The sequence below is a fragment of the Tenacibaculum sp. SG-28 genome (assembly GCF_002954385.1).
Classification (GTDB): Bacteria; Bacteroidota; Bacteroidia; order Flavobacteriales; family Flavobacteriaceae; genus Polaribacter.
The window spans coordinates 1-57,671 of sequence record NZ_MQVY01000005.1; the positions used below are offsets into that span (position 1 = coordinate 1).

The window sequence follows — 57,671 nt, forward strand, 5'->3', positions numbered from 1 at the left end:
AAAACTGAAAACTCCCGCCCATATGATAGATTTATTTGATTTTTCACCGAAACACAAAAGAGCTGGTATCGGTATTTTAATTACACCAGAATACCAAGGAAAAGGTTTTGCTTCTGAAGCATTAGACCTTTTAATACCCTATAGCTTTGAGCACCTAGACCTGCATCAATTATACGCTAACGTATCTGCTGATAATACTGCAAGTTTATCCTTATTTAAAAAAAAGAATTTCCTTCCAATTGGTATAAAAAAAGATTGGATATTTTCAAAAGGAATATTTAAAGACGAAATTTTATTCCAACTAATACATGCGTAAAAAAATAATTTTTGGAAGTATACTTACCTTAGTTGGTATTGCAGTGATAATTGGCTTTTCCTATTATCAAAAAGTATTTGGAAAAGCAGTTGCACAAAACGGAAGCATTTACATACGTTCATCTGCTTCAATAGAAGAGGTTGGAGCCATACTGCAACCTTATCTAAAAAGTAAAAAAGACTTCGTTTGGGTCGCTAAAAGAAAGAAATTTTTAAAACCTAAAGCAGGAAAATACACACTGCAAAAAGGAATGAATTTGAATGATCTAGTAAACAAATTACGAAGCGGCAATCAAACTCCCATAAAGTTATCTTTTAACAATCAAGATACTTTAGAAAAATTAGCACAGAGAATTGCGACGCAAATAGAAGCAGATTCTAGTGCCATTTTCAAGGTAATGACCGACAGTACATTTTTAGTATCGAATGGTTTTACCAGCAAAAGTGCCTTAGGAATGTATATCCCGAATAGCTATGAGGTATATTGGACCATAACTCCAGAAAAGCTTCGTAAAAAAATGCTTTTTGAATACCGTCGATTTTGGAACCAAGACAGAATTGAAAAAGCAAAAAAATTACAGTTAAATAAACAGGAGGTCATTACCTTAGCTTCTATCGTGCAAAAAGAGACTGCTAAAAGAGAAGAACGACCAATAGTAGCAGGCTTGTATATCAACAGACTGCAAAGAGGTATTCCTTTACAAGCAGATCCTACTATTATTTATTGTGTAAAAGAACAAAAAGGACAAGATTTTATAGTAAAAAGGGTGTTAAATAAAGACCTTGAAATACAATCTCCCTATAATACCTATCAGCACCGAGGGCTTCCGCCTACTTTAATTGGCATGCCCGATATTTCCTCTATTGATGCAGTGCTTAATTATAAAAAGCATAAGTATTTATATATGTGTGCCAGTGTTACTAAAATAGGGTACCATGAATTTGCCAAAACTTTAAGCCAACACAATAAAAATTCCGCAAAATACCACCGATGGATAAATTCCCAAGGAATTAATCGATAATTTTTTCTGCAACAATAATCTAAAATTGTTGACATTCTTTTAAAAAAGAACATAAAATACTACTATATAAACAAATATTTAAGTGATTTTAAGGTATTTTAACAAATCTAAAAACAGCTCAAATATCTGATTATTAGGTAATTAAATATTATTTTATACCTTTGTATCGCGTAACAGAAAGAAATACACTATCAAAAAATTAATATTTGTATTTGTTGGGTTCATATTACTAACTAGTTTTACCAACGATTCATCCGTTAATAAAAAGGATATTCCCCAACCAATCAATAAGGAGTACCACAGTAACAACTTCAACTTTCCTTTTTTACAAAAAGATTTTACTGGTTTTAAAGAGGCACTTGGTTTTAAAGAATCTCAAGGTAGATATACTGTAGTGAGTTCTCTTGGGTATTTAGGAAAATACCAATTTGGAAGAACTACACTAGAGAGATTCCACATATTTAATACTACTGCTTTTTTAAACAATCCAGAATTACAAGAAAAAGCTTTTCTTGCCTTGTGTAAGGTAAACAAATGGATTTTACGAAAAGATATTCAAAGAAGTGTGGGTAAAAAAATACATGGCATTACTATTACAGAATCTGGTATTTTAGCAGCCGCACATTTAAGTGGCGCAGGGAATGTAAAAAAGTTTTTACGCTCTGGAGGTAGTTTTACCTTTAACGATGCATTTGGAACTTCTATTAGAGATTACATGAAAAAGTTTGGAGGGTATGATGTCTCGGTAATCAAACCCGAGAGGAACGCAAAAGTTTAAATTATAATCTTTAGACGCATGCGTGCAGTATAAAAATCGTTGGTCTTTTATGCAGGTCTACCTTTTCATTTTTCCACTCTCTAGCAGTTAAGGTTCTTATATATTCCGTGGGGAGGGTTATGTCACAAGCGATACAAATTCTAGTTTGTGGAGCTAAAACAGTTATTAAATCCGCTAGCATCTTATCATTTCTGTATGGTGTTTCGATGAAAATTTGTGATTGGTTTTTTATTCGAGAAATCTTTTCAAGTTCTTTGACAGCCTTCTTTCGTTCCATCTTATCAATAGGTAAATACCCATTAAATACAAAATTTTGGCCATTCATACCGGATGCCATCATTGCTAATAAAATAGAACTAGGACCTACTAAAGGCACTACCTGAATGGCTTTCCGATGTGCTAATTCCACTATTGCTGCACCAGGATCTGCGATTGCTGGAACCCCTGCATCAGAGAGTAAACCAACAGAAATTCCTTCTGAACAACTATTTAGGTAATTTTGTATTTCTAGATTATCTGAATACTTATCTAAAGTCTTTATTACCAAGGAACCTTGTGCTTTTGTAGGAGTAATTTTTTTTATAAATCTTCTAGCCTGTTTTTCGTTTTCTACTATAAAAAAATCGATGTTCTCTACAACTTTTTTTACAGAAATAGGCATGACTTCTAACGGTTCAGTATCTCCTAGAGTAGTCGGAATTAAATATAATTTACCTTTCATTATTTCTATATTTTTCAGCTATTATACTACATGCACTATCCAGTAAAGAATATACATATTCAAACCTTTGTTCACCACCATAATAGGGATCTGGAACATTTTTATCGGTAAGTGCTACATCGTCTAAAATCATTTTTACTTTTGACGCCTCCTCTAAGTTTCTAGACAAGGCTATTAAATCGTCATAATTATTCGAATCCATTGCAAAAATAACATCAAAATTGGTAAAATCAGATAGAGAAAATTTTCTAGACCTTTGATCGGATATATCAATTCCATTTTTCTTTGCAACTGCTATAGATCTTGTATCGGGTTGTTTACCCTGATGCCAACCAGCAGTTCCTGCAGAATCAATCTGGTAAAGTTTGTTACTAAGTTTCGATTTTAAAATACCTTCGGCCAAAGGAGACCTACAAATATTCCCCAAACAAACCATAAGTATTTTTGTCATTCGGTACTTTATTTTAAAGGGATAACTTTTTGGTCAAGTCTTCCACGTATTTTTTAAATTGCTTGTCTGTTTCAGTGAGATTATCAACGGTTTTGCAAGCGTGCAATACAGTTGCATGATCTCTTTTTCCAATTTGACTGCCAATACTTGCTAAAGAGGATTTTGTCATGCGTTTGGAAAAGTACATTGCCAATTGTCTGGCTTGCACGATATGACGTTTTCTGGTTTTAGATTGCAGTGTTGCTACATCCATATCAAAATACTTGGAAACTACCTTTTGAATATAGTCAATAGAAAGTTCTTTCTTTGTGCTCTTCACAAACTTATCCACTATTTGCTTTGCTAATTCAATAGTGAACTCTCTTCTATTAAAGGAAGCTTGAGCAATCATAGAGATAAGAACTCCCTCTAGTTCTCGAACATTACATTTTATATTTTTAGCAATGTATTCCACAATCTCTTCTGGCATTTCAACACCGTCCCGATAAAGTTTATTTTGTAGTATGGAAATTCTAGTTTCATAATCTGGTGCTTGTAATTCCGCAGACAAGCCCCATTTAAATCTCGAGAGTAAACGCTGTTCAATATCTTGCATATCAACAGGGGCTTTATCTGAAGTTAATATGACCTGTTTCCCGTTTTGATGCAAATGATTAAAAATATGAAAGAACACATCTTGTGTACCTGCTTTCCCGGATAAAAACTGTACGTCATCAATTAGTAAAACATCAATCATTTGGTAAAAATGAATAAAATCATTTCTAGTATTTGATTTTACAGAATCGATGAATTGTTGGGTAAACTTTTCCGAAGAAATATACAATACTGTTTTGTCTGGATATTTGTCTTTTATTTCAACCCCAATAGCATGAGTTAAATGCGTTTTTCCCAATCCAACACCACCGTATATTAACAATGGATTGAAAGAGGTTCCTCCTGGCTTATTTGCCACCGCCATCCCAGCAGATCTTGCCAACCTATTGGAGTCTCCTTCCACAAAATTCGCAAAGTTATAATTTGGGTTCAACTGCGACTCTATTTTAACTTTTTGCAATCCTGGAATAACAAATGGATTTTTAAGTTCTCTTTTAGACTCTATAGGAACAGTTACTTTCTGGGGTTTTAAAGGATTTCTATTAGAACTTGGTATTTTAACCGTCTGTGGACTATTACTACTGTAAGTGTTTTCCATTTTAACATCGTACACTAACTTTGCCTCATTTCCCAATTGTCGTACTAAGCAACACGCAACAATTTTATATAGTGCTCTTCCAGCCATTCATAAAAAAACTTACTAGGAACCTGAATCGTTAAAGCGTCTCCTGAAAGCTTTATAGGGGTGATGGGCTCAAACCATGTTTTGTATGCCTGTGGTTTTATGTTGTCTCCTATAAAGGCCAAACATTCCTCCCAAACTGAATCAGCTGTTTTAGTCATATTGGTTAAAAAATTTTTTAGGTTAATTGCTAAAGAATTTAAGGGGGTATTGTACTTGTAAATTCGATATAACAAAAGTGTGAATAAAAAACAGTATAAAAAAACCTAATTGCTATTGATTATTAGTTTTTTTACGTAAGATTAGCTAAAATATTTTTTCTTTTGTTAGAACAAAAAACACAAGTCCGAATACGTTATGCGGAAACCGATCAAATGGGGGTTGTTTACCATGGAAACTACGCACAATTTTTTGAAATTGGACGAACGGAATGGCTCAGATCGTTTGACACTACCTATAAAGTGATGGAAGAAAATGGCATTATGCTGCCAGTAATAAGTTTACAGTGTGATTTTAAAAAATCCGCTTATTATGACGATGTTTTAGAAATTAAAACATCCCTAAAAAAAGTCCCCGGTGTAAAAATTGAATTCGAACACACGATTTACAATCAAAACAATCAAATTATTTGTACCGGAAATACCGTTTTGGTTTTTATCGATACAAAAACCAGAAAACCTACCCGATGTCCGAATTTTATTTTAGAGAAAATAATGAATAGACAATTGAATTAAAAACATGAAAATATATACAAAAACAGGAGACAAAGGAACGACAGCTTTGTTTGGTGGCACCAGAGTACATAAACATCATTTACGTATTGAATGCTATGGAACGGTAGATGAACTCAATTCACATATTGGCCTTATAAGAGATCAAAAAATTAGTGCAAATAGCAAAAAGGAACTTCTCAGGATCCAACATGAACTATTTACTTTAGGTGCGATGTTGCTACACCGCCCGAGAAAGAAACACTTAAAAGTGGAAAAGAAAGACTTAACATTCCAAAAATAAATGACGATTCCATAGTTTTTCTAGAGGAAATGATTGATAAGATGAATGAAAATCTGCCACAGATGACCCATTTTATTCTACCAGGAGGACATTCTTCTGTGTCATATTGTCATATCGCAAGGTGTGTTTGTAGAAGAGCAGAGCGATTATGTGTTGCCTTAGAGGAGCAAGAGTCAATAAACCATGCCATTTTACGCTACCTAAACCGACTTTCTGACTATCTTTTTGTATTGGCACGAAAATTGTCTTTAGACTTAAAGGTAGAAGAAACTAAATGGATTCCTGAAAAACTGTGAACCTGAGATTTTAAACAGAACAGATTTTTGCAAAAAAACTTGTTTTTTAATAAAAAAAAATTATTTTTGCGAAAAATCAAAAAAACGACAAAGAAATGTATTGGACACTAGAACTAGCATCCTACTTAGCAGATGCCCCATGGCCAGCGACAAAAGACGAACTTATTGACTATGCAATACGTACTGGAGCGCCTTTGGAAGTAGTTGAAAACTTACAAGACATTGAAGACGAAGGAGAGGCATATGATTCTATAATTGAAATCTGGCCAGACTATCCTACAGAGGAAGATTACCTTTGGAATGAAGACGAATATTAAAAAAATAACTGTGAAAAAGTCTCTGCATAGAGACTTTTTTTTTGCTTACTTTTAAGCGCTATCATATATCACACGAAACACACTGATTATCAATATGTAATCAGCGTAATAAAATATTATCACAATGAGTATCTTAAATTCGATTATTAAAATGTTTGTTGGAGACAAACAACAAAAAGACTTAAAATCTCTACAACCCATAGTAGATAAAGTAAAATCATTTGAAAATACTTTAAGTAATTTATCTAACGATGCACTTAGAGAAAAAACTATCGAATTTAAAGCAAAAATTGCTGACGCCACAAGGCCGTTCCAAGAAAAAATCACCCTTTTAGAGGAAGAGGTTGTTACGGCAGATATCGACAGACAAGAAGAAATCTACAATGAGATTGATTCGTTAAAAGATGCTTCCTACGAAGCTTCAGAAAAAGTTTTGGAAGCAATAATGCCAGAGGCTTTTGGCGTAATAAAAGAAACTGCAAAACGTTTTACCAATAGCGAGACAATTGAAGTAACTGCTTCTGCATTTGACCGGGAATTATCGGGAAGTAAAGAGCATATCACCCTAAAAGACGACAAAGCATTTTGGGCAAACTCTTGGGACGCTGCAGGAAAAGCTGTGGTATGGGATATGATCCATTACGATGTGCAATTAATTGGTGGTTCTGTATTACACCAGGGTAAAATTGCTGAAATGATGACGGGAGAAGGAAAAACCCTAGTATCTACCTGCCTGTGTATCTTAATGCACTTACTGGAAACGGAGTACATGTCGTTACCGTTAACGACTACTTGGCTAAGAGAGATAGAGCATGGATGGCTCCGATATTCGAATTTCATGGATTAAGTACAGATTGTATTGATTTCCACCAACCAAACTCCGAACAACGAAGAAAAGCGTATCTGGCGGATATCACCTATGGAACCAACAATGAATTTGGATTTGACTATTTGCGTGATAATATGGCCAATTCCAAAAAAGATTTAGTGCAAAGAGCTCCTAATTATGCCATTATTGATGAGGTAGATTCTGTGCTAATTGACGATGCTAGAACACCATTAATAATCTCGGGAGCAGTACCACAGGGAGACAGACACGAATTTAACGAATTAAAACCATTAGTAGCAGACATCGTATCGCTACAGAACAAATATTTAGTTGGAGTTTTAGCGGAAGCAAAAAAACTAATCAAAGAAGGAAACACAAAAGACGGAGGTTTTTTATTACTTCGGGTAGCCAGAGGGTTACCAAAAAACAAAGCATTAATTAAATTTTTATCGCAGGAAGGTGTTAAACAAGTTTTGCAAAAGACAGAAAATTTCTACATGCAAGACAACAACAAATTAATGCCGGAAGTAGATGCGGAATTATGGTTTACTATTGAAGAAAAAAACAATCAGATTGATTTAACTGATAAGGGAATACACCACCTTTCGGAGGTTACTAAAAACGATACGTTTTTTGTGCTTCCGGATATCAGTGTAAAGGTAGGTGAGATTGATGCTAGCGAGGGGACTGCAGAGGAAAAAGCAAACCTAAAAGAAGATTTATATCGAGACTTCAGCGTAAAAAGTGAACGCATTCATACCATGAACCAATTGTTAAAAGCCTACACGGTCTTTGAAAAAGATGTAGAATACGTGGTTATGGAAAATAAAGTAATGATTGTAGACGAACAGACAGGTCGTATTATGGACGGTCGTCGTTATTCAGACGGACTGCACCAAGCCATTGAAGCAAAAGAAAACGTAAAAATTGAAGACGCCACACAAACTTTTGCAACGGTAACACTACAAAACTATTTTAGAATGTACCGCAAGTTAAGTGGAATGACGGGAACAGCAATTACAGAAGCTGGAGAATTCTGGGAAATTTACAAACTAGATGTAGTTGAAATTCCAACGAACAAACCAATAGCAAGAGACGATAAACAAGATCTAGTGTATAAAACAACACGAGAAAAATACAATGCTGTTATTGAAGATATCGTGCAATTGGTAAAACAAGGTAGACCTGTGTTGGTTGGTACGACTTCTGTAGAAATCTCTGAATTATTAGGGCGAACGCTAAACATGCGTAAAATTGAGCATAATATTTTGAATGCAAAACTCCACAAAAGAGAGGCAGATGTTGTTGCCGAGGCAGGAAAACCAGGTCAGGTAACCATCGCAACAAACATGGCAGGACGTGGAACAGACATTAAACTTTCTGAGGAAGTAAAAGCTGCCGGAGGACTTGCAATAATAGGTACAGAACGTCATGATTCTCGAAGAGTAGATAGGCAGTTACGAGGTCGTGCTGGTCGTCAGGGAGATGTTGGTTCTTCACAATTTTATGTTGCACTAGATGACAATTTGATGCGTTTATTTGGATCGGAACGCATTGCGAAAATGATGGATAGAATGGGCTTAAAAGAAGGGGAAGTTATCCAACATTCCATGATTTCTAAATCTATCGAGCGCGCACAGAAAAAAGTAGAAGAAAATAACTTTGGTATACGTAAAAGACTATTAGAATACGACGATGTGATGAACGCACAAAGAGAGTTTGTATACAAAAGAAGAAGACATGCTTTAGATGGTAAGCGTTTACAAATAGATATCGCAAATATGATTTACGATACCTGCGATTCTATCGTAAAAGAAAATAAACCAACGAAGAATTTCCAAAACTTTGAATTTGAGCTTATTCGTTTTTCTTCTATGACCTCTCCATTTTCAGAGGAAGAATTTTTAAGTTTAGCAGAGGAAGAACTTACGGACAAGTTATACAAAATTGTAACAGAAAATTACAAAAACGATACCGAAAGAAATGCAAGCCAAGCATTTCCAGTGATAAAAAATGTTTTTGAACATGAAGGAGATCGCTACGAAAGAATAGTAGTCCCATTTACCGATGGCAGTAAAACACTGCAAGTCGTAACCAATTTAAAAGAGGCATACGAATCGGAGGGAAAATCTTTGGTGAATGATTTTGAAAAGAACATCACTTTGGCTATTATTGATGAAAACTGGAAAGATCATCTCCGTAAAATGGATGAATTAAAACAAACCGTTCACAATGCTTCTTACGAACAGAAAGATCCTTTATTGGTATATAAATTTGAAGCTTTTGAACTATTTCAACAAGCAATCGACAAAATTAATAAAGAGGTACTATCCTTCTTATTCAAAGGAAAACTTCCAAGTCAAGACGAATCACAAATCTCAGAAGCGAAAGAACAAAAACGAGAAAAGGTTAGTCTGCAAAAAGAGGAAGTTCAAAATTCTAGCCAGCAGGCAATACAAAATTCACGCCAACACCAAACGCAAGAGCAGCAGGTTGTAGAAACCGTTGTAAGAGACCAACCAAAAATTGGACGAAATGAGCGTGTTACTATAAAAAATATAGTTTCTGGTGAAGAAAAAGAACTTAAATACAAGCAGGCAATCCCACTTATAGAAAGTGGCAGTTGGGTGCTTTACAACAAATAAATTACATAGCTATAAACGTAAAAACTCGGTAAAGACCGAGTTTTTACGTTTAGCTAACTTCTCCATTACATAAATATAAAGTTTTGGATAGCATGACTTTATATTGTATTTCCACTATGGTAACATTGGTAATTTAAATTTAGTAAAAACTTTTACTTAAAAATTAAAAGACCTATCGCAACTAATGGAAAAATTAACAAAGAGAAATATTGCTATTGCAGTTGTTTCAGACATTCATTTGGGAACCTTCGGCTGCAGAGCTATTGAACTGCACAACTACCTAAAAACCATTAATCCGGAAATCCTTATTCTGAATGGAGATATTATTGACATTTGGCAGTTCAATAAGAGATATTTCCCAAAACCGCACTGGAGAGTAATTCAACAAATAATGTTATTTATAACCCAAGGTACAAAGGTATTCTATATAACCGGGAATCACGATGAGAGTCTCCGCAAATTTAAAGGCTTAAACCTTGGTAATTTTGAAATTGTAAATAAAGTCATCTTAGATATTGATGGTAAAAAAGGATGGTTCTTTCATGGAGATGTCTTTGATATTACCATGCAGCACTCTAAATGGATTGCAAAACTTGGAGGAATAGGCTATGACGCTCTAATTATACTTAATACGGCATTTAACTGGATTAGTGAACGACTAGGAAAAGGGCGTTTATCTTTTTCTAAGAAAATAAAAAACAGTGTAAAAAGTGCTGTTAAATACATCGATAATTTTGAAAATACCGCTGCAGATATTGCTATAGAGGAAGGCTATGATTATGTAGTTTGTGGTCATATACATCAACCAGAAATTAAAACCTTAAAAAATACATCTGGAAGCACCCAATACTTAAATTCTGGAGATTGGATTGAAAATCTTACCGCCCTTGAATACCACAATAAAACATGGACACTCTACGAATATGAAAAAGATCCTGTCGTAAAAAAAATAGCGAAAAGTAATTCGGATAGAAAAGCTGACCAGGGTACTTCTACAAAAAATACCAGTGAACTTTTTGAAGAACTACTTCTAGAGTTTAATTTAAAGAAACCACTAAAATAAATTATGATGAAAATACTATATGCAATTCAAGGAACAGGAAACGGGCATACAAGTAGAGCAATCGAAATCTTACCGTATTTGCAACGAAAAGCAGCAGTAGATGTTCTAATAAGTGGGTACCAATGTGATCTATCCTTTCCATTTGAGGTAAAGTATAAAAAGTATGGTTTGAGCTTTATTTTCGGCAAAAAAGGAGGGGTGGATGTATGGAAAACTATAAAAAAATAAATTTAAAAAGACTACTACGTGAAATCCAGTCTCTAAATCTAAACGAATACGATTTGATTATCAATGACTTTGAACCTATAACCGCATGGGCAGCAAAATTAAGGAACATTCCTATTATTTCTCTAAGCCACCAAAATGCAGTGTTAGACGAAAATGCTCCAAGGTATGCTAGGTATAGCTTTGAACGGCTGATTTTACAATACTATGCTCCGGCAAATGTAAAATTTGGCTTTCACTTCAAAGCCTATTCGTCTGCCATATTTACACCTATTATACGTAAAGAATTACGGCATAAAAGTGTGACTAACAAAGGACATTATACCGTTTACCTTCCCTCCTACAGTGATAAAAAAATATGTAAAGTCCTATCTTTATTTCAGCATGTAAAATGGGAAGTATTTTCGAAACATAGTCAAAACTACCAATTCATAAACAACATCACTATACAACCTATTCACGGACAAGATTTCATCAAAAGCATTACCTCTGCGAGTGGTGTCTTGTGTGGTGCCGGTTTTGAGACCCCGGCAGAGGCCTTGTTTTTAAGAAAAAAATTACTAGTTATCCCAATGAAAAATCAGTATGAGCAGCAGTGCAATGCTATAAGTTTAAAAGAAATGGGGGTTACCGTTCTGAAAAAATTCAACACAAAACAATACCATGAAATTTCAAACTGGATTAAGTCGAAAAAAAGTATAGGGGTACACTATCCCGATAATACAGAAGATATCTTAGATGCAATAACGTTACCGTTTTATAACCGAAGTATACTAGCTACCATTGTATAATTGAAATCTTATTTTTGAGTAATAAAGCATTTGTTTTTGAAAAGTGAGAATTTCCGAACCAATACCCTCTATTTGCACTTAATGGGGATGGGTGTCCTGCATATAACAAATAATGCTTTTGTGCATCAATTTTAGCTGCCTTCTTTTTTGCAAAACCACCCCATAATAAGAATACAACGTTTTGTTTTTGCTCTGAAATTATAGAAATCACTGCATCTGTAAATTGCTCCCATCCCTGCTGCTGGTGACTACCAGCCTGTCCCTCTCTCACTGTTAATGTAGCATTTAGCATAAGAACACCTTGTGCACTCCAATAGGATAAATCTCCAGAATCTGGGATAGTTTTTTTTAGGTCTTGTTCTAATTCTTTAAAAATATTACGCAATGACGGGGGATGCTTTACGTCGTTAGGAACAGAAAAACAGAGTCCATTTGCCTGACCATGGCCATGGTAGGGATCTTGCCCTATTATGACAACCTTTACTGCAGCAAAACTACACAGATTAAAAGCTCTAAAAATAGAAGAAATTTCAGGATAACAAGTCGCACTTTTGTATTCTTGCTCTACAAATGTTAAAAGGGTATTAAAATAAGGCTTTTGCAACTCCTCTGACAACACATTTTTCCAACTATCCGATAAATTTAGTTCCATTGTTTCTTATTTTTGTAAACTGTTAAAAAGAGTACTTTTTAGCACAGTAATACGTTAATTTTAATCAAAAATAAACATTGAAAACGGTAATAGCGGATAAAACATTACAAGATTTAGAGTTTACTATTGTTTTAGAACAAGTGAGTGAATTTTGTATTTCCGGATTAGGTAAAGAAGCGGTTCTTGCAATTCGCCCTATTCCAAAAAAGAATACTCTTTTTTTGAATTGCATTTGGTAGATGAATACTTGAATTCTTTCGAAAATGAAAATAGGATTCCAAACCACGGATTTGACAATGTTTCAGAACACATAAAGCGTCTTGCTATTGAAAATAGTTTTTTAGAAACAGATGCTTTTTTAAAATTAGCAAGCACCACAGAAACCGTTAACGAATTACAGAAGTTTTTAAAAAAATTTAAGAAGTACTATCCTAATTTAAATACTTTAAGTACCGAAATTGAATATACTAGCTATGTTGCAGATGCTATTGTTAAAATTATTACTCCTTACGGAGAGGTAGCCAATAATGCCTCTGCTGCCTTAAAACAAATCCGAAAAGACATTCATAAAATTCGCGGAAAAATCTCAGAAAGTTTTTCTAAGGCGTTAAGCAATAGTGTAGCAAATGGTTATTTGGATGATATTAAAGAAACTATTGTTGATAATCAAAGAGTATTAGCAGTACTTGCAATGCACCGAAGAAAAGTACAAGGAAGTTTATTGGGTAGCTCAAAATCAGGAAGCATTGTTTATATCGCCCCACAAACTACCCTGACCTACAGTAGAGAACTTCAAAACCTTTTATATGAAGAGAAACAAGAAATCGTAAGAATTTTAAGGAGTTTATCTGCGGAGATTAGACCTTTTGTACCATTACTAGAAAAATATGTTTCCTTCCTCACCCATATAGATGTTGTCGCTGCAAAAGCGAAATATGCTTTGGAAATTAATGCAGTACTTCCTAAAATAAGTAGTGTAAAAAAAGTGTATTTTAAGAATGCCTACCATCCCATTTTATGGCGAAAAAATAAAGAACAGAAAATACATACAGTACCACAAACCATAGAACTTAATGAAAATCAACAAATTATAGTTATATCAGGACCAAACGCAGGTGGGAAAAGTATCACTTTAAAAACTATAGGTTTGTTGCAAGCAATGCTGCAAAGTGGATTGTTACTTCCCGTTCATGAACGAAGTGAAACCACCTTATTCTCTACTATTTTAACCGATATTGGAGACAATCAATCTATTGAAAATCAATTGAGTACCTATAGCTATCGCTTAAAAAACATGCGGTACTTTTTACGAAAGTGTAATGATACAACGCTTTTTTTAATCGATGAGTTTGGAACTGGTTCCGACCCTGAATTGGGAGGAGCTTTAGCAGAAATATTTTTAGAAGAGTTCTACGACAAAAAAGCATTTGGAATTATCACAACGCATTATGCAAATCTTAAAGTACTAGCTAATGAATTAGATAATGTTACCAATGCAAATATGCAGTTTGACGAAAGAACCTTAGAGCCCTTGTACAAACTTTTTATAGGTCAGGCTGGAAGTTCTTTCACCTTTGAAGTAGCACAAAAAAATGGTATTCCATTTAGTCTTATTAACCGAGCTAAAAAAAGAATTGAAACGGAAAAGGTTCGCTTGGATAAAACAATTTCCAAGCTGCAAAAAGAACGAAATAGACTGCAAAAAAAATCAGATTCTTTGGAAAAGCAAAAATCTAAAGGACAAGAACACATCGAAAACCTCCAATATAAAGAACAGAAGATTCGAGAAAAGCTTGAGGGCTTTCAGGATCTTTATGACAATAACCAGAGAATGTTAAGTCTTGGAAGATCTGTAAATGAATTCTTAAATAAATATTTTCAAACGAACAATAAAAAAGAATTATCTGCTAATTTCTTTAAATGGGCTGCTTCGGAAAAAACGAAATTTATCAAAAAGAATCCTCCTAAAAAGAAAAGTAAAACAGAAAAAAAACAACATGAAATTGCTACAAAAAAACAAAAAGAAGCAATCAAAAAAGTAGAAGAAGAAGTTTTACAAAAAGTTATTAAAGTTCGAGAAGAAAAGGAAATAGAGCAAGCCAAAATAGCAAAACATAGAGCAGCGTATGTCTTTAAAATTAACGACAGAGTACGTTTGTTAGATGGTAATGCCGTTGGAACTATAGAAAAGATTGAAAAGAAGAATGTGTTTATCAATTATGGCTTTTTTACAACGAAAGCTGCGATTGAAAAATTGGAGCTTGTAGAAAAAGCGAAAAAATAAAAAAAACACGAATGCTGCTCTATTTTTTTATTGTACTAATATTTTAACAAACCCTAAAACTTCCCCATTTTCTTTGCTTAGCTTTCCAAAATAGATACCTGGGATTAATTGCTCTTTCTGCAAGCGTATCGTATTCTCACCTTCCATTCCGTCATGGGAATATTCTTGTACCAATTTACCCAATTGGTCAAATACTTTTAATTGTATGTTATCCTGAGGATTTGGTAAATTAAATACTAGATTACTTTCCGAAACCATAGGATTTGGAAATAGAAGTAATCCATTCTTTTTTAAAGATAAATTATTGGTTCCCAAACTAGAGAGATTTAAAAACTGTAATTGCTCAAGTGTTAGTATTTTATCGGTTAGTTCTCCTCTTTCAGAGGTCATTGTAAATACGACTGTTATGATATCCTCTACTTGTAAATCATTGTAAAAACTAGAATTAAAATCCGAAAAAGGAATGGTGTAAGTTTGCATATCTTCGGTAAGTTTAACCTGAGTTACAAATTGATTTTCCCAAGTATCTATATTTTTTTTAATCAATCGTAGTTCTAGGTTTCCAGAACCTTTGGCGTCAAAACGAATACTATTGTAGCCGGAAAGATCGTAAGGTTGGTATCTCGGTGATAACGCTCTGTACAATGAAATGTATTCAGCAGTATTTGCGGTGAGTGTGACGTTTCTTTCGATTCCTAAAACATCGCTTGGAAAAAGGCTGGTATTTTGCGAAACCGAAAAACTAGAAACACTAGTGGAAATTGCTGCGTCATCATAACCCCATGGTCCGTCGGAAAGAAATAGATCGTCAGGGGTTTGCACTCCATCCCCTATGCGAAAACCAAAATCAAACAAGCTTCCAGTTTCTACTGTTACCTTATTTATATAGTTATTCAGTGATAGTGCCTGAGAAATATTAGATACAGAACTCGTCTCAGTAAGCCGTTTTCCTCCTTCTAATATTACGTTATCGGAACTATTGGTATTGACAATCTGGAGCTGCAATGCACCCTTTTCGTAAAATCCTTTTTTTACATATATTGGTGGTGGTGAAGAAAGTACGTATGCAGCTATCGGTTTTTGAACTGCTATCAAACGAAGAACTTCCTCCGATAAGAGAATTAAATCATCGATAGAGTTTGTCCAGATTTGAAAGTTATAAAATCCTTTATCGCTTTGGTATTTATCTAAATTCCAATGACTCTCTACCACCATAGCAGTAGTATCTTCATTATTACGAACAGAAAAACCTATGGCAAATTCTAAATTACCTTCGGCGTTTTTGAGTATCGTTCTTATAAAATTTTGCCCTTGAATTTCTATGGTAGCAACCGATAAGATTTCTGCACCGAGAAGCCTATCACAAATATATTTAGTGTGCTCGTATACACCAGAATCTGTTTCTAACGACAGAATAGATGCTACTGTTTTATTTTCTCGAATATAATCTACAGCGTATACAGCAGTAGCATTGGTAATTCCTATCAAATCCGAAGGAGACGATTCTACGGAATAATCTTCACCTAATGCAGCAATCGGAATAAAATCAGACAAACTGTAGGAAGTTTTTGAACGACCATAAGACATAGATTTTAATCGCTTTGGCATCTTTTTGAAATCAAACTTGTGATTGGTTCGTATACGCTGGTAATTTCTTCGGTTTATCACCTCCGATAGTCGATTATTACTCTCTACCCCTCCATCATCTCCTCCGCTTGTAGGTTCATCCATTTCAGGACAAGACGACACCCCAGAACAGACCGGATCGTCGCAATCTACTAATCCATCACTGTCATCATCTATACCATTGGTGCAATTCTCCTGTGGTACGGGAGCTGTAGGGCACCTGGCACCATCATTCAAATTACTAGATGGTCCAAATGCAAAGAAATTTGAAGCTATCGCATTAGATCCGGTTAGGTTTTGAACATTTTGAATCACATAAATAGTTCCGGATTGATTAGAAGAAACATAAAAGCGACCTTCTACGTCAAAATATACAGCACCATAGGTGTAGTTTAAACCGGATAAGGCAGGAACTTCTCCCAAACTCTCAACCACGGCGGTTTGCGGATTGATTCGATACAATATGTTGGTTCCTTTTTCGACCGTATACAACTGATTGTCTACTGCATTGAAGGCCCAATCGTGTATGTTGATCGATTGGGATAAGTTTTGGGATGCTAAAAACTGTGTATAGGAGTTAGAACCCGGGTCTAAATCAATTTTATAAAATGTATCTCCGCTTCCTTTGGAAAAATAAACGCCATCAGAATTAATTGCGCCTATATACCTATTGGCCGTTCCTAACTGACTTATGGTAAAAGAATCCGTTGCATAATCTTTACCAATGCGAATGATGGTTTTGGACGGACTTGTTACGGAAGCCCAAATATAACCATCCTTGGGATTGTAGGCTGCAGCATTCACATTAGTACCAATAAAATTTTCTGCAACCAGAACCGCATTTCCAGCAGCTAAATCAACTGCATAGATATCATCTGCTTGAAACAAATATGCATTGTAGTCACAATTGAATGGGGTACCGCTACTACTATCAGTGGTTAAACAAATTGGAACAGCGATTCTACTACTCTCTGTAGTTTGGTTTTGACTATCTGTTTCTCTGTTTGCTGCATAATAGATCACGCCATCTTCAATAATGGTTGTGCTTGCCAATTCGTTTCCTCCAGAAGCGGCATCGTACCAAATAAGCTGAGAAGCAGCAGAAACATTTACATCTGCCAAAGTAGAATTACTGGGGTAACATTGAGAATTTACGGAGCAATTGGTTGTGGTTTGCGAAACGGTAGATTCAAAAACCGCTGCATTGCTTGAATCTACTAAATTACAATAGCTAACATCGGGATATGGGAAATTTCCTCCCGCACGAAACTTTACGGTACCTGAAGAATTATTTATTACAATAATCTTTTTAATGTGTACCGCAGACATGACCATAAAATCTACTTGCCCTGTTCCATTGTTGGTAACGTGAAGCACATCTAAAGTTCCCCAGGAAGGAGAATAACTATAGGTACTTGTGCTATGCGAATTAACACTAATTTGATCTACGATAACACTGGTGTTAGAGTTAGTTGGTGGATTTGGTGTCACTTTAAGTAATATCGACTCTAATTCAATAGCATAAAGGCAAGTATTTACCTGCAAAAAAGCACACATTATAAAAAAAACCGGAAACAAAATTTATGTTGTAAAGTTTCTCGAAATAGATTCATTTTAAGAAGATTAAAATCTTCAGAAAAATATAAATTAGCTTGCCAATACGCGCACTAATTTCGGTGACACCAACTAAAGTATCGATAATTTATAGAGTAATAAAGATAAAAAAATTATGCTGCATAATTCAATGCCAATAGAAAAAGGGGATTCTGTAGGTAGCAATAAAGAGTTGTTTCAAAAATGATTCATCGTCGAGATAAAAGCTATATATAGGGCAAATTCCTCACTTATAAATGACTACAAGAAGGTGGTTAACAAGAATCAAACCCTATAATAGCATCCCCCCGCTTGCTAAATACTTTTCTCTTGAAACAATTAACCATATTGAACCTAAAATATTGTAAAAATACTTTAGTAAAAAAGCCGCAGATAGCATCGGATCTTAATGTTGTATGTAAAGAAATCTAAGGGAATAAATATCACAATTAAAAATACTATTTAATTGTTCATAGAAATTGAATAATCCACTTTAAATTCTATAAAAATGTGACGACAAAAAAACCTAAAAAAAATAGTACATTTCAATTATACGCAAAAACAAATTAATTTCAAAAAATAAGAATAGTATTTTGCAATTAAGATATTAAACGAGAATAATCCTTTCGAAAGAGCGAATACCAAACGCACACAACACAAAAGGTTGGGTAACTTTTAGTATGATCGCTTGCATATTACTCTGTCTAAAACTAATGGAATTATTAGCTTAAGCATATAGTTATCGTTTACCGCACGTGTTTTGTTTTCTTTAGCGTACTCAAAATAATAAAGGACGCTAAAAAGAAAATAGCCAAACACAATACACTCCATTGCATTGAGTTAGTTATGGCATATAGAAGTCCATACACAAAAGTACCAAGTACGATAGCTATTTTTTCGGTAACATCGTAAAAACTAAAATACGTAGCATGGTCTTCGGTATCTGGCAATAATTTGGAATAAGTAGAACGCGTTAAGGATTGAATGGCTCCTTGCACAAGACCAAGCATTCCTCCTAACCCATAAAAATATACCCCAACATATTCTTGATTTTTGTCTAATAAAAAGGCACAGAAACAAACGAGTGTCCAAATTCCTAAGGTAATTTTCAAAGCGAGAATATTCCCATATTTTTCAGACACCCTCGAAAATAATGAAGCCCCTACAATAGCTACCAATTGCACTACAAGGATAGTAACAATCAAATTTATCTCAGGCAACCCTAATTCCGAAGAACCAAAAATAGCAGCCATGAGAATAATAGTCTGAACTCCAATACTCAATAAAAAGAAAGACAATAAAAAACGCTTCAACACTGGGTAATTTTTTAATTCTTTAAGTACTATTTTTAATTCTTTAAAACCTTTCCATATATAATCCTTCTCGGGGTTTTTATTATAAATATCATCCGGCAAACGATAAAATGTAATCTGGGCAAAGCCCAACCACCACAAACCAACCATTACAAAGGATACTCTAGAGGCCATACCTGTAGATATCCCAAAAAGATCTGGCATTTGAATGAGAAGTAGGTTAATAATTAATAAAATTACTGAACCTACATACCCGTAGATAAAACCGATGGCTGATGCACGATCTTGTTGTTCTGGTTTTGCTACCTCTGGTAAATACGCATTGTAAAAAACCAAACTTGCCCAAAAACCAATACTTGCCAGAATTGTAAATAAAATTCCAATCCAAACCGAATCAACGTCTGTAAAAAAATAAAGACTCATTACGGAAAGAGAGCCCATCCAGCAGAAAAACTTCATAAACTTTTTTTTTACTCCCTGTATAATCTGCAATACCGGATAAAATTGGAGAAATAAAAGCAACAACCAAAAAAGAAAAAGATAGTGCATAACTGTACAAGCTATCTGGATGCTCCCAAGAAAAACCAAGGAAATTTACGGTTTTACCCTCTGTAATTGCACTGTAATACAGCGGAAAAATTGCTGTGCTAATGACTAATGAATACACCGAATTCGCCCAATCGTAAAAGGCCCAACCATGTATTAATTTTTTACTACCAATTCTATACATATAAAAGCAAAAAAGGTTCTAATTTTTGAATGATTTGCAATATACTATAAATAATAACTACCCAGTATTTATTTTACATAGATTGCGATAGTATACTTTTACATCACAGAAATATTGTATAAATTTTTTATGCCCGTAGCAGTGTAAAGTATATCTTTATAGGCAAAAACTTTTTATGGAATTTGTAAACAAACGAAAAAATAAAAAAAGTATAGAAATTCCCAAGCTACTTGTTATTTTCTCTAAAGTATTACAAAGTATTTCTCCAAAACTAGTGACTAAATTTGGAGCGCATCTATTCATGACTCCGGTAAGATTTCCTGCACCAAAAAGAGAGCAATTGTTGTACAAAAGTGCACAACAGAAAAAAATAACTATTGCTTCCATTTCCAAAGAGATTGAGGTATTAACCTATGGCTATTCCAAACGAAAGGTATTATTTGTTCATGGATGGGCAGGACGGAGTACACAGCTATTCATGACTGCAGATAAACTTTTGGAAAACGGTTTTATGATGGTTTCTTTTGATGGTCCTGCCCATGGTAATTCGAGCGGAAAAAAAACATCATTACCTGAATTTGTTACCACTATTCAAACTATAGAACAAGAATTTGGCCCTTTCGAAATTGTCATAGGACATTCTTTTGGAGGCTTATGCCTATTAAATGCAATAAACGAAGGACTAAAAACCAAAGGATTGGTTACCATAGGCACTCCTAACAAAATTTCTGATGTAATCACTAATTTTACGAGAAGTTTAGGACTAAAAGATACAATTGGCACTAAAATTAAAGCTAGATTCGATAACCAATGGCAAAAGGATATCGATACTCATTCTTCTTGTGAAGTAGCAAAACATATTCCGATTCCTACACTAGTGATTCACGATAGTTATGACGGTGATGTTTCTGTAAGTTCTGCTCTTGGGATACGTCAAAATCTGAAGAAAGGAGAGCTTTTATCACCAAAGAATTGGGACACACAAAAATTCTTCGTGATAAAAAGTAACCCTTAGAATCATGGATTTTATAAAAAGCATTACATGAAAAAAATAATCTCAATTAGTATTCTTTTGCTTGTGACTAGTATAACCACCCACTCGCAAAAGAAAAAATATAAAATCGAAAAGTCGCATAGCGAATGGAAAAAAATACTAAGTAATGAGGCATACTATGTGCTTAGAGAGGCAGGAACCGAAAGGGCATTTACTAGTCCATTCAACAATTTAAAATTGGCAGGAACTTATGTTTGTGCAGCGTGTAAAACACCCTTATACCGATCGGAGCACAAATATGACTCTGGTTCAGGATGGCCTTCTTTCGATAGGGAAATCGCAGGAAATGTTGAAAAAGATGTCGATTATAAAATAGGGTATGCACGAACCGAATTAAAGTGTAATTCTTGTGGTGGACATTTAGGACATGCCTTTAATGATGGCCCGCGGGAAACCACGGGAATGCGTCATTGTATCAATGGTGTAGCTTTGGAATTCGTTCCAAAAAATTAACATGTTATTTAAATATTAGACATCAAAATTGTAATTTTGATTTATGAGAGAAGTTCTATTTACTTCCGATCGTTTGCTATTTCGAAGTTGGAAAAAGGAAGATTTACAGAATCTAGTAACACTGAATTCGAATCCGTTGGTAATGAAATACTTCCCTAGGATTCTCCATGAAGAGGATTGCAAAAAATTTCTACATAGCATGCAAAAGCAATTGGAACAAAATAAATTTTGTTACTTTGCTGTAGAAGTTATCCAAACCAAGGAATTTATTGGTTTTATTGGTCTATCGAAACAAACCTACCCAATAGACTTTAATCCCTCTGTAGATATCGGCTGGCGATTACACCCGAAATTTTGGGGTAAGGGATATGCAACAGAAGGCGCAAAAGCTTGTTTACAATATGGTTTTAACCAAATAAACTTAAAAAAAATTTTGGCTGTTGCACCAATTACCAATAAGAACTCTATAGCTGTTATGCAGAAAATAGGAATGCAAAAAGTAAAAGAATTTGAGCATCCTTTACTGTTGGAATATCCAACATTAAAAAACTGTGTTGTCTATGAAAAAACCATCTGATTAGTTAGCGAACCTCTATTAATAAAAAAATTACGAGAACTAGGTAAAGGTTTATCTGTTACTATTGCAAAAGACAACTCGAATTCTTCGAGTGTATTAGAATAACTCAATGTAAAAAACCTTCGAGTACCTATTCTGGTAAACTGGTTGTTGTGACCTAATAGTTTTTAGAGAATTCACATCTCAATTAATTTTTTAAGATCTTTTTACCGCTGCAAAATTTATATGCTTATGAGGTATGGCTTCGGTATACAGATAAAGAACAAATAAATGGCATTTTTCGAGGTAAAAAAATAGATTGATTTTGTGCATTCTATTCCATAAAGAGGAATTGAAACCAAAAAAATCCCATCAAAATTCCTATATTTGTGCTTCCTAAAATGAAGCCGACACATGTTTAATAATTTAAGCGAAAAGTTAGATAAAGCGTTACATACGCTAAAAGGTCATGGTAAGATAACCGAAGTTAATGTCGCAGAGACACTTAAAGAGGTTCGAAGAGCACTGTTAGACGCAGATGTTAACTTTAAAATTGCCAAAGATTTTACTAAAAGAGTAAAGGAGAAAGCCATTGGTCAAGACGTTTTAACAACGTTAAATCCGGGCCAATTAATGGTTAAATTAGTAAAAGATGAGCTAACCGAATTAATGGGTGGTGATTCTGTTGGTATCAACTTAGGTGGTTCCCCAACGGTAATTTTAATGTCTGGTTTGCAAGGATCTGGTAAAACTACCTTTTCTGGAAAATTAGCGAATTATCTAAAAACTAAAAAATCAAAACAAGTTTTACTTGTAGGATGTGACGTGTATCGTCCTGCAGCGATAAACCAATTACAAGTTGTTGGAGAACAAATTGGTGTAGAAGTATATGCGGAAGTTGGCAATCAAAACCCAGTAGAAATTTCCACCAATGCCATACAACATGCAAAAGCCAATAGCAAAAATGTGGTTATCATAGATACCGCAGGTCGTTTAGCAGTGGATGAAGAGATGATGACTGAAATTTCTAACATTCACAAAGCAGTTAACCCACAGGAAACACTATTTGTAGTAGATTCTATGACTGGGCAAGATGCTGTTAATACCGCTAAAGCCTTCAACGATGTCTTAAACTTTGACGGTGTTGTTTTAACAAAACTTGATGGAGATACGAGAGGTGGTGCTGCTTTATCTATAAAGTCTGTTGTGGATAAGCCAATAAAATTTATTGGTACCGGAGAAAAGATGGATGCTGTAGATGTATTCTATCCAGATAGAATGGCAGACCGAATCTTAGGAATGGGAGATGTCGTGTCTTTAGTAGAAAGAGCGCAAGAACAATACGACGAAAAAGCTGCAAGAGAACTGCAGAAAAAAATTGCGAAAAATCAATTTGGCTTTGACGATTTCTTGAGCCAAATCCAACAGATTAAAAAAATGGGAAGCATGAAAGATCTTGTTGGTATGATTCCCGGGGCAGGGAAAGCATTGAAAGATGTAGATATCGATGATGATGCCTTTAAAGGTATCGAAGCTATAATTCATTCGATGACGCCGGCAGAGCGAAGTTCTCCAAATATTATAAATGCGAGTAGAAAGAAAAGAATCGCAAAAGGTTCCGGTACTTCGGTACAAGACATCAACCAATTGATGAAACAATTTAATCAAATGAGTAAGATGATGAAGATGATGCAAGGTGGTGGCGGAAGAAAAATGATGCAAATGATGCGCGGCATGAGATAAAATTTAAAAAGAGAAGTGTGACCACTTCTCTTTTTATTTTGACCATATAACAATAATATATTCAAACAATAACGCAACAATACAACACACAAAAATGATAGTACTTGACGGTAAAAAGACATCGGCAGATATTAAAGAAGAAATTGCATTAGAAGTAGCTGAACTGAAAAGAAAAGACAAAAAAGCCCCGCATCTCGCGGCAATAATTGTCGGTAATGACGGTGCCAGTTTAACCTATGTAAACGCCAAGGTGAAAGCTTGTGAACGTGTAGGTTTTGAATCGACCTTAGTAAGACTTCCGAAAGAAACTACAGAAGAAGAGTTACTCAATGAAATCGCGATTTTAAATGTAGACAAAGACATCAACGGCTTTATTGTACAACTGCCGCTTCCCGATCATATCGATGAACATAAGATTTTAATGGCTATTGCTCCAGAAAAAGATGTGGATGGATTTCATCCAATGAACGTTGGAAAACTTGCCTTAAATCTACCCACTTTTATCTCTGCAACTCCTTTTGGAATTTTAGAATTATTAGATCGCTACGACATCGAAACCTCAGGAAAAGATGTAGTTGTTATCGGAAGAAGCCATATTGTTGGTAGCCCGATGAGTATTTTACTCGCTCAAAAAAGAAAAGTTGGAAATGCTACCGTAACACTAACCCATAGTAGAACTAAAAATTTAGCGGAAGTAACTAAAAAAGCAGATATCATTGTTGCTGCCCTAGGGATTCCTGAATTTTTAAAGGAAGATATGGTAAAAGAAGGTGCTGTTATAATTGATGTTGGAATTACACGAGTTGCAGATGCCTCTAAAAAGAATGGGTTTAGACTTGTTGGAGATGTTGATTTTAATGGTGTCGCTTCCAAAGCCTCGCATATAACTCCGGTACCAGGAGGAGTTGGGCCAATGACTATAGCCATGCTTTTAAAGAATACCTTACTCGCTTTGTACCGACAAAACGAATCCTAATAAAAACGGTTTTATTAATACCCATAATACAAAAAAGACTGCCAATGAGAGCAGTCTTTTTTATAGTATACGTTGTGTTTAGGTTAAACTTGCTAAACTATTTTTAATCGTTTCAATTTTCGCAAGTGTATCCGACTCTTTTTTACGTTCTAAAACAATTACTTTTTCTGGAGCATTACTTACAAAACGCTCGTTAGAAAGTTTCTTTTGAATCCCTACTAAAAACCCTTCGGCTCTTTTCAATTCTGCTTGTAACTTTGCTACTTCAGCCTCAACATCAATATTATCTTGAGAAATTGGGACAAAATACTCATTAGTCTTAACTCTAAAGGAAGCCGCTCCATCCACTTTTTCATTGACGATAGTAATATCGGCAGTATTGGTTAATTTTTGAATAACCGAGTTAAAATCATCGTCGGTATTTTCACGATTAACTACAGCCAATTCAATAGCTTCCTTAAAAGGTATGTTTTTATCTTTACGAACCGTTCGAATCCCAGAAATTACAGCAGAAGCAAAATCAAACTTTTCAATGATTTTTTCATCTACTTCTTTTATTTCAGGATATTTTGCAATAATTAAAGCGTCCTGAGGAGTTCTTAGAGCCATCGTCTGCCACACCTCCTCAGTGATAAATGGCATAAATGGATGTAAAACTTTAAGGTTTTCCTCAAAAATAGCAATTACTTCATCATACGAACGTTTATCGATAGGTTTTTGGTAGGCAGGCTTCACTATTTCGAGTAACCAACCACAAAAATCATCATAAATCAATTTATAAATAGCCATTAACGCATCGCTTAAACGATACTTGCTAAAGTGATCTTCAATTTCAGTAAGTGTTTTGGCAAATTTGGCTTTGTACCACTCTAACCCTAAACGACTAGATTCAGGTTGTTCGATAGTATCGGAAACTTCCCAAATAGAGGTTAGATAAAAAGCACTCCACACTTTATTTCCTAGGCCTTTACCCTGTTGACAAAGCGCTTCATCAAACATTAAATCATTTCCAGCTGCAGAACTTAGTAACAATCCAACGCGAACACCATCGGCACTGTAATCTTCAATCAATTGTAGCGCATCCGGAGAATTCCCAAGAGATTTAGACATTTTTCTTCTTTGTTTATCTCTAACTAAACCTGTTAGATACACATTTTCGAAAGGTCTTTGCTCTTTGTATTCGTATCCGGCGATTATCATACGAGCTACCCAGAAAAATAAAATATCTGGTCCGGTAACTAAATCATTGGTCGGATAGTAGTATTGAATTTCTTTGTTTTCAGGATTTCTAATACCATCAAAAACACTCATTGGCCATAGCCAAGAAGAAAACCATGTATCCACAACATCAGGGTCTTGCTGCAAATCTTTCAATGCAAGAGAGGAATTACCCGATTTTTCTCGTGCCAAAGGAAGTGCTTCTTCTTTACTTTCAGCAACCACAAAATCATTTTTACCATCTCCAAAATAATACGCTGGTATTTGCTGGCCCCACCAAAGCTGTCTTGAGATATTCCAATCTCGAATATTCTCCATCCAATGGCGGTAGGTATTTTCAAACTTTTTAGGAAATAATTTAACGGCTCCTTCATCACCTAAAACAGCATCTATTGCAGGCTTTGCTAGCTTTTCCATTTTCAAAAACCACTGATCGGATAATCTGGGTTCAATAACTGCCTTTGTTCTCTCTGAAGTTCCAACTTTGTTGGTATGCTGTTCTATTTTTACTAAATATCCCTTTTCTTCTAACTCTTTAGAAATTTCTTTGCGAACCACAAAGCGATCTTTTCCCTCATAATGTAGGCCAAAAGAATTTAAAGAGGCATCAGCATTAAAAATATCAATAACCTCTAAATTATGCTTATCCCCCAGAACCTTATCGTTTTCATCGTGTGCTGGCGTAACCTTTAAACACCCGGTTCCAAATTCGATATCAACATATTCGTCTTCTATGATAGGGATTTCTCTTCCACACAAAGGAACCACTACTTTTTTTCCCTTTAAATGTGTAAAACGTGGATCAGTTGGATTAATACAAATTGCTGTATCTCCCAAAATTGTTTCTGGCCTTGTAGTGGCTATGGTTACCTTTTCCTCTGAACCAACGATATCGTATTGTAGGTAGTACAAATTCCCCTGACGTTCTTCATAAATTACCTCTTCATCCGATAAGGTAGTTTTCGCCTCAGGATCCCAATTTACCATTCGATACCCTCGGTATATAAGACCTTTGTTATACAAGTCTACAAAAACTTTAATCACAGATTCTGAAAGTTCAGGATCCATTGTAAAAGATGTTCTGTCCCAATCACAAGATGCACCGAGTTTCTTTAGTTGATCTAGAATAATACCACCATATTCATTTTTCCATTCCCAAGCATGCTTGAGAAACTCATCACGTGTAATACTATTTTTATCGATACCCTGTTCTTTTAACTTGGCAACAACCTTTGCTCGGTAGCAATTGAAGCATGGTCTGTACCGGGAACCCAACAAGCGTTCTTCCCCTGCAAACGAGCTCTTCGAATTAAAACATCCTGAATGGTGTTGTTTAACATATGTCCCATATGAAGAACTCCAGTGACATTTGGAGGAGGAATTACTATAGTGTACGGTTCTCTATCATCTACTTCAGAATGGAAGTAATTATGTTGCATCCAATAGTCGTACCATTTCCCTTCTACTTCTTTTGCGTTATATTTTGATGGAATTTTCATATGTTTTTACTATATTTAATGGTATAATTAGAAATGAAATTTATATTCAAAATCTAATGCGCAAAAATACAACTATCTATGAGCTATAGAAAAATAGTTGCTATTTTTTTAGTCTTAAAAAATAATTATAAATTTGCAATAAGGCATAAACCCCTAAAAACACATATCATTATGAAAACATTATTATCATTTGTAGCTATTATTTGCATATCCGTGTCTATAAACGCGCAAGAATTTAAGTTCGAGAAAGAAGTAATAGATTACGGAAAAGTAGCTTTAGGATCTGAAGGAAAAAGAGTTTTTGAATTTACCAATGTTGGTGACGAGCCTTTAATTATAAAAGACATTCGATCTACTTGTGGTTGTACGGTACCTAAGAAACCAGAACAACCAATAATGCCTGGTGCAAAAGGAGAAATTGAGGTATCTTACGACACCAAAAGACCAGGAGGCTTTTCAAAAGCGATTACTATCATTTCTAATGCTAAAAGTCAAAGAAAGGTTTTAAAAATTAAAGGTTTTATCGCCAAAAATGTAACACCTACGAAAGATAAGAGTTCGGTTACTGCTGGCAGTATTTAAAAACACCTTTTTACAAAATGCAAAAAAACTGAGATTAAAAATCTCAGTTTTTGTTTGTATACAGGACAACAAACCATTCGATTGTAGTAATTCGTCTATAGAAATTAGGTATGGTATAACTTTCAATGCAATACCAAATACCAGCATAATAAACAACAATTAACAATACCTGTATTACACAAAAAGGTTTGGCAACTTCGAAGAAGAGTAAATTACCTCTGTAAATACAACAACAACTTAATTAAAAATTACTGGCTCGGAAATTTGCGAAACATTTTATCACATGATAAAAATGTATTGCACGATGATTGAGCGTCAAAAAAAAACGTTTGCAATAAAATCCTTGCAAACGTTTTTTATAGAAAATAAACCTCAAATTAATGGTTTATTTATCGTCTTCTTTGTCTTCGTTGGAAGCTTTATTCCATATCTTAATTTCATCCTCTGGTGAAATACCTTCCAACACCTCAACATTAACACCATCGGACGTTCCTAATTTAAGTGTTTTCTTTTGAAATTCACCATTACCTTCATCACCTTCTCTTATTTCAACATATGGCTCTTCGGTATTTTTATCAAAACGTAATAAGGATTCTTTTATTGCTAAAACACTATCTTTCTTTTCCAGTACAATATCCGCATTTGCACTATATCCTGCTCGGATAAAGTACTTGTCATCTAGGGTTACATCGGCTTTAATTTTAAATTGTACTGCACCATTTTCTTCGGTTCCTTTCGGTGCTATAAAATTTAATACTGCTGGAAATTTTTTTGATTCAATAGCTCCTAAAGAAACTTCTATATTCGAACCTCTTACCAACTTACCTACTTCAGACTCGTCTACTTTACCTTCAAAAATCATCTGTGTCATATCTGCGACACGCGCTATTGTAGTACCTGCATTGAAATCGTTGGTTTGTGTAACCTGATACCCTTTTTTTACCGGAATTTCAACTACCATTCCTGAGGTTGTTGCTCTAATACTAGTGTTCGCAGCATTACCCAAACCAGATGTTGTTCCTCTTTTAATGATATCCAAATCCGATTTAGCATTGTATAAACTTTGTCTTGCATTGTTGTAATTCAATTCGGAATTCTCATATTCCTGTCTTGAAATAACCCCTTTATCAAATAAGCTTTTATTTCTATCAAACTGCACTTTGGCATTATCAAAAGATAATTGTGCATTTTTTACAACACCGTTGGCCCTATTCAGGTTAGAAACATTTGGAACTACTCTTACGGTAGCAATTAGATCTCCAGCCTTTACTATAGCTCCTTCCTCCACTACAATTTTATCTAAAATTCCAGCGATTTGTGGTTTAATTTCAACCTCTTCTAAAGGGATGACTTTACCAGTAGCAACAGCCTTTTTCTCGATACTTGTTATAAAAGCCTTTTCCGTTTCATAGGTAATTACACTTTTTTTATTTTTTTTGCCTAACCATAATAGAATGACTACAAATAGTATTACTATTGTTGATAAAATGATTTTTGCTCTTTTACTCATGATTTGTTAATTAATTTTATTCTTCTCTTAGTGCTTCAATTGGTTTAATTATTGTTGCCATATAGGCTGGTATTAGTCCTATTAAGGTACCTAATATTATAAGTATTGTAAATGCTATCAAGATAATCGGGATATTTACAGTTGGATTTAGTAAAACTGCATCTTCTCCATTACCTAGGAAAGAATCCATTAAATAGAGGACAACCCCTCCAAAAACAATCCCCAGCATACCCGCTATGGTAGTTAAAAATACCGACTCTAATATAATTTGTCTTTTTATACTAATTGGCGTTGCACCGATAGCACGACGAATTCCAATTTCCTTTGTTCGTTCTTTAACGGTTATCAGTAGAATATTACCAATCGCAAATACACCGGCAATTAAGGTTGCAATACCAACAAACCAAGTTAAAAATTGCATTCCTGTTAAAAAACCAGTAAACTTCGCAATTTGCTCTCCTAAATTAACACTTCCGAAAGCTCTTGAATCATCAGGATGCACCTTGTGAAGATTTTTTAGGGTTAGTAAGATATCTTTTTCCATCTGCTTGATATCCACACCTTCATTTGCAGTAATCATCATCCAATCAATTTTATCCGACCGGTTATACACTTTCTGAAATGTGGTAAATGGAATATATGCCGTATCTCCATCAATATTAATAGTACTTGAAGGCTTATAAACACCTACTACTTTATAATTTACATTACTGATTTTTATATATTGACCGATTGGTTTTTCGTTTTTATCGAACAATTGTTTGTAAATGTCCTCCGATATTACACAAACTTTGGAATTTTCAAGGATATCATTCTGATTGATGAATCTTCCGTATATTAATGCCTTTTTTTGTACTTGATCTACTTCCGGATAATCGCCACTTACTTTAAAATCTCCAGACTTGAAACCTTTAACTAACAAGCCCATTGTTTGGTTCCTTGGAGCAAGTAATTTTATTTCATCTTTATATTCCGACTTTAAAACATTTATATCTTTAAATGTTAATCTAAATGTTCTGCCTTTTTGAAATCCTTTAAATGGTCTATCAGTAGATTGTGTCCATACGAAAACACTATTGGTAGCAAAATCACCAAATATACTTTTAAAGTTATTTTCCATACCTCTTGCAGCGCCAAGTAACACCACAAGAATGAAAATACCCCATAAAACACCAATAATTGTTATACCTGTTCTGAGCTTATTCTTACGAATACTTCCATAAATTTCTTGCCAAGAATCTGAATCAAATAAAAATTTCATAGTTAATCTGCTCTTAATGCTACAATAGGTTTAATCTGTGCTGCCTTTTTTGCTGGCAAGTACAGCAATTAATCCTGCTAAAATTAATATTATTGTTGCTCCAATAACAATTCCAGGACTAACATGGGGATCTTTTATAAAGTATTTCTCTAAACTGTCCCCGATAGTACTTAAAATATAGGTTCCAAGGGAAAGCCCTAGATATCCTGCAATGGTAGTTATCAGTATTGATTCTTGAATTACCATACCGATGATTGAAGATGGTTTTGCTCCTAAAGCTTTTCGAATTCCAAATTCCTTTGTTCTTTCTTTAATAACAAAAATCATAATATTGCTAATCCCGATAATACCAGCTATTAAAGTTCCAGAACCAACAAAAACAACAATAAAGTACAATGCAAACATAAATTGATTTATTCCCTTATTAGCCTCTGCCATATTTCTTACAGAAAGTGCACTTTGGTCATCCGGGTGTATGTTCAATTTCTTACGAAGTTCACGTTCAATTTTATTACCGAAAGCTATTGCTTCATCTAAATTTAACTCTGGGTTGTATCCTAAATTTATTTGACCAATGTGATCATTATTTCCATATAACTTTTGAGCAGTGGTAACAGGCATATAAGTTAACCTCTCTTCGTTATCCCCTCCTTTATCTGAGAAAACACCCACAATAACATAGGAAATTCCATCAACATTTACTCGTTTACCAATGGCTGGCTTTTCTCCAAACAAATCCTTTTTGACTAATCTTCCAATTACAATAACTTTAGACTTATCCTCTAGATCTCTTAAATTAATGTACCTCCCTTCATCAATAATTGTCTTCTCTAAATATTGATGATCTGGATGAACAGCTCTTAGTTGGTAATTATTTTGTTTGTTTTTGTAGACTATATTTACATTTCGGTAGATTCTCGCAGTTGCGTACTGAATGTCATCCGCATAATTATCACCTACAAATTCGTAGTCTTCATTCTTTAATTGAATTCTTCTTCCGGATTGTAGGCCCTTATATGGCTTTGAAGTTTTCCAAACACGTACAAAAATAGAATTAGTTGCATCGTCTACGAAAGCTGTCTTAAACTGGTTCTGCAATCCAGTAACAATTCCAAACAATAAAGTAAATAATAAAATAGCAAACGCAATAGTAAAACCAGAAAGAATCGAACGAAGCTTATTTTTATTGATACTTTGAAATATCTCTCTCCATCTATCTAAATCAAACATAGTTGTGCGTTTTGATTTTACTCTTTCCAGAGTCAGTTAGTTCATCACTAATGATAATACCATCCTTTAAACGAACCACTCTATCCGTTTGCTCTGCTACTTCTTCTTCGTGCGTTATTACAAAAACAGTCATTCCTTCATCGTTAATCTCTTTTAACAAATCCATAACAGAATCTGTAGTGGTAGAATCTAATGCTCCCGTTGGTTCATCAGCTAAAACAACTTTTGGTTTTGTAACCAGAGCTCTTGCGATAGCCACACGTTGTTTTTGCCCACCAGAAAGTTCGTTTGGTAAATGGTTAGCCCAGTCTTTTAGACCCACTTTTTCTAAATAGCTTAAAGCGGTTTTAAGACGTTCTTTTCTGGGCATTCCTTTGTAATAAAGAGGCAATGCAACATTCTCAACGGCTGTTTTATAGGAAATCAAATTAAAGGACTGAAAAACAAATCCTAAAAATTTATTTCGTAAAATCGCTGCTTTCTTTTCGTTTAGATCTTCGATTAATTGCCCGTTCAAATAGTAATTTCCTTCGTCATGTACATCCAACAACCCAACGATATTTAGAAGGGTAGACTTACCAGATCCTGACGATCCCATAATAGACACAAACTCTCCTTCTTTTATGTGCAAATCAAGTCCTTTTAAAACGTGCAGTGATTCTTTACCAATCGGATAAGATTTGTGTAGATTCTCAATTTTTATCATTTTACAGTTGATTTTCTTACTAAAATAACCATCTTAAAAACAAATTAACTCTAATTTTATGTTAATTATACGGTCATTTTCTAATAGGACGTTATTAAAACAATTATGTTACAGAAAGTGAAGATTATTTTAAATAATTTTTTATTATTAGTGTTTAAATGTTGTCGAAAAGCAATAAAACTATGGTATAAATTAAAGAGGGCTCGCCAATGGCGAGCCCTAAATTCAGGAATTAAGTTAGCTTATTGATACTTTATTAATTGAAGTATATTTTAGAGGCACCTAAACCTACCTCTATTTCTTGCAGCATAGTGGTGCTCGACAAATCGTATATTTTTAACTTACTTTTACCAGAGAAATTGGCATCTAAAAGAAATAAATTATTATTTCTAGTTTCCATACCATATAAGTATCCTGCCTCTGCTGTCATTAATTTCGAAGATGGAAGTGCAGCAGCATTACTATTTAATGAAAATATATCGTTTCCTACGCTATAGTAGATATCATTCCCATCTATTGTCATTTGTGATGGGTGCTCTCCTTCATTAAAAACGAGCTCTTTTTCTACTATACTACTTGCGGTATTAATAAATGAAATAGCACCTAAGGTATGTCCTGATATATTCCAGTTTGCATCGTAAATTGTTTTTCCTTCTGATAAAACAACTAAATCTCCTGCACCATTTATAAATAATTCATCTGGTAAATCTTTAACCTCAATTTCTTTTTCCACCTGATTAGAAGTTAAATTTATTACAATAACTTTATTATTTGATCCAAACGCTCCTTTGTGAGAAACAAATAACTTATTGTTAGCAGAAACAATTCTTTCTGGCCCTAAATCAACACTAATAGTTTCCTCTACTTGTAGTGAAGATAGATTTACTACTGCCACAAAATCATCGTCATTGTTATCAGTAGCTCCCCAATTGGTAACATAACCTTTGTTTCCAACGATAGTCATGTATCTCGGTGTATCTAACCCTAATGTAATAGCTCCTACTTTTTCAAAAGTATACCTATTTACAACAGAGATAGTATTTTGATTATCTGCAATAATATAAGCTCTATCCGAATCAAAACTAACGGATTGCACATATTCTCCTAATTCTTCGTTATTTACAGTACTGTAAATATTATCATTTACAGTAGCATAATCATTCGAAATAAATGAAACGGAACCCGAAACTGAAGAGGATCCTTCACCACTTACTAAAATTCCATTTTCATAATTACCTTTTGGCCCATCTGGTTCATCATCACTACACGAAATAAAGATAGAACTAGCTAAAAAACATGCCATTAAAAATTTACTTACTCTCATTTACTAAAATTTAAAATTGATATTAAAATTAAAATTACGAAGCGGCATAGGTCTTCTAGGTAAAACCACATATTCCTCTTCAAAAATATTATTTATTCGTAACCCCATGGTTATTGTACTTTTTAAAGAACTTTGCAATCTGTATTCCAAGATAGAATTGACAATAAAATAATCCGCCACTGTAAGATAAACATCATTATCTTGCGTGGTAAAAACTTCACCATTATATAAGTTTTGAAAAGTTAAAGACCATTTGTCTTTTGTTATGGATATATTTGCGTTGAGCAAGTGTTTCGGTACAAAGGATAGGTATTTATCAAGACGAAGATCTTTCGCTATTGTATAACTGTAATTAACTGCTGCATTCCAGGAGAGTCCAAAAAATGTATACTGAAGTTGTAAATGTGACTCTATGCCTCGATTTCTTGTTTCGTCTATATTTACCGGTACCCAAATACCAGGTCGCTGCGAGTCTCCTGATGGTGTCCAAACTATCTTGTTTTTTGTGTTAATTTCATAAAAACCTATATCAAAACGAATTTTATCCCTTTTATATCCAAAACCAATTTCTCCTTGTTTTGCAGTTTCCGGTATAAGATTTTCATTACCTTGACCAGGCCAAAACAAATCATTATAGGTTGGCACTCTGTAATTTTTAGAGCCATTTACTCTTAAATAAAAATTGCTAGTAGGTTATATTTTAACCCACCAGAATATATGAATGGAACATCGTAGTCGGAATTAAAATCTTTTCTAACTTTTACATTATACGATATCTTCGACCATATGTTTTGTTTGAAAATTAGATATTGAGAAATCTGTTTGCGGTTTCTTGTTTGAATTTCATCCGTTTCTCCAAATGCATTTTCTAACTCGGTATACCATGATATCGATGCATCTATGTTCGGGAGTTGTCTATCGAACAAATATAAAAACAGGTACCTCCTAGATTGTCCAAAGTTACCTGAAATAGAGTTCTTATTTGGATAATAATTATATTTTTGTGTTAGGAATCCTAGACTGAACTCATGACGTGTTTTCTTTCCTTCAATGCCGTATTTAAATAGTTTCTACTGTATGAATCTTGATACTGCTCCTCTGCAGCAAGAGGATTAGGCAATGTACCCGAGAAACCTCTTTTTCCATTAAAACTAGAACTGTACAGTTTGATTTCTGATCTTTCACCAATACGATAGCCCATACTCAAGTTCATTGCATAATTTTCATATGCTCCGTTTGTGTTTCGAAATTGGGTTTGGAATAATTTAAAATCATTCTGCGACGAATTTCTTGACAGCCCGATATTTATGTTAGTTTTAGTATTTGAAATCCTAGATTTCAACAAGGTATTATAAGTATTAAAACTTCCTGCACTGAACACTATGCCAGTTTGAATTTGCTCTTTTTCACTATAGCTGACCACATCATTTAAATGGATGGTACCTCCAATTGCTCCCGAACCAAATTCAATGCTTCCTCCTCCTGCTCTAATGTCAATACCATCAAATAAATTTACATTTATAGCATTAAAACCTGTTTGCCCATTGTTAATAGAATTAATATTTACACCGTTCCAAACTACAGCAGTATTTGATGCACTAGTTCCCCTAAAACTAACTGAGCTCGTTCCTCCTTTTCCATATTCTTTCAGGTATATGGCACTATTAAAACGTAATAATTCTGTAAAAGATTCTGTGTTTCTGGCTATCGTCGAATCAGACAAATGTGAAATATATTGTCCAACAGAGGACATTTGTAATCTTTTGGGTGCATCGAGAACAACCTCATCTAACCAATTAACAATGGTATGTTGTTGGCCAACAGCCGCTAAAGACTGCAGAAGCAAAATAAGTAAAGAAGCTCTTACATACATTTCTAAATAACTTTTATCCCGAAAGTTCAAATTATCTGAAAATTGGCAGGTCTCCTGGCTCGCGTCTTGTAATTTACCTTCCCATTAATAAAACAGTGGTTTAAAGAATAATTACAAGCATGATAGCTTACAGTTGCGGGAACAGCTTCGGACTTACACCGAATTCCCTTTTAATCTTCCGAAGACAAAACTACTTCTTACGGAAAAACCAAAATTCTAGGCAAAGTTATGAGAATATTATAAACAAACAATAAAAACCAAAACAATTTATGAAAAATTATCAATTATGGTTTATTTCGTAAATTTTTAAACACAGGTAAAAAACATCAACATATTTACCCACAATAACTTAAGTTTTTTCAATGATAATTTTAAATATAGGTTTCTTTACATTAATAATATATGATTATTTTTAAGCCTTCTTAGAATGTTCCAAAAGCCGTTTAATATGAAAAAAGAAGTCCATTATTTTTTAACTGCCGTATTGTTCTTTACCAGAATTCCGTGTCCTAAATGGGTAGATCATTCTGCGGATATACTAAATAAAAGCAGTCGATACTTTTCTTTGGTTGGCCTATTAGTAGGTGCAATAACTGCTGTATCCTATTACACTGCAACCTTATTGTTTCCTGGTGATATTGCTATTGTTATCAGTATGACCACTTCGATTTTGGTAACCGGTGCTTTTCATGAGGATGGTTTTGCAGATGTTTGTGATGGTTTTGGAGGTGGATGGACCAAGGAAAAAATTTTAACCATAATGAAAGATTCCCGCCTAGGCACCTTCGGAGTTACAGGATTAATTGGAATTCTTGGCTTAAAATTTTTACTATTACAGCACTTAGAGAAAACGAGTTTTTCGTTTGTAACCATACTCGTAGTTGGCCATGGAATAAGTAGATTTATCGCGACAATTTTATTGTATACCCATGCGTATGTTAGAGATATCGACAGTTCTAAAATCAAACCGACTACCAAACAAATGAGTGGGAAATCATTGTTTATTTCGGGGCTTTTTGGCATCCTACCTTTGGTGTTTTTTCAAAACGCTAAGGTTGCACTAGTGCTTCCGTCATTATTTATTACCTATTTATTGATGGGGCGTTATTTTCAAAAATGGATTGGTGGGCAAACCGGAGACTGTGCAGGTGCTTTACAACAGGTTGCAGAAGTAGTATTTTATATAAGTTTGTTAGCGCTATGGAAATTATTTTAGTAAGACATACCACTCCTGAGATAGCAAAAGGAATTTGCTACGGACAAACCGACCTTGATGTTGCTGCGAGTTTTGAGGAAGAAATTAAACCCATTTTACAAGCAATACCTATTAATGATAGTTCTATTAGTTATTACAGCAGCCCACTGCAACGCTGTGTAAAATTAGCCAAAAAGCTAAGCAATACCATTAGTTATGACAATCGTTTACTAGAATTAAATTTTGGAGAATGGGAATTACAAGCTTGGGATCAAATAGATCCAAATGTACTAAATCCATGGATGAAAGATTTTGTAAATATTGCCCCAGAAAACGGAGAATCGTATGCTGCATTACACAAACGAACCAAAGCTTTTATTAACGATCTAAATAAAACAAACACAGAAAAAGCAGTGCTTGTAACTCATGGTGGTGTTATAAGAAGCATATGGTCGTACTTTAAAAATATCCCTCTAGAAAAATCATTTGATATAACAGTAAATTATGGACAAATTATCAGTATTAAAACAAATTCTTAAACCCGTATTGTATGCACTGTGTATCAGTGCATCTATAGTTATATTCGGATGTAACTCTACAGTTAAAGAAATAAACAAAACAAAGGAAACTACTTCGAAAACCATAAAATATGCAAAAGGATTCGATATTATAACTACAGATAATAAGAAACAATTAGTAGTCCACAGAGCCTTTCAAAATTCTAAAGAAAGTATAACCTATACCGTAAATGAAACAGGTAGTATGGAACCCGGAGAGATAAGCGTTCCTGCGCAAAAAATTGTGGTTACCAGCACCACCCATATTCCTATGCTAGAATTATTGGGTGCTGAAAACACTCTTGTTGGCTTCCCACACACCAAATACATTTCTTCCGAAAAAACACAAGCAAGGATTGCAGCAGGTAAAATAGTAGATTTAGGTATGGAACAAGACATAAATACTGAAAAATTAATGGCGTTACAACCAGATCTTGTTGTTGGGTTTTCCCTACAGTCTAACAACAGACTTTATGAAAACATATCTAAAGCACAAATACCTATTCTATTCAATGGAGATTGGCTGGAGGAAACACCATTAGGAAGAGCGGAGTGGATAAAGTTTTTTGGAGTTTTATTAGGAAAAGAAAAAGAAGCCGATAGTATTTTCAATACCATCGAAAAAAACTATCTAAATGCTAAAAAAGTAGCAAAACGAAATAGCATCACTCCCAAAGTAATGTCGGGAAGTATGTTTAAAGACGTTTGGAATGTTCCTGCAGGAAAGAGCTTTATCGCAACCTTCTTTAAGGATGCTAACTTAAATTATGTATGGAAAGACACCGATGGTACAGGGAGTTTACAGTTGAGTTTTGAAAGTGTTCTCGAAAAAGGAAAAGATGCTGAATATTGGATTAATTGCGGAATCTATGAAACTAAAGAACAATTACTAGCTGCCAATATTAATTACGCTGAATTTGAGGCTTTTCAGCAAAACCAGCTCTTTACAATTGCTAAAAAAAGAGGAAAAACCGGTGGTTTAATTTTTTATGAATTATCTCCTGTTAGACCAGATTTAGTATTACAAGACTTTATCAAAATAACTACTCCAACCGCACTTCCAGATTATGAATTAACCTTTTTTAGCAAGCTAGATTAACTAAAAAATATAATACTAATTCTTCTCCCTAAGCATCGGGACAAAACGAAAATCACCGAGCTCGTGCTTCTCAAATTCTACAGGTGATTTACGAATAAAAAGGGTCATGACTTGTGCACCATCTCCAATAGGAACCAACAACTTCCCACCTACTTTGAGCTGTCCTAAAAGAGCTTTTGGAAGTTCTGGTGCACCTGCAGTGACAATAATTTTGTCAAAAGGTGCCTCCTTTGGTAGGCCTTTATATCCATCACCAAAAACAAAACGTTTCGGTTTGTACCCAATTTTAGGTAAAAAAAGGGATGTTTTTTTAAACAATTCATGCTGTCTTTCAATGGTAAATACCGTGGCTCCTAATTCTAACAGAACTGCAGTTTGGTATCCAGAACCAGTTCCTATTTCTAATATTTTATCTCCTGGTTTTACCTCTAATACTTCTGTTTGAAAGGCTACTGTATAGGGTTGAGATATCGTTTGATCAGCAGCAATTGGAAAAGGTTTATCCTGGTAGGCATGAGCCTCAAAACCACTATCCATAAACAAATGCCTTGGTATCTTTTTAATTGCTCCAAGTACCGTATCGCTCGATATTCCTTTGGCTTCTAACACACTAGCTAACTGATTTCTAAGCCCCTTATGTTTGGTTGTATCTCTCACGCAGACTATTATTTCAAAGGCCTAAAAGTAGTAATAAATATGTATAAAATTGTATCTTTGTTGACGTTGATTTTTTTAAAATCACGAACTATAAGGTAAAACTTTCATTACGAGAGTACAACATTCCAAATGCAAATACCATTGGAATTTTATATGACTTCGTAACATAAAAATGGATAAAATATGCTAAAAGCTGGAGTTTTAGGGGCAGGTCACCTCGGAAAAATACATCTTCGTCTACTACAACAATCTGCAAAATACGAATTGGTTGGTTTTTACGACCCAAACCTAGAAAATGCAAAAAAAGTAGCAGATGAATTTGGATATACTTTATTCACCTCTATTGAAGAATTAATAGATGCAGTAGACGTGGTCGATATTGTTACTCCAACACTTTCCCACTTTGAATGTGCCAAGCAAGCTATCGAAAAAGGAAAACATATTTTTATTGAAAAACCAATTACCAACACCGTACAAGAAGCAGAAGCGATTCGAACGCTCGCAAGCCAATACCACGTGATAGGTCAAGTAGGACATGTAGAGCGATTTAATCCTGCTTTTATAGCAGCAAAGGATAAAATTGAAGCCCCTATGTTCATCGAAACCCATAGATTGGCAGAATTTAACCCAAGAGGCACCGATGTTCCTGTGGTGTTAGATTTAATGATTCATGATATCGATATCATTTTATCGGTAGTAAAATCGAAAGTAAAAAAAGTACATGCCAGTGGCGTATCCATCATATCTGAAACCCCAGATATAGCCAATGCAAGAATCGAGTTTGAAAATGGTTGTGTAGCCAATTTAACCGCTTCGAGAATATCGATGAAAAACATGCGTAAATCGCGTTTTTTTTCAAAAGGATGCCTATATCTCTGTTGATTTCTTAGAAAAAAAATCAGAGGTAGTTCGCATGAAAGATGTTCCGGAAAACCCCGACGAATTTGCCATGATTCTTCAAAATGCAGAAGGGATAAAAAAGCAAATATATTTTGACAATCCTACCGTGACGGAGAATAATGCAATTCTCGACGAATTAGAATCCTTTGCAAGTGCTATCGTAAACGACACCACACCAATTGTGTCTTTACGACAAGGAACGGAAGCTTTGCGTATCGCACAACAAATCATAGATTGCTTTGAAAATTAATAGAATCTTATCAAAACGAACATAAACTAAAAAACAAATAAACTAAAAGGAATGAAAAATATAGCTGTTATTGGTGCAGGAACTATGGGAAATGGTATTGCACATACCTTTGCGCAGTTCGGATATAATGTGCATCTCATTGATATTTCGCAGGCTGCAATTGATCGCGGTATCGCAACCATCACTAAAAACCTAGACAGAATGGTAGCGAAGGAAAAAATCAGTTCGGATGACAAAACAGCCACCTTAGAAAACATACATACTTTTACCTCGATTAAAGAGGGAGTTGCTGGTGTAGGTTTAGTAGTAGAGGCTGCAACGGAAAATGTAGATTTAAAATTAAAAATATTCAAAGATTTAGACGACAATTGCGATACAGATACAATTTTAGCAACAAATACATCGTCTATTTCCATTACACAAATAGCTGCAGTTACAAAACGCCCTGAAAAAGTAATTGGAATGCACTTTATGAACCCAGTTCCTATTATGAAACTTGTGGAGATCATTAGAGGGTATAGTACATCGGATGCGGTAATGGAAGTTATCGTTGATTTGACTAAAAAGATCAAAAAAGTACCTGTAGAGGTAAATGATTATCCAGGGTTTGTTGCCAATCGTATCTTAATGCCAATGATTAACGAGTCTATTGAAACACTTTACAATGGCGTTGCAGGAGTTACTGAAATAGACACCGTAATGAAATTAGGAATGGCACATCCAATGGGACCTCTTCAGTTGGCTGATTTTATAGGGCTAGACGTTTGTTTATCTATTTTAAATGTAATGTACGAAGGATTTAAAAATCCAAAATATGCTCCTTGTCCATTATTGGTAAACATGGTAATGGCAGGTAAATTAGGTGTAAAATCTGGAGAAGGTTTCTACGACTATAAAGAAAGTAGAAAAGCCGAAAAAGTAGCAACGCAGTTTTCTAAATAAAACTAACGATAATGATTACGCAACGATTACAGGCGTTAAGAGATTATATGGCATCTAAAGATTTAGATGCCATTATTATTCCATCCACAGACCCACACCAATCGGAATACGTAGCACCGCACTGGAAACTAAGAGAGTATTTCTCTGGTTTTACCGGTTCAGCAGGAACCCTGGTTATAACCAAAGAGATTGCTGCCCTTTGGACGGATTCTAGATATTTCTTACAATTTGAGGATGAATGTAAGAACTCCCCGGTTACCTTGTACAAACAATCTATCCCACATGCTCCAGAACACGTAGCTTGGCTGTGTAATTTATTACCTAAAAGGCCATCATTGGTATCGACTTTAAGCAGTTTTCAAAATCGCAAATAGATTATATCCTAAATTATGCAAGCCCTAAAAATATAACGCTAGCAAATAAAAAAGATTATGCCGATGAAATTTGGATAGATAGGCCTGAATTACCAGATACAATTATTACAATTCACCCTTTCGAATTTACAGGAGAAACCACCCAACAGAAACTTCAAAAAGTACAAGAGAAAATTGCTCAAGAAGAAGGAGCTTACTATTTTTTTTCTTCTTTGGATGAAATTGCATGCTATTTAACATCAGAGCTCGCGATATTGAATTTACGCCATTAGTGACTGCATATGCACTAGTTGGAAAAGAAAAAACCATACTTTTCTGTAATAAAAGTAGAGTTAGCGAAACTGCAATAAAGGCCTTCTTAAAAATAAATATTCACATTCAAGAATACGACCAGATAACCGAGCATTTATCGGGAATTTCTGAGGATAAAACCATACTAACCGATGCTTCTAGTTTAAACTATGCTTGTTTTCACGCTTTCTCAGGACATTTTAAATATCAAAACTCTGTGGCCAAAGTGTTGAAGGCAATAAAAAACACCACCGAAATTAACGGCGCAAAGGCCTGCATGATAAAAGACGGTGTTGCTTTGACTAAGTTTTTCATTTGGCTAGAAAAAAAACTTAAAACAACTTCTATAAGTGAATTTGAAATTGGTAAAAAGCTAGCATCTTTTCGCCAACAGCAAGCGTATTATACCGGGGAATCTTTTGCAGCCATTGTAGGGTATAAAGGCAATGGCGCTATCATACATTATACGGCACCTGAAGAGGGCTCTGCTATGGTTCGCAACGATGGTATATTACTTATAGATAGTGGCGGACAGTACCAAAATGGAACCACCGATATAACCAGAACAATTTGGTTGGGTGGAACGCCAAGCAGCGAGATAATCACTGCGTACACAAATGTATTAAAGGGTTATATTGCCCTAGAAGAGTTACAGTTCCCTAAAGGAACAACCGGCGCTCAAATAGATGCTTTTGCACGCATGCACCTTTGGAAAAACGGTTTAAATTATCCGCATGGGACGGGACACGGTATTGGAAGTTTTGGCATGGTACACGAACCTGAACAAGGTTTTACTACTAGTGCTACTACAGCGAGAGGAACAGCTCCGCATTTAGCCCAACAACTTACTACCATTGAACCTGGCTGTTACGTCGCCGAATCCTTCGGAATAAGAACCGAAAATGTAGTGCTTTCTAAAACAGTGCAGCAGACTAAGTTTGGAGAATTTTTAGGATTTGAACCAATAACCCTGTGCTATATCGACACCCAGTTGCTAGATATGGAAGCACTATCAACTACCGAAATACAATGGCTAAACAACTATCACAACAAAGTATTCGAAGAATTAGCTCCTCAATTGAATAAGGAAGAGCGCGAATGGCTTGCGGAAAAATGTAAGGGTATATAATTGCAAAAGAAGTCTTAGCAGACTTCTTTTTTGGTTAACAAGAGGTATCTGCTATAATTTTCCAAGTATTATTTATTCTCTTAAATATGATCATAAAGACACCATTAGCCATTCCTTCGGTTCGTTCTAGATGGTATGCTCCCATTACCGAGTAGGCATCATTTGTTATTGGAGAAATATCTTTAATAGTAAATTTTAAAGTTCCCGTATGCCCTTTCGTAGGATAACCCTTCTTATAATTTTGTAGCGTTTTATGCCATCCAGAAGTAACCCCGTTACTTCCAAAGAATTTTAGCGAATCACTTTTCCAATATCCTTGCATAAAACCTTCCAGGTCGTGGTTAGACCAGGCCTCCTCTTGAGCTCTCATAATTGTAAGGATTTCCTTCTTAGCCTCTTCTTGCGAAATTATTGATGCTTTTTGTGTAGTACATGAAAGTAACAGCAAAGCAGTAACTATAGTTACCAATGGGAGTGTTATTTTTTTCATTTGTTTTATTTTTAGAGTTCCTTTTTGTCATTTTTATTGTAGAACTTTGCCTGCATAAAGTCTTCTTTTAGAATTTTTTCAAAATAATACAGCAATTCATCGGCATTAGCTTTTGAAAAAACCATCGGAGGCTTTATTTTAATCACATTGTGGTCTGGTCCATCGATACTCATTAGAATTTTAAATTCTTTCATTCTATTTACTAGATATGAAGTTTGGGCTGCTAGCGGAACTTTATTGCCATCCACTAATTCTACTCCTATAAATAAACCTTTCCCCCTAACATCCCCAAGAATAGGAAACGTTATTGCTAACTTAGATATTTCTTCTTTTAAGTAATTTCCTACCGCTAGAGCATTATTCTGTAAGCCTTCCTTCTTTACTGTTTGTAATACCGATGTAGCTATCGCACAAGAAACCGGATTACCTCCAAAAGTATTAAAGTATTCCATTCCATTTGCAAAACTATCTGCAACTTCTCGAGTACAAACAACTGCTGCTACAGGATGGCCATTTCCTAAAGGCTTTCCTATGGTAACAATATCCGGAACCACATCGTGCAACTGAAATCCCCAGAAGTGTTCTCCTACTCTACCACAGCCGGTTTGCACCTCATCAGAAATACAAAGACCTCCCTCCTGTTTTACCATGGCATACACCTTCTTTAAGAAACCCTCTGGCAATTCTATTTGCCCACCGCAAGAGAGTATCGGTTCAATGATAAAAGCAGCAATGTTTCTACCAGAAGCTTTCATCTGTTTGATGTACTTCAAGACCTCGCTTGCATATTCTGCAGCTGCCTCGGTTCCTGTATATTTTCCTCTAAAGGTATCAGGCATAGGAATCACATGTGTAGACCGAGGTGCACCTGTACCACCTTTGCCGTCAAATTTATAAGAGGATATATCTACACAAGTATTGGTATTACCGTGATACCCAATTTCAGATACAATTACATCTAATTGTTTGGTATGCGTTTTAGCCATTCGAATCGCCAATTCGTTAGCCTCAGAACCAGAATTCACAAAATGAACTACAGCTAATTCCTCAGGCATGGTTTCTGTAATTTCTTTGGCAAGAGCTGTAATATTTTCGTGCAGATATCTAGAGTTGGTATTTAATACAGCCATTTGTTGTTGGCCAGCTGCAACAACCTCCGGATGTTCATGTCCAACATGTGCGACATTATTTACGGTATCCATGTATTTATTTCCAAACTGGTCTAATAAATATACGCCTTGTCCTCGCACAATGTGCAAGGGAACCTCGTATTGTAAACTAAGTCCTTTTCCTAAATAAATAGCTCTATCTTCCTCGATATTCACTGAAGTTTTTTTGGCAATAGGTTTCAGGGTATCTGTTTTAAATACCAAGTTTGGATCGGGGCATAAACTGCTCCAAATAGCAATTTCAGAATGTTTGGCTACTCCTGGAAAATCATTTTCAAAACCTACCATGGAAAGCAGTAATTGAAAGTGTAAATGTGGTGCCCAACTTCCATTTTCTTCGGTGTTACCTAGATATCCGATACATGCTCCTTTCGGTAACACATCTCCAACAGCTACCTTAGTAAGACTCTCCAAGGATAAATGTCCGTAAAGCGAATAAAACGTAGAAGAATTAAATTCGTGTTGTACAATAATTAATCCTCCGTACTCTTTGTACTTATTGTTATTGGTAACCGTGGTTACCACACCGTCAAATGGCAGATACACCGGAGTTTCTTCGGGCAACCAGAAGTCGACACCAAGATGAATCGATCTCTCCTCTCTACCAGAATTGCCAATAACTGCAAATTCATCGGACGTGTATAAACTTCTTGGTTCTAGATATCCTCCTGCAATTAATGAAGAAGGATACTTCCTCCATAATTTCTGAATTTTAAACTGAAAAGTATCCAAATCGTTAAAGTCACCGTAATTTCCCAGCCATAAACTGGCCACACTTAAATCTAAGGGATAGCATCCTGTTTTTTGCTCTGTAGGGAAAAACGCACCTAACGAAAAGGATTGCTTTGCTAACCATTTTTTAAATTCCGATTCTTTTGGATGTGCTGTAAACCCGCAACTATCTCTAAAAAAATAGCAAGCGAATTCCGGGTTAATTGCCCTCCATTTACGAAGTAAATCCCAGGCTGGTTGTTCAGAGACAAGAAGATAGGTATTCTCTGGCTCTTCTCTTTTGTTTATAGCTGCTTTGGTTACAGAAATGACAAGTCGCATTGCAATAACATTGTATAAATGCTCTAGCTCTGCCTCCAAAAGAGGAAACTTTTCATGATAGCCTCTAAGAATTGGACGTAAAGCCTCTAATGGATCTAGAAAACCCATAATAGCATAGGTACAAGCAATGGCGACATCATTTATTATTTGTGTATGTACAGCATCTCCAAAATCAATAATAGCAGCAACTGATGGATTCTTTACACCTTCAGAAACAATAATATTATTGTCGTTTACATCGTTGTGAACCACTGCTTTACGCAGGGTATCATAAAAAGGTTGGGAGGCCGAAAATCGCTCGATAAAATACAAAATTAGCTTTCGCTCCTCCGCAGTAAACAAAGAAATAGACGAAGTTGTCCATAGCCCTTTTGCTATATCCCAATCGAGAGGTCTTTGAGAAAATGAATGTTCAAAACCCTGTAAAGCGTTGGTTAGTGCTCCTGCTTCTCTCCCTAAAGTATATCTTAAGTTGCTTGAAATAGGATTTACACTGCTCCATAGTCTACCCGGAGACCAGGTTAGTAATCGCACGAAACGTTCAACTCCGCTAGAATCTTTTCGGGTAAGGATGGCATTACCATTCATATCCTTTACCAATTCCGGTGCAGCTATATTTTTGTGTTGCAAGTAGTTTAGAATTGCTTCCTCGAAAGTTATAGAATCTTCTGGTATATCTGGTCTTGCTATTTTTAGAATATACCTCGGTTTACCCTTGAGATACACCTTAAAATTAAAATCAATTTCTCCAGGTAATTCTGCAACGGTAGCAGTTATTCCATAATGGGTTTCTAGTATTTCTATTGCTGTGGAGGCAGTAATTTTTAGGGCTGTATAGTTCATTTATACAATAATCTTTTCATATGCTAATCGTGTAGATCCTCGAGTTAGATGGATGATTCCACAATACACATAATTCTCAGTTTTTAAAATATGTTGCATTCCCAAGTTATCCTCGTGGGTATCTATTCGCATCGAAGGTATGGCTTTACCCCGCAATACTTGTTCACAATGCTCAAGTATAAAACGTGCCAATCCTTTATTAGTTTGCCCTTCAGCAACGGCGATTCTGTGAATAACACCATATTTTGTTTCCGTAGTCGTTATCCATTTTCCATCTATTACTGCATAAGTAGGCTCTCCGGCAATAGAAACATAAATGTTGCTACTATTTCTCCTGTGGTATTTTTAACAATATAGCTTTCTTGATTTAAAATATCCTTAGTAATTTGAGCGGTATCGGGGTAACCATCTTGCCATTGGTCTATATGTAATGAAGCTAATAACTTTTGCGCATCGGCAATGATAGCCATTATATTTGGTATATCTTTCGCAGTGGATTTTTCTATAATCATTTCCAATAAAATTAAAAAACTATTTACTTGTTATATTACTAAAATTCTAAAAAACAGAACCTTAACCTACCTATTAGTAGGGTGTTTTCACATTCAATAAACATGTTTAAAACTAAGAATTCTACTAGTAATTAAAAACAATATAATAGATTTTTATACAAATGTTTCTCATTCTCGAATAGGATATCGAGAATTACACCATATAAAGTGGCTTAAGCACTAATTACTGGACTAAACTTGGCATAAAAACAGCGAAATAGATAGTACTTAAAATAACGACTCTATAATTTCTTTAACGGTGATTCCCTCGGCTTCGGCTTTGTAATTTTTAACAATACGATGGGATAAAATAGGAACAGCAACGGCTTGCACATCTTCAATATCAGGAGAGTATTTTCCGGAAACAGCAGCGTGTGCCTTAGCCGCTAAAATAAGATTTTGCGATGCTCTTGGCCCTGCACCCCAATCGATGTACTTCTTTACAAAATCTGCTGCAACAGTTGTCTTTGGCCTTGTTTTACCAACCAATCTAACAGCGTACTCGATAACGTTATCTGCCACGGGTATTTTTCGAATTAGCTCTTGCACTTCCAAAATTTCCTTGGCAGAAAAAACAGAAGATAAATGGGTTTGCAATGTAGACGTGGTCTTCTTCACCACTTCAACCTCTTCTTCAAAACTGGGATAATCTAGGTTAATGGAAAACATAAACCTATCGAGTTGTGCTTCTGGCAAGGGATAGGTTCCTTCTTGCTCAATTGGATTTTGTGTTGCCAGTACGAAAAAGGGTAAATCTAGTTTGTAATGGTGCCCTGCAACAGTAACCGAGCGCTCTTGCATGGCCTCTAGAAGTGCAGCCTGGGTTTTTGGTGGTGTACGATTAATCTCATCAGCCAATATAATATTAGAAAAAATGGGCCCTTTAATAAATTTAAACTGTCTGTTTTCGTCTAGTATTTCACTTCCTAGAATATCCGAAGGCATCAAGTCTGGTGTAAATTGTATTCTTTTAAAATCTAGGCCTAAGGCATCGGAGATTGTATTTACAAGTAGTGTTTTAGCCAAACCAGGAACGCCGACTAAAAGAGAATGTCCTCCACAAAAAATAGATAATAGGGTAAATTTGACAGCCTCATGCTGCCCTATGATTACTTTGCCTATTTCTTCTTGAAGTTGTTTGTACTTTCTTACTAAATTATTTACAGCAGATACATCAGACATTTTTCAAACAGTTGGTTTTTAACAATAATCGTTCAAACGAAAGAAATATGCTTGCTGACAATTAAACGAAAATTAAGTGATTTTATTTGGTTTCTTTTTTCCAGTCTTTCTCAAATGTACACTTTTTAAAATCATCTCCCAACTTAATATACGTTTCTTCAATTTTTTCTTTAGACCACTTGGTTAAGGTTTCTTCTTTTTTCTTTGCCAAAGCAAACTCTTGCATTCTAACATAATCGGCCTGAAGATCTGCCTTGTGTGTCTTGGTCTTCTTCTTAATAATTATAACCTTATACATTTTCTCACCTTCACGAGTTTCATCATAAAAAACATCGGTTAAATCTCCTTGGTCGAGCTCACTGATTCTTCCAAACAAATCTGGAGGCATTCTGGTAAGTTCAAAAGTAGGTTCCCCGGTATATGGATTCATAATAAGACCACCACTTTGTTTCGTGTCTTTATCCTCGGAATATTCTTTAACTGCTGCCTCAAATGTAATTTCATTATTTTTAATTTGTGCTACTAAATTTTCCATTGCCGCCTTGGTTTCTTTTAACTTTTCATCAGAAATCTCTGGCTGCATTAGAATATGGGAAACTTCTCTTTGGTTCCCTTTAACCTTGTGTAAAAGAATTATATGATAACCAAAGGAAGATTTAAATGGCTCTGAAATTTGTCCGACGTCTAAGCTAAAAGTAACCTCTTTGAATTCTTTTATAAAGGGACTGTCTTTTGTTATGGTATACTTTCCTTCATTAGAGGTAACCGCTGGATCATCGGAATTAATTATCGCTTTTAATGCAAAACTTGCACCATTTTCGACCTCTTTTTTAATTTCACTTAATTTATCTAAAATTCGCTTTTCCTCATCAGCACTTGGTTGCGCATACATAACAATATTGGCTAGTTCTATCTCTGCTGGTATTTCAGGTAATTCTCCTTTTTCTTTAAGCCCTTTATAGTATACACGTACTTCCTCCGGAGTTACGTCGATGGTCTCGGTAACTTTTTGTTGCTCTTTCTCGATTAAAATATTTTCCTTTTGTACTCTACTCAATTCCTTTTTTAAGTCTTCTACATCGTTAAATCCATAGGCCTCCACCATTTTTTGTTCACTGCCGTATTCATTTTTAAAATATTGAATACTTCTATTAACACGACTATCTATTTCTCCTTGAGAAACAGTAACACTGTCAATTATAGCGTGGTGTGCCATGAGCTTTTGTTGCATCAGTTCTTCTAACATTTCACAATCGCTAATTGTTATTTTTCCTTCACTTCGCAACTCAACTTCTTGTTTAAATTTTTCAATATCGGAATCTAAAACAATATTTTTCCCCACTACAACAGCTACTCCATCTACTTTAGTGCCTTGTGCTTTACTATTACATACTCCTAAAAAAAGAAAAGTAATAATACTAATATTCCTTAAAATTGTTGTTTTTAATAGCATCATTGATCAACGTTTTTTCAATCTCTCTAATTAATTCTAACTTACGCTTGTGTAAAATAATTTGCTTAATCCTCCAACTAACATTGCTTAGAGGAGCTATTTCATTTTTTTTCAAAATGTTTTTTATAGCGACCAAATATACTCCTAAACTATCTTCTTTCTGTATCAATTTGGATATTTTTAACAGTTTTTCTTTGGTTTCTGAACGAAATGGAGGAATTTTCTCTTTTAAATAGTTTAGATTGACCCAAGAACTGTCTTGCAAGCGGTACGATTTGAAACTTAAAAGAAACTTATCTAAATCTTCAATATTTTTAGGATTTGCAGCGCTAAAATCTTTTACAATTTGATCCCTATCTAGATGATCTGGTGCAAAATTTACATAGGCAAATTGCAATAAGTCTTCATTCAACTTAAAGTTCTCCTTATTTCTTATGTAATACTCTGCGATTTCTTGATCGGAAACAATCGTATCTAAACGTTGCTTTATTAGCTTCTCTTTATACCCATTCACATACAAGCTAGACTTATAATCGTTTACCAACTTTTCGATCTCTAAACTATTAACTTCCGAAATATTTTCTTCTGCTTTCGATAGAAAAATCTGCTGTTTCGCCCAAGAGTATATTAATCCCTTCACTAGAATTAAACTATCCTGCTCGCTGATTTCTTTTGGCATTAACGCCGCAATATCTTTTTTATACAAGTGTTTGTTATACACAATAGCAACAGGCTTTTCTTCGCGATTTCTTTTTGTTTTTAAGGAAATTAAATCACAAGAGATGAATCCAATGGATGCAATTAACAAGTAAACTGTTTTTTTCACACTAATTCGTATAAGTTTTTTTTAATTTTTGTAGTTCTTCATTGCTAACATGTACCGTGTATTTATTTTTAAGTTCTACTAGTAATTCTCTTTCCAATTCCTGCTGATAATCACTTATGATCTTTCCTTTATTATCTTCTAATTCTCCTATGTATTTAGATTTATTTTTAACAAAATATTTTCGCAATCCAATAGTATCAGAAGCAGATTTCTGCCAAACTTTTTGTTGCATCAAAGCAAACAAAAGTAACCCTTCTTTATATTGGCTCAAGGTGTTTTTAAACTCTGGTTCCCTATTTACCAAATCCTCTTTGAAATAGGTAACTAATTCTTTATTTTTAAATTGTACAATAGCTTCATCTACATTTCTATTTCTTCTGTACTTTAAAAAATCATAAAAATCCTTCTGGGGTATTTTCTTGGATGCAATAGTTAACAAAGTACTTTCTAATTCTTGTTCGTTTAAGTTCTCCAATTTATAGTCATAAAAAGGCTGTAAGGCTTTGCTATTAATAGTTATCTTATATTCTCTATTTAATTTTTGAAGCACAGCTTCTCGCGATAATTTTATGCGATCGGACCTCTTAACTTTTGTCTCTATATTCTTTTTTTCTTCTGCAAAGGAACCTACGGGAAATTTCTGTAACAATTTTATAATATGCCACCCATACTTTGTTTTGATGGGCACACTAATGGCATTTACCGAATCTAAAGCTAAAACAGCGTTTTCAAACTCTGTAACCATACTTCCTGCACCAAATCTAGGTAATTTACCACCATTACTTGCAGTTCCAACATCTTGTGAATAACGTTTCGCAACTTCTTCAAAAGAGCTACCGTTTTTAATTTGTTGATATAGAGAATCAATTCTTACTTTCCCTACAATTGTTCTATCTTTTGCTAATATATGCGCTACTTCAAATTCTCCCTGAGAAGGACGCTTATCGGTAACGTAAAGTATGTGATACCCATATCGGGTTTCAAAAGGTTCAGAAACTTCACCTAAATTAGTATTGTAGGCTTTTTCTTCAAAGGGATATACCATCCTAAAAGTTGAAAAATAACCGAGATCTCCACGATTTGTCTTTGCTGAAGGATCATCGGACAGTTCTCTAGCTAATTTCCCAAAATCTTCTCCTGCCAAAACTCTTTTCTTTACAGCGATAATTTTAGCATAAGCAGCTGTTGTATCTTTTTGTTTTTCTTTGTTGGTAAATCGTATTAAAATATGGCTTGCTCTTACTTCAATCTTACTTCTTTCGTATGCTTCTTTTACTAAAGCATTTATGGTTGCATCATCTTGCAAATAAGGAGTTATTAATTGTTTTTTATACCCCTCCAATTCTTTCTTATATGAAGCAATAGTATCTAATCTTAAATCGTATGCATTTTGAACTTTAAGTTTGTAATTTATGTACAAATCCAAATACTTTTCTACATCGCGTGCATCTTCATCTACCATAATACCCAAATTCTTTTCGTATTCTTTTTTGAATTCTGCTACAGATACAGAATGGTTATCAATACGGAACAACTCGGTATTTTCTTGCCCCAACGATGTACTAGAAATTAAGCTAAAAATAAAAAGTAAAGGTAAAAAATGTTTTCTCATAAAATTATATTTAAAGTGATATGATTCCTTCAATAAACTCTGCTTTTTTGTAATACGAAATCACTTCCTCTGCACTTGAAACAGTTAACTCTACTGAAACACTAATATATTTTCCGGTTCTAGATTTTTTAGTACTGATTACCGGACCTCCTTTGTCAAATAAAGCCTCTACCTCCTTTACCTGGTTACCATCGGATGGTACTATAAATTTATACAGGTATTTTGAAGGGAAGGAAGAAGTATCCTCTAACTGCACTTTCAATTTTTTATAAAACGCTTCTCTATCCGCCATAATGTCTATTTTTACTTTTTTTCAGTTTATTGCATGTACGCTGCAAATGACAAAATTACACTATTTATTAAATTAATGAATTGAAACTTATATTTTTGCAATATGCAACAAAAAATAGTTCTTATTGGAGGGCCTGGTACTGGCAAATCTACCATCATAAATGAATTTGTAAAAAGAGGATACGAATGTATGCCAGAAATCTCCAGAGAGGTAACTTTAAAGGCACAAAAAGAAGGAATTGAACAATTGTTTCTAACGAAACCTTTATTGTTCAGTGAGATGTTACTCGACGGAAGAGAGCAACAATACAAAGATGCATGTAACACCTCCGCGACTCCGATTTTTTTTGATCGTGGTATCCCCGACATCCATGCCTACATGAATTATTTAGGTACAGAATACCCCGATACATATATCGAAAAAAGTAAGAAATATAAATACGACAAGGTATTTATGCTTTCGCCTTGGAAAAAAATTTACACCGCTGATAACGAGCGTTACGAAACTTTTGAGCAGGCAGTTAAAATCGATCAATTCTTGAGAGAGGCGTATACAGAAATCGGTTATTCTATTGTTAATGTTCCGCAAGGAACTGTAAAAGAGCGCTGTGATTTTATCTTGGAAAGCCTAAATTCTAATGTCTGATGCTACAGTACATATTCTAAAAGAGTACTGGGGCTATACCTCTTTCCGAGAACCACAGAAAGCGATTATCGATGCCGTTCTCCACAAAAAAGACACCATTGCACTTTTGCCAACCGGTGGTGGAAAATCGATTTGTTTTCAAGTTCCAGCCCTTCTTCAAGATGGCGTGTGCATTGTAATATCTCCGCTTATTGCATTGATACAAGATCAAGTAGAGAACCTACAAAGTAAAGGCATAAAAGCAGTCGCTATTCCGTCGGGCAGTAAGCAAGATGATCTTATCAGACTCTTTGACAACATTAGATTTGGCAACTATAAATTTGTATATCTGTCTCCGGAACGACTGCAATCTAGATTTATTCAAGAAAAAATAAAACAATTACACGTTAGTATAATTGCCATAGACGAAGCACATTGTATTTCGGAATGGGGACATGATTTTCGCCCATCCTATCTTCGCATACAAACCGTAAAGGAAATCCATCCTAATGCTACTACAATTGCACTTACCGCTTCTGCTAATACTAAAGTTATACGAGATATAACTTCCCACTTGGGGTTAGAAACTCCAAGCGTATTTAAAAAGTCATTTTACCGAAAAAACCTAGTATACCAAGTACTTCCTACCGAAGACAAATTAGGTAGAACCTGTAGAATATTAAAAAAAATCAATGGCCCTAGTATTGTTTATGTAGCTTCTAGAAATAAAGCTAAAAAAATAAGCAGCTATCTCAATGCCTCTGGATTTCAAAGTAGTTTTTACCACGGTGGACTAACGCGACTAGAAAAAGAAGTAGCTTTTGCGAATTGGATGCAAGAAAAAACACCTATTATGGTAGCAACAAACGCCTTCGGAATGGGAATTGATAAACCAAACGTGCGTGCAGTCATTCATCTAAACATACCTTCTTCACTAGAAAATTACGTACAAGAAGCAGGAAGAGGTGGTAGAGATGGTAAAAAGGCATTTTCTTTAGTTTTAGTTACAAAGGCAGACATTAGCTATACCAGAGAATCTCTACAACATAAATATCCTTCTATGGCGGAAATAAAAACAGTGTACCAAAAATTACACCAGTACAAGCAAATTGCTTTGGGAGAGTTTACAGATACTGAATATGAATTTGATTTCACCGAGTTTTGCGATACATACCAACTCCCAAATGCAAAAACTGCTTTAGCAGTGCAAGCACTCAATGCTAACGAGATTATTCAAATTACTCAAAATTTCAATCAAAAATCAACCATTCAATTTACGGTAGGAAGCCAACAAATCCTGAAAAACAACATACTTTCTAATAACTTGAAAAACTTCGTGCAAATTTTACTGCGCATGTATGGTGGTGTCTTTGAAAATGCAGTTAAAATTGATGAATTCTATATTGCTAAAAAAAACAACAGCACTTCCTGGAAAGTAATTTCACAGTTAGAACTATTGCATGAAAAAGGATATATCACCTACGCAAAGTCTTCCAAAAGTAATAGCTTACTTTTTTTACACCCAAGAGAAGATGCGAGAACTATTAACAGAATATCAAAAAATATTACACGTCTTTTTACTCTAAAAAAAGAGAAAGTACTGGCTGTTATTCGATACCTGGAAAATGCTTCGGTTTGCAGAAATATACAACTGTTAACCTATTTTGAAGAAAAAAATAGCCAAAAATGCGGCACCTGTGATGTATGCCTTAACGAATTAAAAGCAACGAAACACCTCAACTCGGCAATTATTGCTTTATTTAAAGTGCACAAAGAATTATCATCGCAAGAAATATGTGCATTGATAGATGAAAAAGAAAATGACATTTTAATACATTTGCGAACACTATTAGCCAAAGAAACCATTGGCATAACCAACCATAACAAATACTTTTTAACATGACAAGAGATTTACGTATCGTTTTTATGGGAACACCCGATTTTGCAGTTACCATATTAAAAAGTTTAGTAACACATAATTACAATATTGTTGGTGTAATTACCGCTGCAGACAAGCCAGCTGGTAGAGGAAGAAAGCTGAATCAATCTGCCGTAAAAAAATATGCTTTATCGCAAAACCTGCCCATACTACAACCAACCAATTTAAAAGCAGAGAGCTTTCAAAAAGAACTAGAGGCTTGGAATGCTAATTTACAAATTGTTGTCGCTTTTAGAATGCTTCCTAAATCGGTTTGGGCTCTACCGAAATACGGTACCTTTAATTTACATGCCTCTTTGCTACCAGAATATAGAGGAGCTGCTCCAATTAACTGGGCGATTATAAACGGAGAGACAAAAACAGGAGTAACTACCTTTTTTATTGATGATAAAATAGACACCGGTGCCATTATACTGCAAAAAGAAACTGCTATTGGCAAAGAGGAAACCGTTGGAATACTTCATGACAAACTCATGCATCTCGGCGCCAATCTCGTTTTAGAAACCGTAGATCTTATTGCAGAAGACAAGGTAGTCACCACAAAACAACCAGCATTAGAAGAGAAAACAGCACATAAATTGTACCCGCATAACTGTAGAATAGATTGGACGAAATCTTTAGATGCAATATACAATCATATTAGAGGTTTAAATCCGTATCCTGCTGCTTGGACCACTATAAAGGATCGAGAAAATGAGTTTACAGCAAAAATTTATGAAGTTGCAAAAGAAGCGGTAGCGCATGAACAAGCAATAGGAACTATTGTTACTACAAAAAAAACACTCAAAGTTGCGGTAAAGGATGGTTACTTGGTGATACACAGTTTAAAGGTTTCGGGCAAAAAATTATTGGATACAAAAAGTTTATTGAATGGATTTCCTATTTCAGAACAGGCTATCGCCTCTAGCCCTTTAAAACCAAGGAATTTAGATTTTTAATATAAAAACAAGGATGGTTATTAACAATTGAAACCTTTTTATTAACAAAACTGTGTTTTTTATAGCCAAATATTGCACAATACCGCATTCCGTCTATATTTGTTAAGCTAATTAAGCAAAACATATTAATTAATTTTTAAAATCTATTCGAATTATGAACAAATCAGATTTAATCGATGCTATGGCTGCAGATGCAGGAATTTCAAAGGCTGCTGCAAAAGCTGCATTAGAATCTTTAACTAACAACGTAACAAGTACTTTAAAAGAAGGAGGAAAAGTTGCTTTAGTTGGATGGGGAACTTGGTCTGTGTCGGAAAGAGCTGCAAGAACAGGTAGAAACCCTCAAACTGGTAAAGAGATTCAAATCGCTGCTAAAAACGTTGTAAAGTTTAAGGCAGGTGCTGGTTTAAGTGATTCAGTAAACTAAAATTTTATTACCCCAAAAGCAAAACAGCATTTTATAAATGCTGTTTTTTATACCCTAAAGTGTCACATTCTAAAACAAGTGAAGTCTTTAGTATAAAAATCTTATACCAATGACGAAAAAAATATACGTACTACTACTTTTACTTGCAATCTCTGTTGCTAGTGTTGCACAAAAAAGAATCGCTGCAACAGAGATTATAAGAACCATTAAAAATGGTGATAATGTCACATATACCAATGTTATAATTGAAGGAAATCTTGATTTCACTAGCATGGAAGAGGAACTCCCTAAACTACCAAAAAGATCTTCGTGGTGGAACAATGGCGGATCAAATACGGTCGAAAATACCATTACCGCCCCGATACGTTTCTCGAAGTGTATTTTTAAAGGAGATGTACTTGCATACATTCCACACGAGAAAAGTGGCTATACTTTTGTTAGCAATTTTTCTGGCGATGTAATTTTTGAGGATTGTCTGTTTGAAGAAAAAGCGATGTTTAAATACTCTAAATTTAAAAAAGTTGCCGATTTTTCGAACACCAAATTTACCAACGATTCTACTTTTAAGTATGCTTACTTTTCTGATCAGGCTGATTTTTCCAATACCCTATTTGAGGAGCCTGCTACGTTTAAGTATGCAAAATTTGACGAATTCATCAGTTTTAGAAACAGTATTTTTGAAGAAACAGCCACGTTTAAATACACCGAATTTTACGAAGGTGTATCGTTTAACAACGTCAAATTCAAGCAAGATCTTAACCTAAAATACACCAAAATAAAGGGCGATTTTGATATTAGAAATATGGAGGTAGACTATGAAATCGACACCAAATATACCGAAATCAATGGCCAGAGTTTTAGCAAGTACAGTTTAAAGACAAAGTAACCTAAAACTATAATTGCTCTTCTCATGCTAAAAAAACATAACATAACTTTTGCACTACTGTTTTCT

At 34.8% G+C, this 57,671-nt stretch carries 47 protein-coding genes, 8 pseudogenes and 1 riboswitch; of the genes and pseudogenes, 30 read left to right on the forward strand and 25 right to left on the reverse strand.

The features are described 5' to 3' along the window. From BSU00_RS11210 to BSU00_RS11220, 3 genes are all read left to right on the forward strand, one after another. A partial coding sequence (locus tag BSU00_RS11210; RefSeq protein ID WP_146104850.1) for a GNAT family N-acetyltransferase occupies positions 1–316 on the forward strand: 316 nt, incomplete at its 5' end. Further along, positions 309–1,337, forward strand: coding sequence for an endolytic transglycosylase MltG (gene mltG, locus BSU00_RS11215; RefSeq protein ID WP_105004468.1), 1,029 nt, complete (start codon positions 309–311; stop codon positions 1,335–1,337). The genes BSU00_RS11210 and mltG, both read left to right, overlap by 8 nt. A gap of 190 nt (positions 1,338–1,527) precedes the next feature. Further along, the gene (locus BSU00_RS11220) at positions 1,528–2,115 is read left to right on the forward strand and encodes a peptidoglycan-binding protein LysM (protein WP_199176793.1); all 588 of its coding nucleotides are present in this window, start codon (positions 1,528–1,530) and stop codon (positions 2,113–2,115) included. A 10-nt stretch (positions 2,116–2,125) separates the two neighbouring features. On the opposite strand, the gene BSU00_RS11225 is transcribed toward BSU00_RS11220, so the two are convergent. From BSU00_RS11225 to dnaA, 3 genes and pseudogenes are all read right to left on the reverse strand, one after another. Then, positions 2,126–2,836 carry an SAM-dependent methyltransferase gene (locus tag BSU00_RS11225; RefSeq protein WP_105004470.1) on the reverse strand — a complete coding sequence of 237 codons (711 nt, stop codon included), beginning with the start codon at positions 2,834–2,836 and terminating at the stop codon, positions 2,126–2,128. Next, positions 2,826–3,287 carry a low molecular weight protein-tyrosine-phosphatase gene (locus BSU00_RS11230; RefSeq protein WP_105004471.1) on the reverse strand — a complete coding sequence of 154 codons (462 nt, stop codon included), beginning with the start codon at positions 3,285–3,287 and terminating at the stop codon, positions 2,826–2,828. The genes BSU00_RS11225 and BSU00_RS11230 overlap by 11 nt, the downstream gene beginning before the upstream one ends. Positions 3,288–3,300: 13 nt before the next feature. Continuing rightward, a pseudogene (gene dnaA / locus BSU00_RS11235) lies at positions 3,301–4,724 on the reverse strand (chromosomal replication initiator protein DnaA). A gap of 162 nt (positions 4,725–4,886) precedes the next feature. Here dnaA and BSU00_RS11240 point away from each other — a divergent pair. The 7 genes and pseudogenes from BSU00_RS11240 (at position 4,887) to BSU00_RS11265 (ending at position 11,743) form a co-directional block, all read left to right on the forward strand. Continuing rightward, the gene (locus BSU00_RS11240) at positions 4,887–5,297 is read left to right on the forward strand and encodes a thioesterase family protein (protein WP_105004472.1); all 411 of its coding nucleotides are present in this window, start codon (positions 4,887–4,889) and stop codon (positions 5,295–5,297) included. Positions 5,298–5,301: 4 nt separating this feature from the next. Beyond that, positions 5,302–5,873, forward strand: a pseudogene (locus BSU00_RS11245) (cob(I)yrinic acid a,c-diamide adenosyltransferase). A 95-nt stretch (positions 5,874–5,968) separates the two neighbouring features. Then, entirely contained in the window at positions 5,969–6,190 is a 222-nt protein-coding gene (locus BSU00_RS11250; protein WP_047789198.1) for a DUF2795 domain-containing protein, read from the forward strand. 124 nt (positions 6,191–6,314) lie between these two features. Continuing rightward, positions 6,315–9,664, forward strand: a pseudogene (gene secA, locus BSU00_RS11255) (preprotein translocase subunit SecA). Between the two features lie 184 nt (positions 9,665–9,848). Further along, entirely contained in the window at positions 9,849–10,727 is an 879-nt protein-coding gene (locus tag BSU00_RS11260) for a UDP-2,3-diacylglucosamine diphosphatase (RefSeq protein ID WP_105004473.1), read from the forward strand. Positions 10,728–10,730: 3 nt separating this feature from the next. Then, positions 10,731–10,955 (forward strand): glycosyltransferase family protein, encoded by a 225-nt coding sequence (locus tag BSU00_RS14085; RefSeq protein WP_369820326.1) that lies wholly within the window; start codon positions 10,731–10,733, stop codon positions 10,953–10,955. Beyond that, the gene (locus BSU00_RS11265; protein WP_369820327.1) at positions 10,934–11,743 is read left to right on the forward strand and encodes a glycosyltransferase family protein; all 810 of its coding nucleotides are present in this window, start codon (positions 10,934–10,936) and stop codon (positions 11,741–11,743) included. The genes BSU00_RS14085 and BSU00_RS11265 overlap by 22 nt, the downstream gene beginning before the upstream one ends. On the opposite strand, the gene ung is transcribed toward BSU00_RS11265, so the two are convergent. Further along, the gene (ung, locus tag BSU00_RS11270; RefSeq protein ID WP_105004474.1) at positions 11,730–12,395 is read right to left on the reverse strand and encodes a uracil-DNA glycosylase; all 666 of its coding nucleotides are present in this window, start codon (positions 12,393–12,395) and stop codon (positions 11,730–11,732) included. The genes BSU00_RS11265 and ung overlap by 14 nt on opposite strands. 77 nt (positions 12,396–12,472) lie before the next feature. Here ung and BSU00_RS11275 point away from each other — a divergent pair. Continuing rightward, positions 12,473–14,679: pseudogene (locus tag BSU00_RS11275) on the forward strand (DNA mismatch repair protein MutS). A 27-nt stretch (positions 14,680–14,706) separates the two neighbouring features. Here the strand turns inward: BSU00_RS11275 and BSU00_RS11280 are convergent. Both BSU00_RS11280 and BSU00_RS11285 read right to left on the reverse strand, forming a co-directional pair. After that, positions 14,707–17,850, reverse strand: a complete 3,144-nt coding sequence (locus BSU00_RS11280) for a T9SS type A sorting domain-containing protein (RefSeq protein WP_233188719.1) — start codon at positions 17,848–17,850, stop codon at positions 14,707–14,709. Between the two features lie 794 nt (positions 17,851–18,644). Beyond that, positions 18,645–19,941 (reverse strand): annotated as a pseudogene (locus tag BSU00_RS11285) (MFS transporter). A gap of 175 nt (positions 19,942–20,116) precedes the next feature. On the opposite strand from BSU00_RS11285, the gene BSU00_RS11290 reads away from it, so the two are divergent. The 5 genes from BSU00_RS11290 to folD all read left to right on the forward strand — a co-directional run bounded on the left by BSU00_RS11290 (position 20,117) and on the right by folD (position 24,723). Further along, the gene (locus BSU00_RS11290) at positions 20,117–20,956 is read left to right on the forward strand and encodes an alpha/beta fold hydrolase (RefSeq protein WP_105004475.1); all 840 of its coding nucleotides are present in this window, start codon (positions 20,117–20,119) and stop codon (positions 20,954–20,956) included. A gap of 27 nt (positions 20,957–20,983) precedes the next feature. Further along, on the forward strand, positions 20,984–21,448 hold the full coding sequence (msrB, locus tag BSU00_RS11295; protein WP_105004476.1) for a peptide-methionine (R)-S-oxide reductase MsrB: 465 nt from the start codon (positions 20,984–20,986) through the stop codon (positions 21,446–21,448). Between the two features lie 43 nt (positions 21,449–21,491). Then, entirely contained in the window at positions 21,492–22,025 is a 534-nt protein-coding gene (locus tag BSU00_RS11300; RefSeq protein WP_105004477.1) for a GNAT family N-acetyltransferase, read from the forward strand. 393 nt (positions 22,026–22,418) lie between these two features. Then, positions 22,419–23,747, forward strand: coding sequence for a signal recognition particle protein (gene ffh / locus BSU00_RS11305; protein WP_105004478.1), 1,329 nt, complete (start codon positions 22,419–22,421; stop codon positions 23,745–23,747). A gap of 94 nt (positions 23,748–23,841) precedes the next feature. After that, positions 23,842–24,723: a bifunctional methylenetetrahydrofolate dehydrogenase/methenyltetrahydrofolate cyclohydrolase FolD gene (gene folD, locus BSU00_RS11310; RefSeq protein WP_105004479.1), complete on the forward strand. Its 882-nt coding sequence runs from the start codon at positions 23,842–23,844 to the stop codon at positions 24,721–24,723. Between the two features lie 78 nt (positions 24,724–24,801). On the opposite strand, the pseudogene BSU00_RS11315 reads toward folD, so the two are convergent. After that, positions 24,802–27,440: pseudogene (locus tag BSU00_RS11315) on the reverse strand (valine--tRNA ligase). 171 nt (positions 27,441–27,611) lie between these two features. Between BSU00_RS11315 and BSU00_RS11320 the strand changes: the two are divergent. Then, entirely contained in the window at positions 27,612–28,022 is a 411-nt protein-coding gene (locus BSU00_RS11320; RefSeq protein WP_105004480.1) for a DUF1573 domain-containing protein, read from the forward strand. Positions 28,023–28,407: 385 nt separating this feature from the next. On the opposite strand, the gene BSU00_RS11325 is transcribed toward BSU00_RS11320, so the two are convergent. The 8 genes and pseudogenes from BSU00_RS11325 to BSU00_RS11360 form a co-directional block, all read right to left on the reverse strand. Beyond that, the gene (locus BSU00_RS11325) at positions 28,408–29,532 is read right to left on the reverse strand and encodes an efflux RND transporter periplasmic adaptor subunit (RefSeq protein WP_105004481.1); all 1,125 of its coding nucleotides are present in this window, start codon (positions 29,530–29,532) and stop codon (positions 28,408–28,410) included. A gap of 16 nt (positions 29,533–29,548) precedes the next feature. After that, complete coding sequence (locus BSU00_RS11330) at positions 29,549–30,793, reverse strand: ABC transporter permease (RefSeq protein ID WP_105004482.1); 1,245 nt, start codon at positions 30,791–30,793, stop codon at positions 29,549–29,551. 2 nt (positions 30,794–30,795) lie between these two features. Next, positions 30,796–32,023 (reverse strand): annotated as a pseudogene (locus BSU00_RS11335) (ABC transporter permease). Continuing rightward, positions 32,016–32,729, reverse strand: a complete 714-nt coding sequence (locus BSU00_RS11340) for an ABC transporter ATP-binding protein (protein WP_105004483.1) — start codon at positions 32,727–32,729, stop codon at positions 32,016–32,018. The pseudogene BSU00_RS11335 and the gene BSU00_RS11340 overlap by 8 nt, the downstream one beginning before the upstream one ends. Before the next feature lie 256 nt (positions 32,730–32,985). Beyond that, positions 32,986–34,053 (reverse strand): YncE family protein, encoded by a 1,068-nt coding sequence (locus BSU00_RS11345; RefSeq protein ID WP_105004484.1) that lies wholly within the window; start codon positions 34,051–34,053, stop codon positions 32,986–32,988. 3 nt (positions 34,054–34,056) lie between these two features. Beyond that, positions 34,057–34,698 (reverse strand): TonB-dependent receptor domain-containing protein, encoded by a 642-nt coding sequence (locus tag BSU00_RS11350; RefSeq protein WP_105004485.1) that lies wholly within the window; start codon positions 34,696–34,698, stop codon positions 34,057–34,059. A gap of 26 nt (positions 34,699–34,724) precedes the next feature. Next, entirely contained in the window at positions 34,725–34,979 is a 255-nt protein-coding gene (locus tag BSU00_RS11355) for a hypothetical protein (protein ID WP_105004486.1), read from the reverse strand. Between the two features lie 89 nt (positions 34,980–35,068). After that, entirely contained in the window at positions 35,069–35,956 is an 888-nt protein-coding gene (locus BSU00_RS11360; RefSeq protein WP_146104851.1) for a TonB-dependent receptor, read from the reverse strand. Then, positions 35,953–36,154, reverse strand: a riboswitch (cobalamin riboswitch). (Overlaps the previous gene by 4 nt.) A gap of 220 nt (positions 36,155–36,374) precedes the next feature. Between BSU00_RS11360 and BSU00_RS11365 the strand changes: the two genes are divergently transcribed. From BSU00_RS11365 to BSU00_RS11375, 3 genes are read left to right on the forward strand one after another with little or no spacing between them, the layout of a single operon-like run. Beyond that, positions 36,375–37,142 carry an adenosylcobinamide-GDP ribazoletransferase gene (locus tag BSU00_RS11365; protein WP_105004488.1) on the forward strand — a complete coding sequence of 256 codons (768 nt, stop codon included), beginning with the start codon at positions 36,375–36,377 and terminating at the stop codon, positions 37,140–37,142. Beyond that, positions 37,127–37,660 (forward strand): alpha-ribazole phosphatase family protein, encoded by a 534-nt coding sequence (gene cobC, locus BSU00_RS11370; RefSeq protein WP_158254432.1) that lies wholly within the window; start codon positions 37,127–37,129, stop codon positions 37,658–37,660. Before BSU00_RS11365 ends, cobC begins: the two co-directional genes overlap by 16 nt. Continuing rightward, positions 37,626–38,777 carry an ABC transporter substrate-binding protein gene (locus tag BSU00_RS11375; RefSeq protein WP_105004490.1) on the forward strand — a complete coding sequence of 384 codons (1,152 nt, stop codon included), beginning with the start codon at positions 37,626–37,628 and terminating at the stop codon, positions 38,775–38,777. The genes cobC and BSU00_RS11375 overlap by 35 nt, the downstream gene beginning before the upstream one ends. 15 nt (positions 38,778–38,792) lie before the next feature. Here BSU00_RS11375 and BSU00_RS11380 read toward each other — a convergent pair whose 3' ends face one another. Beyond that, positions 38,793–39,434, reverse strand: a complete 642-nt coding sequence (locus BSU00_RS11380; RefSeq protein WP_105004491.1) for a protein-L-isoaspartate(D-aspartate) O-methyltransferase — start codon at positions 39,432–39,434, stop codon at positions 38,793–38,795. A gap of 183 nt (positions 39,435–39,617) precedes the next feature. Between BSU00_RS11380 and BSU00_RS11385 the strand changes: the two are divergent. From BSU00_RS11385 to BSU00_RS13740, 5 genes and pseudogenes are all read left to right on the forward strand, one after another. Beyond that, positions 39,618–40,584 (forward strand): annotated as a pseudogene (locus BSU00_RS11385) (Gfo/Idh/MocA family protein). Between the two features lie 51 nt (positions 40,585–40,635). Beyond that, the gene (locus tag BSU00_RS11390; RefSeq protein ID WP_105004492.1) at positions 40,636–41,526 is read left to right on the forward strand and encodes a 3-hydroxybutyryl-CoA dehydrogenase; all 891 of its coding nucleotides are present in this window, start codon (positions 40,636–40,638) and stop codon (positions 41,524–41,526) included. Between the two features lie 11 nt (positions 41,527–41,537). Then, entirely contained in the window at positions 41,538–41,900 is a 363-nt protein-coding gene (locus BSU00_RS11395; RefSeq protein WP_105004493.1) for an aminopeptidase P family N-terminal domain-containing protein, read from the forward strand. 110 nt (positions 41,901–42,010) lie between these two features. Beyond that, a complete protein-coding gene (locus BSU00_RS14090) occupies positions 42,011–42,172 on the forward strand; it encodes an aminopeptidase P family N-terminal domain-containing protein (RefSeq protein WP_369820332.1) in 162 nt (53 codons plus the stop codon). Next, on the forward strand, positions 42,127–43,320 hold the full coding sequence (locus BSU00_RS13740) for an aminopeptidase family protein P (protein WP_105004494.1): 1,194 nt from the start codon (positions 42,127–42,129) through the stop codon (positions 43,318–43,320). The genes BSU00_RS14090 and BSU00_RS13740 overlap by 46 nt, the downstream gene beginning before the upstream one ends. A 34-nt stretch (positions 43,321–43,354) precedes the next feature. On the opposite strand, the gene BSU00_RS11410 is transcribed toward BSU00_RS13740, so the two are convergent. The 9 genes from BSU00_RS11410 to BSU00_RS11445 all read right to left on the reverse strand — a co-directional run bounded on the left by BSU00_RS11410 (position 43,355) and on the right by BSU00_RS11445 (position 52,791). Then, complete coding sequence (locus BSU00_RS11410; protein ID WP_146104852.1) at positions 43,355–43,810, reverse strand: DUF4440 domain-containing protein; 456 nt, start codon at positions 43,808–43,810, stop codon at positions 43,355–43,357. An 11-nt stretch (positions 43,811–43,821) separates the two neighbouring features. Further along, positions 43,822–46,875: an aminotransferase class III-fold pyridoxal phosphate-dependent enzyme gene (locus tag BSU00_RS11415; RefSeq protein ID WP_105004496.1), complete on the reverse strand. Its 3,054-nt coding sequence runs from the start codon at positions 46,873–46,875 to the stop codon at positions 43,822–43,824. Next, a complete protein-coding gene (locus BSU00_RS13505) occupies positions 46,876–47,193 on the reverse strand; it encodes a GNAT family N-acetyltransferase (RefSeq protein WP_369820333.1) in 318 nt (105 codons plus the stop codon). Then, positions 47,154–47,387 carry a hypothetical protein gene (locus tag BSU00_RS13510; RefSeq protein WP_233188720.1) on the reverse strand — a complete coding sequence of 78 codons (234 nt, stop codon included), beginning with the start codon at positions 47,385–47,387 and terminating at the stop codon, positions 47,154–47,156. The genes BSU00_RS13505 and BSU00_RS13510 overlap by 40 nt, the downstream gene beginning before the upstream one ends. 267 nt (positions 47,388–47,654) lie before the next feature. Continuing rightward, entirely contained in the window at positions 47,655–48,608 is a 954-nt protein-coding gene (locus BSU00_RS11425) for a MoxR family ATPase (protein ID WP_105004497.1), read from the reverse strand. Positions 48,609–48,690: 82 nt separating this feature from the next. Further along, a complete protein-coding gene (locus BSU00_RS11430) occupies positions 48,691–50,064 on the reverse strand; it encodes a peptidylprolyl isomerase (RefSeq protein ID WP_233188721.1) in 1,374 nt (457 codons plus the stop codon). Continuing rightward, on the reverse strand, positions 50,027–50,887 hold the full coding sequence (locus BSU00_RS11435) for a hypothetical protein (RefSeq protein ID WP_105004498.1): 861 nt from the start codon (positions 50,885–50,887) through the stop codon (positions 50,027–50,029). Before BSU00_RS11435 ends, BSU00_RS11430 begins: the two co-directional genes overlap by 38 nt. Before the next feature lies 1 nt (position 50,888). After that, entirely contained in the window at positions 50,889–52,499 is a 1,611-nt protein-coding gene (locus tag BSU00_RS11440; RefSeq protein ID WP_105004499.1) for a peptidylprolyl isomerase, read from the reverse strand. Positions 52,500–52,509: 10 nt separating this feature from the next. Further along, positions 52,510–52,791, reverse strand: a complete 282-nt coding sequence (locus BSU00_RS11445; RefSeq protein ID WP_105004500.1) for a DUF493 family protein — start codon at positions 52,789–52,791, stop codon at positions 52,510–52,512. A 102-nt stretch (positions 52,792–52,893) separates the two neighbouring features. Between BSU00_RS11445 and BSU00_RS11450 the strand changes: the two genes are divergently transcribed. The 5 genes from BSU00_RS11450 (at position 52,894) to BSU00_RS11470 (ending at position 57,605) form a co-directional block, all read left to right on the forward strand. Then, positions 52,894–53,436 carry an AAA family ATPase gene (locus BSU00_RS11450; RefSeq protein ID WP_105004501.1) on the forward strand — a complete coding sequence of 181 codons (543 nt, stop codon included), beginning with the start codon at positions 52,894–52,896 and terminating at the stop codon, positions 53,434–53,436. Then, a complete protein-coding gene (locus tag BSU00_RS11455) occupies positions 53,429–55,318 on the forward strand; it encodes an ATP-dependent DNA helicase RecQ (protein WP_105004502.1) in 1,890 nt (629 codons plus the stop codon). The genes BSU00_RS11450 and BSU00_RS11455 overlap by 8 nt, the downstream gene beginning before the upstream one ends. Then, entirely contained in the window at positions 55,315–56,292 is a 978-nt protein-coding gene (fmt, locus tag BSU00_RS11460; protein WP_233188722.1) for a methionyl-tRNA formyltransferase, read from the forward strand. Before BSU00_RS11455 ends, fmt begins: the two co-directional genes overlap by 4 nt. A 154-nt stretch (positions 56,293–56,446) precedes the next feature. Next, positions 56,447–56,719, forward strand: coding sequence for an HU family DNA-binding protein (locus BSU00_RS11465; RefSeq protein WP_105004503.1), 273 nt, complete (start codon positions 56,447–56,449; stop codon positions 56,717–56,719). A 109-nt stretch (positions 56,720–56,828) separates the two neighbouring features. Further along, positions 56,829–57,605 (forward strand): pentapeptide repeat-containing protein, encoded by a 777-nt coding sequence (locus BSU00_RS11470; RefSeq protein ID WP_105004504.1) that lies wholly within the window; start codon positions 56,829–56,831, stop codon positions 57,603–57,605. The last annotated feature ends 66 nt before the right edge of the window (positions 57,606–57,671 follow it).

Excerpts from the sequence above, each read along its gene's own strand:
- BSU00_RS11300 (WP_105004477.1), top strand. The coding sequence starts at position 21,492 with ATGAGAGAAGTTCTATTTACTTCCGATCGTTTGCTATTTCGAAGTTGG.
- BSU00_RS13510 (WP_233188720.1), bottom strand. The coding sequence starts at position 47,387 with ATGATTATAGAAAAATCCACTGCGAAAGATATACCAAATATAATGGCT.
- BSU00_RS11430 (WP_233188721.1), bottom strand. The coding sequence starts at position 50,064 with ATGATGCTATTAAAAACAACAATTTTAAGGAATATTAGTATTATTACT.
- BSU00_RS14085 (WP_369820326.1), top strand. The coding sequence starts at position 10,731 with ATGATGAAAATACTATATGCAATTCAAGGAACAGGAAACGGGCATACA.
- folD (WP_105004479.1), top strand. The coding sequence starts at position 23,842 with ATGATAGTACTTGACGGTAAAAAGACATCGGCAGATATTAAAGAAGAA.
- BSU00_RS11225 (WP_105004470.1), bottom strand. The coding sequence starts at position 2,836 with ATGAAAGGTAAATTATATTTAATTCCGACTACTCTAGGAGATACTGAA.
- BSU00_RS11440 (WP_105004499.1), bottom strand. The coding sequence starts at position 52,499 with ATGAGAAAACATTTTTTACCTTTACTTTTTATTTTTAGCTTAATTTCT.
- BSU00_RS11230 (WP_105004471.1), bottom strand. The coding sequence starts at position 3,287 with ATGACAAAAATACTTATGGTTTGTTTGGGGAATATTTGTAGGTCTCCT.
- BSU00_RS11260 (WP_105004473.1), top strand. The coding sequence starts at position 9,849 with ATGGAAAAATTAACAAAGAGAAATATTGCTATTGCAGTTGTTTCAGAC.
- BSU00_RS11395 (WP_105004493.1), top strand. The coding sequence starts at position 41,538 with ATGATTACGCAACGATTACAGGCGTTAAGAGATTATATGGCATCTAAA.
- BSU00_RS11465 (WP_105004503.1), top strand. The coding sequence starts at position 56,447 with ATGAACAAATCAGATTTAATCGATGCTATGGCTGCAGATGCAGGAATT.
- ung (WP_105004474.1), bottom strand. The coding sequence starts at position 12,395 with ATGGAACTAAATTTATCGGATAGTTGGAAAAATGTGTTGTCAGAGGAG.
- BSU00_RS11265 (WP_369820327.1), top strand. The coding sequence starts at position 10,934 with ATGGAAAACTATAAAAAAATAAATTTAAAAAGACTACTACGTGAAATC.
- BSU00_RS11345 (WP_105004484.1), bottom strand. The coding sequence starts at position 34,053 with ATGAGAGTAAGTAAATTTTTAATGGCATGTTTTTTAGCTAGTTCTATC.
- BSU00_RS11325 (WP_105004481.1), bottom strand. The coding sequence starts at position 29,532 with ATGAGTAAAAGAGCAAAAATCATTTTATCAACAATAGTAATACTATTT.
- BSU00_RS11470 (WP_105004504.1), top strand. The coding sequence starts at position 56,829 with ATGACGAAAAAAATATACGTACTACTACTTTTACTTGCAATCTCTGTT.
- BSU00_RS11425 (WP_105004497.1), bottom strand. The coding sequence starts at position 48,608 with ATGTCTGATGTATCTGCTGTAAATAATTTAGTAAGAAAGTACAAACAA.
- BSU00_RS11290 (WP_105004475.1), top strand. The coding sequence starts at position 20,117 with ATGGAATTTGTAAACAAACGAAAAAATAAAAAAAGTATAGAAATTCCC.
- BSU00_RS11320 (WP_105004480.1), top strand. The coding sequence starts at position 27,612 with ATGAAAACATTATTATCATTTGTAGCTATTATTTGCATATCCGTGTCT.
- BSU00_RS11250 (WP_047789198.1), top strand. The coding sequence starts at position 5,969 with ATGTATTGGACACTAGAACTAGCATCCTACTTAGCAGATGCCCCATGG.
- BSU00_RS11365 (WP_105004488.1), top strand. The coding sequence starts at position 36,375 with ATGAAAAAAGAAGTCCATTATTTTTTAACTGCCGTATTGTTCTTTACC.
- BSU00_RS13740 (WP_105004494.1), top strand. The coding sequence starts at position 42,127 with ATGCTATTTAACATCAGAGCTCGCGATATTGAATTTACGCCATTAGTG.
- ffh (WP_105004478.1), top strand. The coding sequence starts at position 22,419 with ATGTTTAATAATTTAAGCGAAAAGTTAGATAAAGCGTTACATACGCTA.
- BSU00_RS11450 (WP_105004501.1), top strand. The coding sequence starts at position 52,894 with ATGCAACAAAAAATAGTTCTTATTGGAGGGCCTGGTACTGGCAAATCT.
- BSU00_RS11340 (WP_105004483.1), bottom strand. The coding sequence starts at position 32,729 with ATGATAAAAATTGAGAATCTACACAAATCTTATCCGATTGGTAAAGAA.
- cobC (WP_158254432.1), top strand. The coding sequence starts at position 37,127 with ATGGAAATTATTTTAGTAAGACATACCACTCCTGAGATAGCAAAAGGA.
- BSU00_RS11445 (WP_105004500.1), bottom strand. The coding sequence starts at position 52,791 with ATGGCGGATAGAGAAGCGTTTTATAAAAAATTGAAAGTGCAGTTAGAG.
- mltG (WP_105004468.1), top strand. The coding sequence starts at position 309 with ATGCGTAAAAAAATAATTTTTGGAAGTATACTTACCTTAGTTGGTATT.
- fmt (WP_233188722.1), top strand. The coding sequence starts at position 55,315 with ATGACAAGAGATTTACGTATCGTTTTTATGGGAACACCCGATTTTGCA.
- BSU00_RS11375 (WP_105004490.1), top strand. The coding sequence starts at position 37,626 with ATGGACAAATTATCAGTATTAAAACAAATTCTTAAACCCGTATTGTAT.
- BSU00_RS11390 (WP_105004492.1), top strand. The coding sequence starts at position 40,636 with ATGAAAAATATAGCTGTTATTGGTGCAGGAACTATGGGAAATGGTATT.
- BSU00_RS11330 (WP_105004482.1), bottom strand. The coding sequence starts at position 30,793 with ATGAAATTTTTATTTGATTCAGATTCTTGGCAAGAAATTTATGGAAGT.
- BSU00_RS11455 (WP_105004502.1), top strand. The coding sequence starts at position 53,429 with ATGTCTGATGCTACAGTACATATTCTAAAAGAGTACTGGGGCTATACC.
- BSU00_RS11415 (WP_105004496.1), bottom strand. The coding sequence starts at position 46,875 with ATGAACTATACAGCCCTAAAAATTACTGCCTCCACAGCAATAGAAATA.
- msrB (WP_105004476.1), top strand. The coding sequence starts at position 20,984 with ATGAAAAAAATAATCTCAATTAGTATTCTTTTGCTTGTGACTAGTATA.
- BSU00_RS11410 (WP_146104852.1), bottom strand. The coding sequence starts at position 43,810 with ATGAAAAAAATAACACTCCCATTGGTAACTATAGTTACTGCTTTGCTG.